Below are 56,990 nucleotides of genomic sequence, written 5' to 3' on the forward strand. Positions count from 1 at the left end.
CGGGCGATCCTGCTCGGCATCGCGGAATTCTCGCCCTATCTTTTCGACCTGGTCCGTGCCGACGCCGTGCGTCTGGTCCGGCTGCTCAGATCCGATCCGGATCAGCATCTCGCCGCCCTCATCGAGACGACCTCCCGCGACGTGTTCGCCGCATCGAGCGAGGCCGATGTCATGCACCTGCTTCGCCGCATGAAGTCGGAAGCCGCGCTGCTGATCGCGCTGTGCGACATCGGCGGGCTCTGGCCGGTGATGCGGGTGACGGCAGCTCTGACCGAGGTCGCGGTCGCCTCCGTGCAGGCGGCGCTGCGTTTCCTGCTGCGCCAGGAGGCCGTGCGCGGGCGGCTGTTGCCGCCAAATCCCGATCGGCCCGAGGAGGGCAGCGGCCTGTTGGTGCTCGCCATGGGCAAGATGGGCGCGGGCGAATTGAATTATTCGAGCGACATCGACCTGATCGTGTTCTTCGACGCCGCGGCGCCGACGCTGGCGCCCGACATCGAGCCGCAGCCCTTCTTCGTGCGGGTGACGCAAGGCATGGCGCGCATCCTGCAGCAGCGCACCGGCGACGGCTACGTGTTCCGGGTCGACCTGCGGCTGCGGCCCGATCCGGCCTCGACGCAGGTCGCGATGTCGACCGACGCCGCCTTGCACTATTACGAGCGGGAAGGGCGCACCTGGGAGCGCGCCGCCATGATCAAGGCGCGGCCGTGCGCCGGCGACCTGGTGGCGGGCGAGGCCATGATCGGGGAGATCGCGCCCTTCGTCTGGCGCAAGCATCTCGATTTCGCGGCGCTGGCCGACGTGCACGACATGAAGCGGCAGATGCAGACCTACCGCGGCCAGAGCGAGATCGCGGTCGAGGGCCACAACGTCAAGATCGGCCGCGGCGGCATCCGCGAGATCGAGTTCTTCGCCCAGACCCAGCAGCTGATCGCCGGTGGCCGCCATCCCGAGCTGCGGGTGCGCTCGACGCTCACGGCGCTCAACGTGCTCGCCTCCAGCAACTGGATCAGCTTCCAGGCCTGCGACGAGCTCACCGCGGCCTACGAGTTCCTGCGCCGCGTCGAGCACCGGCTGCAAATGATCGCGGACGAGCAGACGCACGCGCTGCCCGGCGACGTCGAGGCGGTCGAGCGCTTTGCGCGCTTTCTCGGTTACGCGGATCGTGCCGCCTTCGCCAGGGACCTGCTGCATCATCTCGAGATCGTGCAGGGCCACTATGCCAAGCTGTTCGAGGGCGACGACCCCACCGGCACGGCCAGGCTGCCTGATATCGACTACGGCGCCGGCCCCGATGACGCGCGGCTGCTGGAGCATCTCGCCGCGCTCGGCTTCAAGAAGCCGGCCGCGGCCGCCGATACGCTGCGGGAGTGGGTGGCGGGCGACTACCGCGTGTTCAGGACGGAGACGACGCGAAGCGCCTTCATCGAATTCGTCCCGGCGCTGATCCAGGGACTCGCCAAGGCGGACGAGCCGGATCGCGCGGTCGCAGCCTTCGACCATTTCCTGCAGGCGCTGCAGCGGGGCGGGCGGCTGATCACGCTGCTCAGCCAGAACCGCGACCTCGTCGCGCTGGTGGCGCTGGTGCTGGGCGCGGCGCCCCGGCTCGGCGACATGCTGGCGCGGCAGCCGCAGCTCATGGACGGGCTGATCGATCCGCGCTTCTTCGGCGCGATGCCCGACCAGCGCGAACTCTCCGAGCGGCTCACCGCGACGCTCGGAGACGCGGATTCCTATGAGGAGTTTCTCGATCGCCTGCGCCTGTTCGGCCAGGAGAGCCTGTTTCTGATAGGCACGCGGATCCTGTCCGGCACGGTGTCGGCGCAGCAGGCGAGCACCGCGTTTGCCGACGTCGCCGAAGGCATCGTGCATACCGTGCACGGGCTCGTCACCGGCCGTTTCGCCGCGCAGTACGGCCGCATCAAGCGCCAGGAGACCGCGATCCTGGCGATGGGCCGGCTTGGCAGCCGGGAGATGACCGCGTCATCCGATCTCGACCTGATCATCCTCTACGATTTCGACGAGGATCATCCGGATTCCGACGGCACGCCCTCACTGCACGGCGCGCAATATTTCGCGCGCTTCACCCAGCGGCTGATCAGCGCGTTCACGACCCGCACCAACTATGGCGTGCTCTACGAGATCGACATGCGGCTGCGCCCGTCGGGGCGCGCGGGGCCGGTTGCCTCGCACATCAAGTCCTTCGCCGAGTATCAGGAGGGCGAGGCCTGGACCTGGGAGCACATGGCGCTGACCCGGGCGCGGGTGATCTCGGGGCCGCCGGAGTTTCGCTCGCGCATCGAAGCGGTGATCCGCGCCGTGCTGACGCGGCGGCGCGACCGGGCGGCGGTCGCGGCCGACGTCGCCGACATGCGCGGCGCCATCGCGCAGGAAAAGGGCGAGGGCGATCTCTGGGACCTCAAGCACGCCGCCGGCGGCCTCGTCGATATCGACTTCATCGCCCAGTACCTGCAGCTCGTCCACGCGCACGACAAGCCCGACATCCTGAGCGTCTCGACCCGCGAGGTGATCGACAATGCGGCGCGGCTCGGCGTGCTGCCGCAGGCCGCGGCCGAAACCTTGCGCACCGCGGTGCGGCTCTATCACGACCTGACCCAGATCCTGCGGCTGTGCGTGACCGACAAGTTCAATCCGGATACCGCGGGCGAGGACCTCTTGCGCGTGTTGGCGCGGGCGGGCGATGCGCCGGACTTCTCCTCGCTCGAGGCGAGGGTGAAGGAAACCCAGGCCGAAGTGCGGCGCGTGTTCAAGGCGAGTGTCGAGGGCAACTAGGCCTTCTTCAACGTCTCGATCGCGTCGCGGACGTCGGGATCAAGTCCGCTGCCGCCGGCATCGAGATGGGCGAAGATCGCCTTGCGCATTCGCGGATCCCAGAACTTCCGGATGTGCTCGGCAATGCCAGGCACCGCCTTGTCGTGGCCCTGGCTCTGGAAGAATTTCCCGATCTGGTTGGCCATGTGGACCAGGCGGTCAGGCGACGACATAGGCAGTCTCCGGGGCGCAGGCAGGCGCGGCGATACGTTGCGGGTGCGTGAAGACCTCAAATCCGTCGGCGCGCGCAACCGCCGCCAGTGTCATCCCGGCCGCGTCCGCCATCCGCACCGCAAGTGCGGTCGGCGCCGAGACTGCGACCACCATGGCCGCGCCCATGACGGCCGCCTTCTGCACCATCTCGACCGAGACGCGGCTGGTGAGAAGCACCATGCCCTCGCTTGCGCGGACTTGCTGAAGGGCCAGGCTGCCTGCGAGCTTGTCGAGCGCGTTGTGGCGGCCGACATCCTCGCGCAGCGCGACGATGCCGCGACCCGGCGTCCAGAATGCCGCCGCATGCACCGCGCGTGTCTCGATGTTGAGCGCCTGGCGCGGCGCCAGACTCGCCATCGCGGCGAGGATGTCATCGGGGGCAAGGGCCTGGCCGTTCGGCACCGGCGCCGGCCGGCGCATCGCCTCGGTGATGGATTCGATGCCGCAAAGGCCGCATCCGGTCGGGCCCGCGATATGCCGCCGCCGCTCGCCGAGGCGCGCAGCGCGATCGGGCGCAAGCCACATCCTCACCTCGACGCCTTCGTCGAGCGGCACGATCTCGCACGAGCCGATCTCACCGGGCGAGCGCACGATACCCTCGCTGAGGCTGAAGCCGACCGCGAAATCGTGGAGGTCGAGCGGCGTGCCCATCATCACGGCATAGGTGCCGCCATTGTAGGTCAACGCGATCGCAGTCTCCTCGGGGATCAGGCGCGCGCCACGGCTCGTGACGCCCTCGCGCCACGCCTGCCGATCGACGCGTCGGACCGCCTCTGGCATCCTCATTCCGCGGCCTCGATCGACGGCACGATGCGGCGCGACTGCCGCGCCTGCGCGTCATAGGCCTTCTGCCAGTCGGAGGGTCCGTTCGAGGGGGAGACCTGCACCGCGGTCACCTTGTATTCAGGGCAGTTGGTGGCCCAGTCGGAATAATCCGTCGTGATCACGTTCGCCTGCGTGTCCGGGTGATGGAAGGTGGTGTAGATCACGCCCGGCGCGACGCGCTCGGTGATCAGCGCGCGCAGCGTCGTCTCGCCGGCGCGGCTCTTCAGCCGGACCCAATCGCCGTCGCGCACGCCGCGCTGCTCGGCATCGTGCGGGTGGATCTCGAGGCGGTCCTCGTCGTGCCAGACGACGTTGTCGGTGCGGCGGGTCTGCGCTCCGACATTGTACTGGCTGAGGATGCGTCCCGTGGTCAAGAGCAGCGGGAAGCGGGGGCCGGTGCGCTCGTCGGTCGGAACATATTCGGTCATGACGAACTTGCCCTTGCCGCGGACGAAGCCGCCGACATGCATGACCGGCGTGCCCTCCGGCGCCTTCTCGTTGCAGGGCCACTGCACCGAGCCGAGTTCGTCGAGCTTCGCATAGGAGACGCCGGCGAAGGTCGGCGTCAGCGCGGCGATCTCGTCCATGATCTCCGAGGGATGGTCGTAATGCATCGCGAAGCCCATCGCCTTGGCAAGCCTGATCGTCACTTCCCAGTCGGCGAGGCCATTGCGCGGGGTCATCACCTTGCGCACGCGCTGGATGCGGCGCTCGGCGTTGGTGAAGGTGCCGTCCTTCTCCAGGAAGGTCGATCCCGGCAGGAAGACGTGGGCGTAGTTCGCGGTCTCGTTGAGGAAGAGGTCGTGGACGATGACGCATTCCATGGCGGACAGCGCCGCCACCACATGCGTCGTGTTCGGGTCGGACTGCAGGATGTCCTCGCCCTGGACGTAGAGACCCCTAAAGGTTCCGTCGATCGCGGCATCGAACATGTTGGGGATGCGCAGGCCCGGCTCGGGGTTGAGCTTGACGTTCCACAACGCCTCGAACTGGTCGCGCACCGCCTCGCCGGAAATATGCCGGTAGCCGGGCAGCTCGTGCGGGAACGAGCCCATGTCGCAGGAACCCTGCACGTTGTTCTGGCCGCGCAGCGGGTTCACACCGACGCCGGGGCGGCCGATATTGCCGGTCGCCATCGCCAGGTTGGCGATCGCAATGACCGTCGTCGAGCCCTGGCTATGCTCGGTGACGCCGAGGCCGTAATAGATCGCGGCGTTGCCGCCGGTCGCAAACAGCCGCGCCGCGCCGCGCAGCTCGCGCGGGTCGACGCCGGTCATGATCGCGGTCGCTTCCGGGCTCTTGCTCGGCTGGCTGACGAAGGCGGCCCATTCCTCGAACTCGCTCCAGTCGCAGCGCTCGCGCACGAAGGCCTCGTTGGCGAGGCCCTCGGTGACGACGACATGCGCCATGGCGGTCAGCACGGCGACGTTGGTGCCGGGCATGAGCGGCAGATGGTGCTGGGCCGCGATGTGCGGCGAGCGCACGACGTCGGTGCGGCGTGGATCGACCACGATCAGCCTTGCGCCGGCGCGCAGCCGCTTCTTCATGCGGGAGGCAAATACCGGATGCGCGTCGGTCGGGTTGGCGCCGATGATCATGACGACGTCGGAATGCTCGACCGAGTCGAAATCCTGCGTTCCGGCGGAAGTGCCGAACGTGGTCGCAAGCCCATAGCCGGTCGGCGAGTGACAGACGCGGGCGCAGGTATCGACATTGTTGTTGCCGAAGCCGGCACGGATCAGCTTCTGCACCAGATAGGTTTCCTCATTGGTGCAGCGTGACGAGGTGATGCCGCCGACGGCGTCGCGGCCATATTTCTGCTGGATGGCCTTGAACCTCGCTGCGGCGAAGTCGAACGCTTCATCCCACGACACCTCGCGCCAGGGCTGGTCGATGGTCTCGCGGATCATGGGCTTCAGGATGCGCTCGCGGTGCGTCGTATAACCCCAGGCAAAGCGGCCCTTGACGCAGGAGTGCCCGCGATTGGCCTTGCCGTCCTTGTACGGCACCATGCGCACCACTTCCTCACCCCGCATCTCCGCCTTGAAGGCGCAGCCGACGCCGCAATAGGCGCAGGTGGTGACGACCGAATGCTCGGGCTGGCCGATCTCGATCACGGATTTTTCGGTCAGCGTCGCGGTCGGGCAGGCCTGCACGCAGGCGCCGCACGATACGCATTCGGAGCCGAGAAAGCCCTCGCTCATGCCGGGCGAGACACGGCTGTCGAAGCCGCGGCCCGAAATCGTCAGCGCAAAGGTGCCCTGCACCTCCTCACAGGCGCGCACGCAGCGCGAGCAGACGATGCATTTCGAGGGATCGTAGGTGAAATAGGGATTCGACTCGTCCTTGGGCAGGAAATCCGGGTTGGCTACAGCGCCGGATCTGGCGAAGACGTGGTTCTCGCCCTCATAGCCGTAGCGCACGTCGCGCAGGCCTACCGCGCCGGCCATGTCCTGCAATTCGCAATCGCCGTTCGCGGCGCAGGTGAGACAATCGAGCGGATGGTCGGAGATATAGAGCTCCATCACACCCTTGCGCAGCTTCTTCAGCCGCTCGGTCTGGGTATGCACGACGAGGCCGGGCATGACCGGCGTCGTGCAGGAGGCCGGCGTGCCGGCGCGCCCATCGATCTCGACCAGGCACAGCCGGCAGGAGCCGAAGGCATCGACCATGTCGGTCGCGCAAAGCTTCGGGATCTGGTGGCCGGCTTCCATCGCCGCGCGCATGATCGAGGTGCCTTCCGGCACGGTGACGCTTTGGCCGTCGATGGTCAGCGTGACCAACGTCTCGGATTTGGAGCGCGGGGTGCCGAAATCGGTTTCCTGGATCAGGGACATGACGATGCGTCCTCTTATTCTGCGGCCTCAAGCCGCGTCGGCACGGGACCGAAATCCTCGCGAAAATGTTTCAGCGCGCTCATGACGGGGTAGGGCGTGAAGCCGCCGAGCGCGCACAGCGAGCCGAACTTCATGGTGTTGCAGAGGTCCTCGACCACGGCGATGTTTTCGGGCACGCCCTCGCCGCGCCTGATCTTCTCGATGGTCTCGACGCCGCGGGTCGAGCCGATCCGGCACGGCGTGCACTTGCCGCAGGATTCGATGGCGCAGAATTCCATGGCAAAGGCCGCCTGCTTCGCCATGTCGACGGTGTCGTCGAACACGACGATGCCGCCGTGGCCGATCAGGCCGTCGCGCGCGGCAAAGGCCTCGTAGTCGAACGGCGTGTCGAACAGCGCGCGGGGAAAATAGGCGCCGAGCGGGCCGCCGACCTGCACCGCGCGCACCGGGCGGCCGGAGAGGGTGCCGCCGCCGACATCATCGATGAGCTCGCCGAGGGTGATGCCGAAGGCGGTCTCGAACAGGCCGCCATGCCTGATGTTGCCGGCGAGCTGGATCGGCATCGTGCCGCGCGAGCGGCCCATGCCGAAATCGGCATAGGCCTTCGCGCCCTCGGCGAGGATGAAGGGCACGGCCGCAAAGGACAGCACATTGTTGACGACGGTTGGCCGGCCGAACAGGCCGTGATGCGCGGGCAGCGGCGGCTTGGCGCGCACGATGCCGCGGCGGCCCTCCAGGCTTTCCAGCAGCGAGGTTTCCTCGCCGCAGACATAAGCGCCGGCGCCGACGCGCACCTCGAGATCGAAGCCGTGGCCGCCGATCTTGCCGCCGAGGAAGCCGGCGCGCTTTGCCGCTGCGATCGCCGTGTTCATGGCCTCGACGGCGTGCGGATATTCCGAGCGGATATAGATGTAGCCCTTGGTCGCGCCCACGGTGATGCCGGCAATCGTCATGCCCTCGATCACCACGAACGGATCGCCTTCCATGATCATGCGATCGGCGAAAGTGCCGCTGTCGCCCTCGTCGGCATTGCAGACGATGTATTTGCGGTCGCTCGCCGCCTGCGCCACCGTCTTCCATTTGATGCCGGTCGGAAAGCCCGCACCGCCGCGGCCGCGCAGGCCCGATGCGGTAACCTCAGCAATGATGGCGTCCGATCCCAGCGTCAGAGCGCGTTCCAGGCCCCTAAAGCCGCCATGGGCGCGATGGTCGTCGACCGAACCGGGATCGATCACGCCGCAACGGGCAAACGTCAGCCGCGTCTGCCGCTTCAGCCAGGGGATTTGCTCCGCGAGCCCAAGCCGCAGCGGATGCGGGCCGTTGGTCAGGATCGCGGCAAGCAGCGACGGCACGTCAGACAGCGTAACCGGACCGAACGCCACGCGACCCTCTGGCGTTGCGACCTCGACCATCGGCTCCAGCCAATAGAGGCCGCGTGAGCCGGTGCGCACGATGTCGAGCGGTGCGCCTGATTTCGCGGCTGCCGACTCGAACGCCAGCGCGAGCTCGTCGGCGCCGACCGCGACTGCTCCGGCATCGCCGGGGATATGGAGACGCACGCTCATCGCTGCGCCTCCCTGACCAGCGCGTCGAGGCGCGCTTCGTCGAGCCGCCCGATCACGCGACCGTCCAGCATGGCCGACGGCGCCGTGGCGCAAAGACCGAGGCAATAGACCGGTTCGAACGTAACGCGGTCGTCCGGCGTGGTGCTGCCGATGGCGATGCCCAGTCTCTGTTCCGCGCGGGCGGCGAGCGCGTCGCCTCCCGCGGCCTGGCAGGCCTCGGCGCGGCAGAGTTTCAGCACGTGCCGGCCTGCGGGCTTGTCGCGGAAGTCGTGATAGAAGGTGAAGACGCCGTGGACCTCCGCGCGGGACAGGTTGAGCGCGGAAGCAACCATCGGGATTGCTGCCTCCGGCACATAGCCGAAGGCGTCCTGCAGCGCATGGAGGATCACGAGCGTGCCGCCTTCGCGGGCAACATGCGCCGCGATGATCTCGGCGCCACGTATCGCATCCCAGGGTTCGTGTGGCGCTGTCATATCTTCAACTCGATCGAATGATTTTTACTCTGTCGATCAGTATTGGAATGGCTCAAAACATCAATAAAGCCGTCCCATGCTGCGATCCGGAAAGGCGATCGATCGGGTTGGAAAATCGAGCGATATCGAAATGCAATGAGCGGTAAACGGCCTGCGCCGACGGTGTTTTTTTGACGTGTAGCCCGGCCGCCCGACGTGATATTCATGTCAGCCTCGGGAACGCGCCTTCGAAAGGTCACCATTTTTGATCGACAAGCTCGAACTTCTACTGGCGCTGGCCAAGGAGCGGCATTTCGGTAGGGCCGCGGAAGCCTGCGGCGTCACCCAGCCCACGATGTCGACGAGCCTGAAGCAGCTCGAGGAGTTCCTCGGCGTCATGCTGGTGCAGCGTGGCTCGCGGTTTCAGGGCTTCACGCCGGAGGGCGAGCGCGCGCTCGACTGGGCGCGGCGCATCGTCGGCGATGCGCGCGCGATGCGCCAGGAGATCAACGGGCTGAAGGACAAGCTGTCGGGCGAAATCCGGATCGCGGCGATCCCGACCGTGCTCGGCATGGTGGCGGCGCTGACGACGCCGTTCCGCGCGCGTCATCCCGATGTGCGGTTTCAGATCCGATCATGCACCTCGGCCGACGTGCTGGGGCTGCTCGAAAATCTCGAGGTCGATGCCGGGCTCACCTATATCGAGAACGAGCCGATCGGCAAGGTCCGCACCATCCCGCTCTATAACGAAAGCTACCGGCTTTTGACGGCGCCCGATGCGATGTTCGGCGATCGCAAGGAGGTCACCTGGACGGAGGTCGGCCAGGTGCCGCTCTGCCTGCTGACGCCGGACATGCAGAACCGACGCATCATCGATCGCGCGCTGCGCTCGGTCGGCGCCGAGGCGACGCCGACGCTGACGTCGAACTCGCTGCTCGTGCTCTATACGCATGTGAAGACCGGGCGCTGGGCGAGCGTGATGCCGGCAAAGCTCGCCGAGACGCTCGGGCTGAAGGACACCGTCCGCAGCATCCCGATCGTCGATCCCGTGGTCGACTATTCGATCGGCATGGTGATTCCGCAGCGCGATCCGATGACGCCGCTGATCGCAACCCTCGTGCAGATCGCGCGCGAGGTCGCGCCGACCTTGCGCTCGTAGTCAGGCGGCGTTCTGAACGCCGGCCTGCTGCGGGTCGCGCGGCAGCGAGACCGATACAACCGTGCCGGCTCCGAGCTTCGAGCGCAGCTTCATCGAGCCGCCGTGCAGATGCGCCAGCGACCGCGCAATGGCGAGCCCCAGTCCCGAGCCGTGATAGGTCTTGGTGAGCTGGCTCTCGACCTGCTCGAAGGGCCGGCCGATCCGCGACAGCGATTCCTGGGGGATGCCGATGCCGGTGTCGGCGATCAGGAGCACGATGCGGTCCGACAGCATGCGGGTTCGCACCACGACGCGCCCGCCGTCGGGCGTGAACTTCACGGCGTTGGACAGCAGGTTGACGACGATCTGCTTGGTTAAGCGGCGATCGGCGGTCATCGAGATCGCCTGCTCGACATCCGCTTCGATCACGAGGTTCTTGTCCTGGGCGCGTCCCGACACCACGCGCAGTGACTCGGCGAGCGTTCTGGAGAGATCGAGCGGCTCCATGTCGAGCGTCATGCGGCCGGCCTCGATCTTCGACATGTCCAGGATGTCGTTGATGACCTCGAGCAGGTAGTGGCCGCTGGTCAGGATGTCGTGGCAATATTCCTGGTACTTCTCCGAGCCGAGGTTGCCGAACATGCCGCTCTGCATGATCTCGGAGAAGCCGATGATGGCGTTGAGCGGCGTGCGCAGCTCGTGGCTCATATTGGCAAGGAAGCGCGACTTGGTCTGGTTGGCCTCTTCGGCGCGGGTCTTTTCCAACGCATATTTCTGGGCGAGGTCGGCGAGCTCGATCGCCTGTCGCTCCAGCGCCGCCTGCGAGCGCTTCAGGTCCATCACGGTGGCGCGCAGCCGCAGATCGTTGTCGACCAGCTTCTGCTCGTGCTCCTTGATGCGGGTGATGTCGGTGCCGACCGAGACGTAGCCGCCGTCCTTGGTGCGGCGCTCGCTGATATGCAGCCAGCTTCCGTCCTCGAGCTGGGCCTCGAAGGTGCGCGCGCCGGGCGTCGACTGGCCGCCCGTCTCGTGCACGCGGGTCTTCAGCTCCGGCATGCTGCCGACTTCGATGATGGTCTCGTAGGAGGTTCCGGGAATGACCGCCGTATCCGGCAGCCGGTGCAGCTTCTGGAAATGCGAGTTGCACAGCACGAGGCGGTCGCTGGCGTCCCACAGCACGAAGGCCTCGGGAATGGTCTCGATCGCGTCGCGCAGCCGCAGGTCCGCCTCGACCGTCTTTTCTGCCAGGCTCTTCTGCTCGGTGATGTCGACCGCGATCCCGATCAGGTGAATGCTGTTGTCGTTCGCGCCCTGGCTGCGCTCGCAGCGCACCCGCAGCCAGATCCAGTGGCCGCCGGTGTGCTGCATGCGGAAGGTGTGGTCGATGTGATCGATCTTGCCGGAGATCATCCGGTCGGCGATGTCGAACAGGTCGATGTCGTCGGAGTTCACCAGCGCGTTGACCTCACCGAAGGTCAGAAGGTCGCTGCGGTTCTCGAGCCCGAGCAGGGTGAACATCGATTGCGACCAGAAGATGCGGCCGCGCGACAGGTCCCAGTCCCACAGGCCGCAACGGCCGCGGTTGAGCGCGGTGTCGATGCGGCCACGCACCGCGTCGTTGATCAGGTCGCCCTCGCGTGCCCGGGTCGATTGCCAATGGAACGCGAAGCCGAGGATCAGCACGACAAAGCCCGTGGTCGCCGACAGCGTCACCGAGAGCGCCGCATCCGAGCCCCAGATCGGCTCGATCCGCTCCTGGATGACGATGATCTGGCCGGGCAGTGTCTTGACGAGCCGTCCCGCGACCAGCGCGTCGTTGCCGTTCGGCAGGGTCATCTCGCTCGGCGCAGCCTGCAGGTTCGGTGTGGCAAGCAGCTGCGCGGTCGAGATCTCGTCGAGGACGCGGTCGGTCTCGCCGAGACCGGCCTCGATCGGAACGCGGGCGAGGATCCGCCGGTCGACGCCGCCGGTGATGACGACATGGCGGCCGGGCGCAAAGCCCCATTGCGGAATGAGGTCGGGCAACAGCGCCTGCAGGCGCTCGATGTCGGCGAGGCGGGTCTGGCGGGAGGCGGCGAGGTGGTCGATGCGGTCGGCGAGCAGGTCGGCAAGCGCCGCGATCTCGCGTTTGGCGGCTGCGCGCTTCTGCCGGTTCTGGTCGAGCACCTGCACGAAAGCGCCGAGGCAGATGGTGATCAGGAACGCGATGATGAGAGTGGGCACAGCGCGGCGGAGCGCCGGCTCCGCAGTCAACAGCCTGTGGTAGGCCGGCTTTGCGATCGATTGCGCCAATCCCTTGATCGAATCGGATTGGACACACGCGTTCGCCGCATGCGCACGCGCCATGCCTTAGACCCCCACCGAATTGTTCTTGTACACCCGATTTGGAAGAACCCCATGTGCTTCCGAATCACAGCGATTTGAATCCAGTTTTTGCGGCGTGTCGAGAGTCAACGAATCGTTAATGCGAAATAAATCTTATCCAACGCGTAATCGTGAACGCGAAACTGAGTCCGAAACGGGAACGAGGCAGTATCTAGCTGCGCGGCGGCTCGGTGTGGCTGATCACGCGCTTCACGCTCGGAAAGGCGCGGCGCAGCGCGCGCTCGATCCCATCGACGTTCTCGTGAACCCTGATCACGCTCATCGATGGCTCGGCGCGGCAGTGGAAGTTGACGATCTCGCCGGCCTCGGTGTCGCGGACGCGCACATTATGGATGTCGTGGATCGGGCTGTCGGCGGCAAATCGCGTCAGCGCGGCCTTGATGGTCTCGACTCGCTCGGGTGCGGCGTCGGTGCCGAACGGCAATTCCGGCTCCAGCGGCTCGACATGGGTGTCGACCTCGACGTCCTCGCCGAATTCCTCCCGGATGCTGGCCTCGAGCCGCTGGGTGACGGCGTGCGCGGCGGTGAGCGGCATCGCGCCGTCGACCTCGAGATCGATGCTGACGGTGAGCTTGCCGCCGAGGTCGTGCACGGTGACGTGATGCACCGCGAGCCCCGAATTGCGCGCGATCACCATGATGCGCTCGCGCACGGTTTCGTTGTTGCGGGCGACCGGCACGGTGGTGAAGGTGAGGTCGGCACCGCCCAGCGCCTTGCCGACGGCTTCTTCCGCCTTGCGCTTGATCTGGTCGACGCGGTCGATCGGCAGCGTGCGCGGCACCTCGACCACCGCATCGACGAAATGAGTGGGGCCCACCGTGCGCACGCGCAGCCGCTCGATGCCGACGACGCCGGGCACCGTGCGGATGGCGGCGTCGGCCTTCTCGGAGGCGCCTTCCGGCGCGCGGTCGAGCAGGGTTTCCACGGTCGCGCGCGTCATCTTCAGGCCCAGGAACCCGATCATGACGGCGACCGCGATGGCGGCTGCGGTGTCGCCCCACCAGAAGCCGAAGGCCGCGAGGATGAGGCCGGCGATCACCGCGAGGGAGCCGAGCACGTCGGAGGCGAAATGCAGCGCGTCGGCCGCGAGCGCCTGGCTCTTGGTTTCGCGCGCGGCGCGGTGCAGTGCGCCGGCGCGCCACCAGTTTACGGCGATGTCGATGACGAGCACGACGAAGGCGACGGCCGAGATGGTCGGCGGGGGCGCGCCCTCGCGGAGGCGGCTATAGGACTCGACCAAAATGCCGCCGGCGAGCACGTAGAGGAGTGCCGTCACGCCGAGCGCCGACAGGCTCTCGAACTTGCCATGGCCGTAATGGTGTTCTTCATCCGCCGGGCGGTCTGAGATCCGCACCACCACCCAGGTGATGATGGTCGCGACCAGGTCGATCGAACTGTGCAAGGCCTCCGAGATCAGCGCCAGGCTGCCGATCATGACGCCGACCACGAACTTGGCCGCGGCCATGCTGCCGCTGGCGACGATCGAGATCGCCGCGACGGATGATTTGCTGGTGGAGGGACGGCTCATGGCCCGCGCTTTAGCAGGCCGTCACACGACATGAAAGTACGATGCGGGCACTGTCACCATGCATTCGCCAAGCCAACTGAGATTGCGAATTATTCCGATTTAGATTTTCCCGACATCAAAGCGTCACGACGATCTTGCCGAGGTGCTTGTTGGCTTCCATGTGCGCAAACGCCTTGCCGATATCGTCGAAGGCGAAGACCTTGTCGACCGGCAGCGCGAGCTTCCGGCTCTCCACCGCCGGCCAGATGTCCTTCTTGACGGCGTCGAAGATCGCGCGGATCTCCTCGATCGTGCGGGTGCGGAAGGTCACGCCGACATAGGTGATGCGGCGCACGGCATGCAGGTCGAAATTGAACTCGGCGCGGGTGCCGCCGAGCCGGCCGACATTGACGATGCGACCCTTGATCTTGGTCGCCGCAAGATTCTGGCTCGCGACCTTGCCCGAAACCTGATCGACGATCAGGTCGACGCCTTCGCCGCCGGTCGCGTTCAGCACCTGATCGACCCAGCCGGGATCGGAGGAATCGATCGCGAGATCGGCGCCGAATTCCTTCAGGCGGCCGCGGCGCATCGCATCGGTCGAGGAGCCGATCACGGGCTTCGCGCCCTTGAGGGTGGCGATCTGCATCGCCATCAGGCCGACGCCGGAGCTCGCGCCCTGGATCAGGACGCTCTGTCCGGCCTGCAGGCGGCCTTCGGTAACGACCGCATTGTGCATGGTGGCGAGCGCGACGGGGAGGGTGGCCGCCTCCGGAAAGCTCATTGCGGCGGGTATCTTGAACAGCCGGCCGTGATCGGCGAGCGCATACTCGGCAAAGGCGGCCGCGCCCGAACCCATGACGCGGTCGCCGATGGCGACGCCCTTGGCCTCCGGTCCGAGCTCGGCGACCTCGCCGGCCCATTCCATGCCGAGAACGCTGCCGACCCCGCCGGCGCTGCCGTGCCGGTGGCCCTTGGTCATGCCGAGGTCGGCGCGGTTGAGGCCGCAGGCGCGCACGCGCACCAGCACTTGCGTGCCCTTCGGCGCGGGGCGGGCGACATCGGCAATAGCCGGGCCATCGGGACCGTAGATATAGGCTCTCATGGTTTCATCCCCGCTGCTGATGTCTATTCGGCGGCCTCGCGCCGCGCGCCCGACAGCATCCCCTCGAGCCGGCCGCGAATGATCGCTTCCGCCTCGCGGACGATGCGCGAGATGAGCTCGGCGCAGCTCGGGATGTCGTGGATCAGGCCCTGCACCTGGCCTGCCGACCAGATGCCGTGATCCGCATCCCCGGTCGCATAGACCATCTTGCCGCGCGCGCCGGCCACGAGCTCGCGCACCTGGTCGAAGGTCGCGCCTTCCTTTTCCATCGCCACGACTTTGGTCGAGATCGCGTTTTTGGCGACGCGCGAGGTGTTGCGCATGGTGCGGAAGATCAATTCGGTCTCGCGCTCGTCATTGGCGACGATCCGCTCCTTGATCGTCTGGTGGATCGGGCTCTCCTTGGTGCACATGAAGCGGGTGCCCATGTTGATGCCGTCGGCGCCGAGCGCCAGCGCCGCCACCAGGCCGCGCGCATCGCCGAAGCCGCCGGAGGCGATGATCGGGATCTTCACCTTGGCTGCGGCGGCCGGAATCAGGATCAGGCCGGGGGTGTCGTCCTCGCCGGGGTGGCCGGCGCATTCGAAGCCGTCGATCGAGATCGCGTCGACCCCCATGCGCTCGGCCGACAGCGCATGGCGGACGCTGGTGCATTTGTGCACGACCTTGATGCCGTGCTTCCTGAACTCGTCGACATGTTCCTGCGGCTTGTTCCCGGCGGTCTCCACGACCCCGATGCCGCTCTCGATGATCGCGGCGCGGTATTCCGCGTAGGGCGGCGGCTTGATCGCCGGCAGGATGGTAAGATTGACGCCGAACGGCCTGTCGGTCATCTCGCGGCAGCGCGCGATTTCCTTCGCGAGGTCTTCCGGGGTCGGCTGCGTCAGCGCGGTGATGAAGCCGAGCGCCCCGGCATTGGCGACAGCGGCGACCAGCTCGGCGCGTCCGACCCATTGCATGCCGCCCTGCACGATCGGGTGTTCGACGCCGACCAGCTCGGTGAATCGCGTTTTCAGCATCGCTGCCCTCTGTTTCCTCTCGCGCGGGCGACCGCGCCGTCCTTGCCGGATTTTCGGGAAACAGGATGGCGGCACGCCCGGCGAATGTCTACCGGGCACGGGGCGGCGGTCCCATGCCGAAATGGAGGGCGGACTATTCCGTCCACGCCGATGCAGCCGGCAGCGGTCGCTACTGCCAAAACTCGTTGGTCAGTTCTCCGATGCCGTCGATTGCGACGGTGACGATGTTGACGGGCTCCTTCATGACGCCGACGCCGATTGAGGTGCCGCAGCAGATCAGGTCACCGGGCAGAAGCGTCATGTCGTGCGAGATCCTGCTGACGAGCTCTCGCACGCTGAAGATCATGTCGGCGATCGGGTAATTCTGACGCTCCACGCCATTGAGGATAGTGCGCACCACGAGCTTTGCCGGATCGATGCCTGTGGCAATGACGGGACCGAACGGGCCATATCCGTCGATGCCCTTGGACCGCGCCCATTGCGCGAAGGTCGGGTCGCGATTGAGGATGTCGTTGGCGGTGATGTCGTTGACGCAGGTATAGCCGAAGATGAAGTCGCCGGCCTCATCAACCGAGACCGCGCGGCAGGTCCTGCCAATGACGATGCCGAGCTCGCCCTCATAGGTGGTCTTGCCGTCATAGGATGCCGGCCGCCGGATCACCGCGCCCGGTGCTGCGACACTGCTCGTGGCCTTGAGGAGATACAATGGCTCCGGCGGCTCGGGCTGGTTGAGCTTGGCGGCCAGGGCGTGGAAGTTGTTCCAGAGAGCGACGATCTTGCTCGGCGCGGTCGGTGCCAGCAGCTCGATATCGTTAAGGTCGAGCAGCTGTCCGGTTGGTCGCGCATGGCCGAACATCTCGCCGTCGAGCACGCTGACGCCGGCCGGCGTCAGCGTTCCGAAGCCGGTCTTGCCTTGGTGGCGGAAGCGAATCCAGGCGGTCATGCGAGAGCAGGGGTAGGGGCCTTCGCCGTGGCCTGCTGGATCATGCCGTCGTAGAGGCCGGCGATCTTCGCCCGCTGCGCGACCAGCGCCAGCACGGTGTCGAGCGCCGGCGTCGGAATGCTGGTGAGGCGTCCCATCTCCTGCACGACGGTCACCAGCGGATCGATCTCCATCGGGCGGCCGCGCTCGAGATCCTGCAGCATCGAGGTCTTGTGCGCGCCGACCTTGCGCGCGCCTTCGATGCGGCGTTCGACATCGACGCGGAACGCCACGCCGAAGGTCTCGGCGATCGCCTGGGCTTCCAGCATGATCGCCTTCGACAGTGCGCGCGTCTCGGGGTTGGAGCAGATCACGTCCAGCGTCGCATGGGTGAGCGCGCTGATCGGGTTGAGGCAGACATTGCCCCACAGCTTCAGCCAGATCTCGTCGCGGATGCGGTCGAGTACCGGCGCCTTCATGCCGGCCGCGACGAGGAGTTCGGCCAGCCGTTTGACGTCGGCGGTGGTCTCGCCGGAGGGTTCGCCCAGCGGGAACTGGTTGCCATAGACATGGCGGATCACGCCGGGGGCCTCGATCTCGGTCGCGGGATAGACGATGCAGCCGATCGCGCGCTCGGGTCCGATCTCGCGCCACTGGCGGCCGCCGGGATCGATGCTTTCCAGCGTCGCGCCCTCATGGCGGCCGCCATGCTTGTAGAAGTACCAATAGGGAATGCCGTTGACTGCGGTGACGACGCGGGTGCGACCTCCCAGCAGTGGCTGCATCTGATCGAGCACGCCGGTGATCGAGTGCGCCTTCAGGCAGATGATGACGTAGTCCTGCACGCCGAGTTCGGCCGGATTGTCGGTGCAGCGCGGCCGCACCACATGCGTCTCGCCGCCGACCAGGAGCTTCAGCCCGTTCGCGCGCATGGCGGCCAGATGCGGGCCGCGCGCCACCAGGCTGACCTCGGCGCCGGCCCGCGCTAGCTGAACACCGAGATATCCGCCGATCGCGCCGGCGCCATAGATGCAGATCTTCATCGCAGTCCCTCGACGTCAGGGGTGAAGTTCGGCACGCATCGACCCGCTGCTTCGGCGCAACAGGCCGAAGCAGGGAGGAAAGCCATGCGTAATGAAGGCGCCCCGGCGGGGCGTTGCGTCAGGCCGCCTTGGGCGCGCCGCTTGCAGCCTCGTCGAAGGCGGCGGACACGTCGCGCATGCTGATCACGCCCGCGAGTGCAAAATTATCGATCACCGGCAGATGGCGGATGTGATGCACCTTCATCAGGTGGCGGACGTGCTCCAGCGTATCCGACGACGAGCAGGCGACGAGGCGCTGCACCGGGACCAGCTGCGAGACCTTGAGGTTGACGCCAGCGGCGCCGTGTTCGGCGATCGCGCGCACCACGTCGCGTTCGGTGAACATGCCGACCGCGGTGTTACCCTCGGAGCGGACAACGTCCTTGACCACGAGCGCGCTGATATTGTTGGCGCGCATCAATTGCGCGGCAATGCCCACGGTCTCATTCATTCGCACCGTCACCACGCGCGGCGTCTTCCTGCGCAGGATGTCTCCGACTTGCATCGCAACCTCCTTTGATCGGCATTGTGGATCACCATGACGGCTATTAGATTGGTATACATTATGCCAATTGTCAATTTGGTCGCGAATAGTTTTTTGGCCGTGCCTGGCTAAGAAAGCGGCAGTATTATTGACGTTCCGTGCCAGGCGGGCGAGGGCGGGTTTTGGCCTTACAGCGCTTTGAAGCCGTGGCCCAGCCGCCGTGGTATTTGGGATACAATAATTGGCGGCGCGCCCGCGATGGTCGGCGATGCTCGCGGCTTCCGAAAGGGAAGCCGCAAATTGCCAACGGGAAAAGTTAGATCATCTCGCAGTGAGAATAGCGGCGGCCATTCGAGCAGCGCGAGTATGCGGCAGCGCGAATGTCAGAACGCATTCCTAAATTGCGCGAGATAGTCGGCGCTGCCATAGGCCCACATGGGCTCATCACATTGTTGTGGGCCTTGATCGTTGATGCAGGCGAAGCTCCAGGGCGGAGCTGCGATCTCGCGGCCCTCGATCCCGTATCCCTGCGACCAATTGTCAACCGTCGGTCGAGTGCCGACCTGCGCTTGATAGCTGCTTCTGTTGGTTCGCACGTGAGCTGCGGCTTGCGTCGCGAAAGTTGGCACAAGCAGTAACGCAGCCAGAAGGCATGTGATCTTCATCGTTCGCTTCCTTGATTGAGCCTCGCGCCAGCGGCGGCATGTCAGTCTCTGCAGGGATGACCGACATTGGAGGCTGGATATTTCCCGATCACGCGAATGTTCGGCAGTCTTGCAAGTCTGTTGCGAGTAAGTCTGTTGCGAGGAGGCAGATAGCGCCGATGCACATCGGGTGGACGACCGACGGGTGCGCACCACGCCATCCACGGGGCAGCCGCGGTTCGAGGCGCTTCCACTCCGCGTCGCTCAACTAAAGTTGCTTGCGCATCAAGGCCTCCTCGAATCGGAGGCTTTGAATCACGATTGAGCTCGCGTCAGAATCCTTGCTGAGTACGAACCCCAGCAGACATTGACCGCTGGCTTTATCCGGCCCGCCTCCGCATCAAAAGGCACTCCTGTATCGCGACACTGCCGCAGGACTGCCGTAGACCCAGACGGGCTGGTCGCATTTGCTGGGACCCTGATCTGTCATGCAGGCAGCGCTCCAGCTTGGTGCCGCAACCTCGCGACCGGTTTCTGACGGGGTGTTGAAGGTGCCGACTGCTTCACGCGCACTGGCGGGGCCGATGAACGACACTGCCAGCAGCATCGAAGTCACCAGCAACGTGGCAAACGAAAAAGATGTCTTGATCATTGTGAACCTCCTGTTTCGCAATTCAGGTAGGTCGAGCCGATCGCACGGACCATTAAACGGATCGTGAGAAGCTATAAATTCGGATTTAATGACTCTCGCAAGCAAGCTGCGAGATCGCGGCGCCGCGGAAGTGAAGCGGCTCCGTGGCTCGTTTTCGAGGCTGCCTCAGGAGGCTGGCTTGGACGTCGGGCTCGGCGAGCGAACGAAACCCGCCATGCCATGTTCCACGTCGTCGGCGGCAGGTAGGCGCCGGCACGATCGACGGCCAGGCCAGCCGGGTCTGCGATGGGCGTGATCGTCTGCGTCAAGAAGACGTGCAACATCTTGGACCATGCCTGAGGGGGTACTAAGCCTGTGAAAGGCATTGACGGCAATTGTGCTTGTCGCGATGCTTATGCTGCCGTTATTGAGTTCGCTCGCGCCGCGCGCGAACGACTATTTGCGGAGTGTGAAGCAAAGGAACATTCAGGCGGGGCGCGCGTCGGCCGATGCAAAGCGGAAAGGCGAGAGACTGCGGCGACTGCACCGCTTGCTGCGGTGGTGCGCTGCGCATCGAGGTGCGCGGCCATGAGGTCCGCCCGGGCAAGCCGTGTCCCTTCCGCATCGCGCATGGTTGCTCGATCTATGACGAGCGCCCGCAGCATCCTTGCCGCGAGTTCGTGTGCGGTTGGTTGGTCGCCTCAAGCCCGCTGCCTGATTGGATGCGGCCCGACAAATCGGACCTGATCCTGCTCCCCGCCAACTTCGTCTGGCGCAACCTTCCTGTCGATGTCGCGGTGGCAGTCGGCTCCGCGCCGAAGATGAAGGCGCTCGATTGGCTGAAGCGGTTCAGCATCGAGCGACGCAGATGCTTGATGTACCAGATCGACAACGAGTGGTTTGCGTTCGGGCCGCCGGCTTTCCAGGCGGAAATCGTGGAACGCATCCAGCGCGGCGATACTGCATGGACAGACTAGAGCGGGACCGCGCGCTCCCGCGTTCCTCGCATGCAACTTCTGGTTAGTAAAATGGCCGTCCAGCATGCCGTCTTGGTTGCCGCGCCCTATGCGGGAACTGATGCCAGGCTTCCACTAGACTGACGTCAAAGTGCGACATTTTGCTGCACCGCAGCAGTACTCCTGTACCATTTTTGTAACAGGGTTACGGAAAGTTCATTAACCCTGTTGAGAGGGCTTCCGCTTGGCATCTGGCATATCTTAGGCTCGCCTCGCCCGAAAGTTGAGTCGGCTTCGTAAGGGTGGGGGAAAAAGCGCAATGAAAACCAAGCTTCTGTCCGGCACGGCCTGCGCCGCGCTTTGTCTGCTTTCGTTCAGTGGCTCGGCACGCTCGGCGACACTCGATGACGTGATGGCGCGCCTCGACAAGATCGAGAAGGAGAATGCCGAACTGCGCGCGAAAGTCCGCGCGATGTCCGCGGCGAAGCCGGCAGCGGCGGCACCAGCCCCAGCCGCGGCTGATCCAGGCAAGTTCAAGGGCAATCCGGTCATGCACGAGGCCGTCGCGACCTCGCCGAAACCGCCGCCGGGCCCGACCATTGGTGGCATGCCGGTCAAGGCGGGGCCGCTGGCGCCACTGGTCGACAACACCACGGTCACGCTCTACGGCTCGATCGATCTTTCCGGCGACATCTTCAATCCGTCGGTCTTCGACCAGGGCACGAAACTCGGAGTCTCGAGCAACATTTCCAGCTTCGGTGTTCGCGTCAGGCACAATCTCGCGCCGTACGGTTGGGACGGCTGGGCGGCGGTGGCGCAAATTGAATCGCAAGTGGACTTTGCGGCTGCTCCGACCGAGCGCGCATCGTTCGGGACGCGCGACAGCTATCTCGGCCTCGAGGGTCCGTGGGGCGCGATCAAGGCCGGCAAGAGCGATACGCCTTACAAGAAGGCTACGGCCGCGTTCGACCCGTTCACGCGAACCGTCGCTGATTATAATTCCATCATGGGCAACACCGGCGGCGACAACCGCGCCGAGTTCGATTGGCGCATGAACCATGCGGTCTGGTACGAGTCGCCGATCTTCAATGGCTTCCAGTTCAGTGCGCTGATTTCGCCGGGCCAGAACTACGCCAAGGACAACAGCGATTATTCCTTCGGCGACTACTTCCAGTGCAACGGCGCCTCGACCCGTGGCAGCGGCAGCAATTTCCCGGGCACTGGCGGCGCCGTGGCTGGAAACATTGGCGGCAACGGATGTACCGACGGCTCTTACGGCAACGCCTACAGTGCCGCTTTGATCTACAAGAACGGCCCGTTCACCGGAATCGCCGCCTACGAGCTGCACGAGCAGGTCAACCGCCACGGCGATGATGGCCTGCAGCCAACCTTGCCGGGAGCCCCGGTTTTGTTCAATCAGCTATTCCTGCCGGATGGCTCTGCGGTCTCGACCGGCGTTCACAACGAATGGGCGGCCAAGATCGGCGGCGGCTATCGGGTCAACGACGGGATCGGCGATCTGCAGTTCTACGCTTACTACGAATGGATGCGCCGCGAGGTGTTGCCCTTTGAACAGCCCTTCAACGAGCGCTCGCGCGATGGCGTCTATGCCAGCGTAACGCAATTCATCGGCAAGCAATGGTCGGTGAGCGCATCCTATGCCCATGCCTTCAAGACGCCCGGCAATCCGGCATGCCTCAGCCTGAACAACAGCAATGCCGCGATCGCTTGCGTCGCCGATGGTACGGTTAACCCCGTCGTTCAGATAGGACAATATCAGGCCAATCTGTTCGACGATTCCGCCTCTCAATATTCGATCGGCGCTCGCTATTACTTCAACCAGTGGGCAAGTTGGTACGTTGTGGGCACCTATCTCACGCAGGGACCGGGGGCGCATTACTGCCTCGGTGCAAGCGGCCATGGCTATCAGATATGCTCGCGCGACGCCGCCAACGACACGATCGGGGGAGCCTCGCTCAAGGCGGCCTCGACTGGCATGACGTTCAACTTCTGAGCGTCGCCGCATATCGCAGGGAGGGGGGACTTGATGAGGGTCCTCCCTTTTTGCGCTTGCTTCGGTGCGGCGGATAACCTCAGTTATCGCTGGAGGGTGGCCGCGTAAGCCCGTGAAAAATCGATTTGCCGGCAGCCTGCCGCGACCGAATTTGGTAAGGTTGTGTCCCTCACAGGGAACAAGCCATGGATCTGCAGCCGCCAGCCATTGTGCAACTTGCACAGGCCGAAGCGCCGCCGGAGGCGCCCGTCGAGCCGACCCCGATCAAGGTCGACGTTTCGCAATACATTCCTGAATCGGCGACCGGGGTGACGATGATTGTAACCCTTACGCCTCCGACAGGGCAGGCCGTCATCTATGCCGCCGGCCATGAGAACGATGGCACCTTGTTCAAGGGGCCGCGCTCGATCGACGAGGTCAAGCTCGATGGTCCCATCGTCTATGTGAAACTTTACGGCGCAACGAGTTTTAATATTCAGTACACCAACTATCGATCGCCGTATTAGGTGCGGCGGCTCGATGCCTGAGAGCGAACGACGCCGTGGGACGTTCGACAGCAGAAACCCTCCTGGAAAACGCCCTTGCCGCGCATCGGCAGGGCGCGATCGAAGAGGCCAAGGCGCTTTATCGGGAAGTCTTGCGCGTCGACCCGCACAATGCGGCGGCGAACGGCAATCTTGCGATCATCGCAGCGCGGCAGGGCGATCTCGCCGGCGCCGAAAGCCTTCTTCGCTCGGAAATCGCACACTGGTCGACACCGCCCGCGTACAACAACCTCGGCCTGGTCCTGCAACAGCAAGGCAGGTTCGCCGACGCGATCGCCGCGCATCGCCACGCGCTGGAACTCAACCCTGGTTATGCCGAGGCATTCCTCGCGCTCGGCAATGCGCTCAAAGAGCAGCGCGATGTCGACGGCGCGATGCAAGCATACCGCTCGGCCGTCGCCGCCAGGCCTTCCTATGCCGAGGCGCACAACAATATCGGCGTGCTCCTGCAGATGCAGGGGCGTTTCGAGGAGGCTGCGTCGGCCTATCGTGCCGCCGTGGCGGCGCAGCCGGCCTATCTGGAGGCTCAGTTCAACCTTGGCGCGGTCCTGCACGACATGCACGATCTGGAGGCCGCAGAGAACGCGTACCGGCGCCTTATTGCCGCGAACCCCGCTGTTGCGGTCGCGCATAACAATCTGGGGGCGGTGCTCAGGGATCGCGGTCTGCCCGACCAGGCGTTGGCGGCGTTCGACACGGCGATCGGGCTGCAGCCCGACTACGCGGAGGCGCTTCACAACCGCGCCGTGGTCCTGCAGCAGCAGGCGAGGCTGGAAGAATCGCTGGACTCCTATGGTCGCGCCCTGATGCTGCGGCCGGACTATCTCGATGCCGCCAACAATGCCGGCATTGTGCTGCAGGAGCTGGGGCGCGCGCGTGACGCCATCAACCTGTACCGCCGAATGGTCCGGCCCACGGCGGCCCATGCGGACAGCTACAACAATCTGGGCACCGCGTTACTGGCCGATGGGAGCGTCGACGAAGCGAAAGCGGCGTTCGAGCAGGCGCTGGCCCTGAGGCCCGCCTTTCCGGAAGCCGCCTACAATCTCGGCAACGCGCTGCGCGAGCAGGGGCATCTCGATCAGGCGATCGCCGCCTGGCGCGACGCTTTTCGGCTGCGGCCCGGCTATCCCGATGCGGTTGCCCAGCTCGTCTTCCATCGCGCGCTCGTCTGCGATTGGGCCGACCACGCCGCGGATCAGGACAGCCTGCTCCAGTTGGTGAGGGGTGGGGTGCGTATCCCGCCGTTTTACCTGTTCCCGACACAGGCCGCGCCATCAGACCAGTTGCGCTGCGCGCAGCAGTGGATCGGGCCGACGCTGCCGAAGGAAGCTGCCTTTACGCATCGCCCGCCCGATCAGGACCGGCGGATCCGGCTCGGCTATCTCTCGGGCGATTTCCATCAGCACGCGACGGCGCATCTGATCGCCGAACTGTTCGAGCACCATGATCGCACGCGCTTCGAGGTGTTCGGCTATGGCTATGGTCCTGACGATGCGAGCCCGATGCGCGATCGGATCGCCCATGCCTTCGATCGCTTTGTCGATGTCAGGGCATTCTCGCATCGCGATGCGGCAGGGCAAATCCACGCCGACCAGATCGACATCCTGATCGATCTGAAGGGCTATACCCATGACGCGCGGCCAGCGATTGCAGCACTGCGGCCGTCGCCCATCCAGGTCAGCTATCTCGGCTATCCCGCAACCATGGGCGCCGACTTCATCGATTATGTCCTGGTCGACCGCTTCGTCGTGCCGGAGAGCCAGCAGGCTTTCTTCCCGGAACGGCTGGCGCAGCTTCCCGGCTGCTATCAGGTGAACGATCGCGAGCGCGCGATTGCGGCGCACGAGACCGCCCGCCAGGACTGGGGACTGCCGGCCGAAGGCCTGGTGCTGTGCTGCTTCAACAACAGCTACAAGCTTTCGCCTGCGCTGTTCGACATCTGGATGCGGGTGCTGAAGTCGGCGCCGCACAGCGTGCTTTGGCTGCTGGCGCCGAACCAATGGGTTCGCGACAACCTGCAGGGCGAGGCCACGAGGCGCGGCGTTGATCCGCAGCGCCTGGTCTTTGCCCCCACGGTGCCGTCTGCGGAGCATCTCGAGCGCCACCGCCATGCCGACCTGTTCCTCGATACATGGCCCTGCAACGCCCACACGACCGCGAGCGACGCGCTGTGGTGCGGACTGCCGGTTCTGACCTTGACCGGCGAGACATTTGCAAGCCGCGTGGCCGGCAGCCTTTTGACCGCGAGCGGCTTGCCGGAACTGGTGATGGCATCGCTTGCCGAATACGAAAACACGGCCTTGCAGCTCGCCTCCGACCCCTCGCGTCTCGATGCGTTGCGAAAGCGCCTGTTGGCCACGCGCGACAGCAATCCGGTCTTCGATCTGGCGCGAACAGCCGGACACATCGAGGCGGCGTATCTGCGCATGTGGCAAAACTGGCGTGACGGGAAGAAGCCGGTCGCATTCGCGATCGAGTGATTTGTCGGCGTTCAGCATCACCGCTATGGTCGAGAACAACAGGAGCAGGCACATGTCCCGGCAGGCAATCGTCGCAATGATCATGGTCCTCGTGTGCGCCGACAGCGGCCAGGCGCTTGCGGGCCATGCACGAAAGCACCGCCATCACCGCGCTGTGGTTCCGGCCTATGCGGTCGAACCTGCGCCGGTTGCGCCCTATCATGGCCCCACGCTCGTTCTGCATCCCGCCTCGAACATCGCCTGCGATACGATCTACCGCGCGACGCGCGCGCTCCCTTGCGACCAGCCGGTCTGGGTCTATGGCAGCCCGTGCGAGATCGACCTCGGTCTCGGCCGCTCGCGCCCCTGCGAGTGATCCTGGTCCCGCATGGCGCGTTCCGAGCAGCTCCTGTCGGCGGCGATCGCCCATCATCGCGCGGGGCGCCTGCCGGAAGCCGAGCGGCTCTATCGCCAGGCGTGCGAGGCGGCGCCCCATGATGCGCGTGCGTTCCACCTTGCGGGCGTCGTCGCCCATCAACTGCGGCGTCCGGATGCCGGCGCGCTGATCGGACGGGCGCTGGCCTTGCGTCCGGATTTTGCCGAAGCGCATAACGACTGGGGCGTCATGCTGGCCTCGACCGGCCGGCTTGCCGAGGCGTTGCCGTGCTTTGCGAGGGCGGTGGAGATCAACCCTGATTACGCCGAGGCGCGCCACAACCTCGCGCGAGCCTTGCGGTCGCTCGGACGCGCCGACGAGGCCGCGCTGCAATTCACGCAGCTTTTGAAGGCCGATCCGAATTCGCCGCTTGCGCATTTCAACCTTGCGACTGTCCTGGAAATGGCCGGTCGTACGGCAGAAGCGGAGCAGCATTATCGCGAGGCGGTCGTGTTGCGCGCGGATTTCTTCGATGCCCATCTTCATCTTGCCGCCTTGCTGCAACGAACCGGCCGTCTGCCTGAAGCACTGGCCGCCGCGCAGCATGCGGCAAGCGTCGCGCCGCGCGAGGCCGGCGCGCGGAACAATCTCGGCAACATGCTGCGCGCCATGGATCGCCATGGCGAGGCGTTGCAGCAATACCGCGCGGCGCTCGAGATCGATCCGAACTCGTTCATCGCCCGTTACAATATCGGGATGGCGCTGCGCGGCGAGACGCGGATTGCCGAGGCGAAGGAGCATTTCGCGCGCGCGGTCGCGCTGAAGCCGGATTTCCTCGAAGCGGCGCTGGCGCTGTGCATGGCCGAATTGCCCGCGCTTTATCAGACCTCAGCCGAGATCGCGGAGCGCCGCACCGCCTATGCAGGCCGGCTTGCGGAGTTCACGGCAAAGCTCGAGCGAGCCGCCTCGCCGGGGGCGCTTGCGGAAGTGGTCGGTTCGCACCAGCCGTTCTATCTGCCCTACCAGGGCGAGAACGACCGCGCGCTGCAGGTGCAGTATGGCGCCGCGGTCTGCAAGGTCATGACGGCGCGGTTCGGTGCGGCGTCACCGGCGCCGCCGCCGGCGGCCCATGAGCCGATCCGGCTCGGGATCGTCAGCGGGTTTTTCCGCCAGCACTCGAACTGGAAGATTCCAATCAAGGGCTGGCTCAAGACGCTCGATCGATCGCGCTTCCGCCTGTTCGGCTATCACACGGGCATTGAGCGGGACGGCGAGACGGAGGCAGCCGCAGCGCTCTGCGAGCGCTTCGTGGAAGGACCATTGCCACTCGATGGCTGGCGTCATGCCATCCTCGAGGACGCGCCGCATGTGCTGCTGTTTCCCGAGATCGGCATGGACAAGGTCTCGGCACAGCTCGCGGCGACGCGGCTGGCGCGAGCGCAGTGCGGCTCCTGGGGACACCCGGTCACATCAGGATTTCCGACGATCGACTATTTTCTGAGCAGCGATCTCATGGAGCCGCCGGAAGCGGATGTGCATTATTCGGAAGAGCTGATCAGGTTGCCCAACCTGTCGATCTACTACGAGCCGGCGGAAGGCGCGCCGGCGCGTGTCGATCGCGCCGAGTTGGGTCTGCGGCAGGATGCCGTGATCTATTGGTGCGCGCAGTCGCCGCCAAAATATCTGCCTCAGTTCGACGAGGTTTTTGCGCGGATCGCGCGGGAGGTGCCGGCGTCCCAGTTCGTTTTCATCGAATTCGGCGGGGGCAGGGGGGTGACCGAGCGGTTCCGTGAGCGACTCGACCGGGCGTTCGAGGCCTTCGGCCTCGATGGGCGCGCCCACTGCATCGTCCTGCCGAGGCTCCCGCCAGAGCGTTTTGTCGCAGCGATTGGTCAGTGCGACGTGCTGCTGGACAGTATTGGTTGGTCGGGCTGCAACTCGGTGCTGGAGAGCCTCGTCCACAACATCCCGATCGTCACCCTGACCGGCACGATGATGCGCGGCCGCCATAGCACGGCGATCCTGAACATGATGGACGTCCGCGGGACAACCGCGCAAACGATCGATGAGTATGTTTCGATTGCCGTTGCGCTCGCGCGCGACAGCGCGAAGCGCGCCGAGGTCGCCTCGCAGATTGCCGCCGGCAAGCATCGCGTCTACCGCGACCGTGCGTGCATCGTGGGGCTCGAAGAGTTTCTGGAACGGGTAGCGCGCGCTTTGTGAGCAAAACGCGTCATCTGAAAGCGGGCAACGATCGTTTTCCCGAGGCCGTGTCGCAAAAAGAAAAGCGCCCATCCCGAAGGATGGGCGCTTTCGGTGTTGGCAGCGAACGCTCGTCTCAGGAAGCGGGGGAAGCGGCGATAACGGTCCTGCGCCAAGGCTTCAAAACCAGCAGCGCCAGCAGCGACGCCAGGATGTTGGCGCCGGCCGCAATAAGGAAGACCAGATCCCAGCTTCCCGTGAATTGCTGCACGTAGTTCGCAACCGGCACCAGCAGGGCGGCGGTGCCCTTGGCCGTATAGAGCAGGCCGGCATTGGTGGTTGCGAATTTCGCGCCGAAGGTATCGGTGCAGGTCGAGGGGAACAGGGAGTAGATTTCACCCCAGGCGAAGAAGACAATGCCTGAGAGCACCACGAACCAGACCGGGTTGTGGCCCAGCATGTAAAGCGCCCAGATGCCGACGCCTTCGATGCCGAACGCGATAAACATCGTGTTTTCGCGGCCGATCATGTCGGAGATCCAGCCGAAGAACGGCCGCGTCAGGCCATTGAGGATACGATCGATGGTCGCCGCGAACGTAACGGTCGTCATCGTCAGGCCGATCAGGCTGACCGACACATTGTCGAGCTTCCAATCGACGGCAATCGGCTTGAGATTGGCGGTGACCATCAATCCGCCGGCGCCGACAATCACGAACATGAAATACATCAGCCAGAATATCGGGTTGCGAATGACTTCAGTCGGCTGGTAGTTGCGCCGGCTTTGAATGATCGCGGCAGTCTGGACGACGGCTGGAATCTGCCCGGCCTTCGGCGCGAACAGGAAGAAGGCGAGGATCACGATGATGATGCCTTGGCCGAGTCCGAAATAGAGGAACGTGCTCTGGAAACCGGAATCCTTGATCATGGCCTGGATCGGCGCGACGGTCAGCGCCGAGCCGGCGCCAAACCCCGCAGCCGTGATGCCGGCGGCCAGGCCGCGCTTGTCGGGAAACCATTTCAGCGCATTGCCGACACAGGTACCGTAAACGGCGCCGGCGCCGATGCCGGCAACGATCATGCCGAGGTAGTAACCGTTGAGCGAGGTCGCCTCGGCGTTGATCGCCCAGCCGATGGCGCAAAAGATGCCACCGACGAGAACCACGATGCGCGGGCCATATTTATCGACGAACCAGCCTTCGATCGGCACGAGCCAGGTTTCGAACAGCACAAACAGCGTAAAGGCCCATTGAATGGATGCGCGGTCCCATCCGAACTTCTTTTGGATGTCGGGGACGAAGAACGTCCAGCCGTATTGGTAGTTGGCGATCATGACCATCGCGGCGACGCCGATGGCCAGTTGTGTCCAGCGGTAGGCGTCGCTGACACGCGCGGTGGCGGGGACTGTTCCTTGAACGGTATCCGTCATAGTTCCTCCCGAGGCGCGCGTTTCTCAAGGACATGCGCTGCCATCGGTCATTTTGGTATATGATATGCCAGAGCGCAAGGGGATTATTTCACTTCTTGCGCAGAGCCTGCTGATTTGTCGCAGATGTTTTGATCGGGTGGCCGCACGCCGCCTGTGTGCAAAAACAATAAATGGCCCCGCAAGGCGGGGCCATTCGTTCAAAGTACTACGTTGTTGAGTAGCGGATTGGCGGTCGTGCGGGAGCAGCGCCAAAAGCCGCAAATTCACGAAGCGATCAAAGACCAAAGTACGGCAGATCGCCATTGCGCACCGACGCGCGCGCGCTCGCCATCAGGAACTGGTCGATTGCAGCCATCAACCGGCCGAACAGGGTGGTCGGAGCGGGGAGAGGGAAGGTAGCGGTCTTGGACATCGGTCATTTCCTTCTTCGAGACGGTCAGGATTACTGTCTCATCTTCGAAGCACAATCTATGTATACCAGATGCCAGAGGCAATTGACGTGTTTGCATGGCAGCATCCGTCATAGTGCATTGCAGCATGATGTCCCCTGACAGCCCTGCCTGGACGGCTGGCGGGGTCAAAAAACAAAAGCCGCCGGGTCCGGCGGCTTTTTCCACGGCTGGCGGAGGCTTCGGAAAGTCCGGCCTATCGGCTCCAGTCTTCGCCGGCACACAGCGTCCCCATGCATCCCCGGACGTTCAGATTGCCTGACGGCAGCAAGGTCACCGTGCTTGCATAGGTCTTGCCGTCATCGGCATTGTAGATCTTTCCGGACCATTTGTTGGGGCCTGCCGGCTGCATGTCGATGAAGAGGGAGATGCCGATGACCCGCCTGCCGCGCAGCGAAGGATCGGCGTTGCGGTCGTCGAGCTGAGGCTTTCCCGTTGCCTTGTCGATTGGCTCCTTGAGCCAGACCACGCGACCGCACAGCGTGGTGCCGCAGCGGTTGACGCGGATCTTGGCGTCGCCCGACTGGGTCAGCCAGATGCCGGCGGGATCGTTGGCTTTCGCTGCCTGGACCGGGCTTACGTGGGTGGCGATAAACAGGAGCGCCCCCATCAGGCGCCGGATGAAACGATAACAAGAGGAATGTGCGCCGGGTTTGAGAGGCAGGGGATGCGGCGGGGAAAGGGACATCGATTGATCTTCCTCTCATGAAAAACTTCATGATAAACGATCAATAAAACATGATAAGGATTGAGTCAAGTATGAGAAGCAGGCATGCTGATGACCTGCAAATGGTGGCGGAGTGTTCTCAAATGGCGGTGGTGTGGAATTCGGCTCGTGACACCCGGCGGCGCTGGTTTCGCCGTCTGGACCTCGCATTCTGGGCCATCTGGGTCGCCTTCGCGGTGTTCATTTGGCTCGCCTATCGCACGAACACGACTGCGTCGGTCGCCATTGCAGCGAGCCTCAATCCCGAGCAGGCGAAATGCGCCGGCATCGTCATCAATCCGCTCAACATGTCGGGCCGGGGCCAGTTGCTATTCTGGTCGCTGTTCGCATTTCAGCTCTCGTTCTACGCGGTGTTGATCGGCATCCTTCACCGCATGGTGCATCGATTCGCCTGCGGTCGGATCTTCGTGTCCGAGACGCTCCAGGGCGTCTGGTGGATGGGGATCATTCTGGTGATCTGGCCGTTCGTCGATGTGATCACCAGCAACGCGGTGCTTTATGCCTTGCACGAGATCGGCGATGCCAAGTTCTTTCTGCCGTCCTACAACATCGACGTCGGCACGATTGCAGGCGGCCTTTTCCTGATGGCGCTGAAATTCGTCATCGAGCATGCCATCCTGCTGCAGACCGAAAATGAACTGACGATCTGAGGTGCATGCCTGTGCCGATCGTTGTGAACCTCGATGTCATGCTCGCGAGACGCAAGCGACGGCTGGGAGACCTCGCCGAGGCCATCGGCATCTCCATTCAAAACCTGTCGATCCTGAAAACGGGCAAGGCCAAAGCGATGCGCTTCTCGACATTGGCGGCGATCTGCCGCGAGCTGGACTGCCAGCCCGGAGATATCCTGGAATATGTCGCTGGCGACGACGCCGGCGAAGCGGATGCGGGCGAGGGGAGTTGATCCGGCGTCGATCGGGACGCGGGAGCGCAACTTTCCTCAAGCGAAAAAAGATATGGCCGCGGTGTACCGCGGCCATATTCGCCGGTCTTCGAGAATGCCGTGCGGCGCTTACTCCGCCGCCTGCTTCCGCGGAGGTTCGAGCGCGCCGGAAGCGTGGATCTCAGCCACCTGGTGGTCGCTGAAGCCGAGCACCTGGCGCAGGATTTCGTCGGTGTGCTCGCCCAGCAGTGGCGAACGGCCGACCTCGCTCGGCGAGTCCGACAGCTTGATCGGGTTGCCCACCGAGAGGTACTTGCCGCGCGTCGGGTGGTCGACCTCGACCACGGTACCGGTGGCGCGCAGCGACTGGTCCTCGGCGATTTCCTTCATCGACAGGATCGGCCCACAGGGGATGTCGTCCTTGTTGAGGATCTCCATGGCCTCGAACTTGGTCTTGGTCATGGTCCATTGCTCGATGCGCGCGAAGATTTCGTTGAGCCGCGTCAGTCGGGCTGGAGGCTTGGCGTAGTCGGGATGCGTCTTCCAGCCGGGTTCGCCGATGACGTCGCAGATCTTCTCCCAGACCGGCGCCTGCGTGATGAAATAGAGATAGGCATTGGGATCGGTCTCCCAGCCCTTGCATTTGAGGATGCGTCCGGGCTGGCCGCCGCCGGAATCGTTGCCGGCGCGCGGCACGGCATCGCCGAACGGAATGCCCTCGCCGTACTGGCTGTACTCCTTGAGCGGGCCGTGGGCGAGACGTTGCTGGTCGCGCAGCTTGACGCGGGCGAGGTTGAGCACGCCGTCCTGCATCGCCACGGTGACGCGCTGGCCCTTGCCGGTCATGGTGCGCTGGTAGAGCGCGGCGACGATGCCGAGCCCAAGATGCAGCCCGGTGCCACTGTCACCGATTTGCGCGCCGGTCACGAGCGGCAGGCCGTCGCGGAAGCCGGTGGTCGAGGCAGAGCCGCCGGTGCATTGGGCGACGTTCTCATAGACCTTGCAGTCTTCATAAGGTCCCGGACCAAAGCCCTTGATCGAGGCCACGATCATCTTCGGGTTGATGCTCTGGATCTTCTCCCAGGAGAAGCCCATGCGGTCGAGCACGCCGGGGCCGAAATTCTCCACCAGCACGTCGCACTTCCTGATCAGCTCGGTCAGGACTTCCTTGCCCTTCGGGTTCTTGGTGTCGAGCGTGATCGAGCGCTTGTTGTGGTTGAGCATGGTGAAATACAGGCTGTCCACGTTGGGAATGTCCTGCAACTGCCCGCGCGTGATGTCGCCGACGCCGGGACGCTCGACCTTGATCACGTCGGCGCCGAACCACGCCAGCAATTGCGTGCAGGTCGGTCCCGACTGGACGTGGGTGAAATCGAGAATGCGAACGCCCGTCAGCGCCTTGGTCATCGTCGTTGCTCCGTATCGTATCTAGCCCTGCTCGCGCAGAAACAATGAAGCGGGTCCGCCGGTCCCGCGGGATGTAGCCGCTATTTCTTCTTCAGAATGCTTTGTGGATTGAGGTTGCCGATGCGGCCGCTTTCCGAGCCCGAGGCCGGATCGATCACCGCGTTGATCAGGGTCGGCTTGCCGGAATCCATCGCCGCATTGACCGCGCGCTTCAGCTCGTCGGGCGAGGTCGCGTTGATGCCGACGCCGCCGAAGGCCTCCATCATCTTGTCGTAGCGCGAGCCCTTGACGAAGACGGTGGTTGCCGGGTCGGCGCCCGCGGAATTGACGTCGGTGCCGCGATAAATGCCGTCATTGTTGAAGATGACGACGCAGACCGGCAGCTTGTAGCGGCAGATGGTCTCGACCTCCATGCCGGAGAAGCCGAATGCGCTGTCGCCTTCCACCGCGAGCACCGGCTTGCCGGTCTCGATGGCGGCGGCGATCGCCGAGCCCATGCCGATGCCCATCACGCCCCAGGTGCCGACGTCGAGCCGCTTGCGCGGCTGGTACATGTCGATCACGCCGCGGGCGAGGTCGAGCGTGTTGGCGCCTTCGTTGACGAGAATGGCGTCGGGGCGCTCCTTGATGATGGTGCGCAGCACGCCGAGCGCGCCGTGATAGTCCATCGGCGAGTTGTTGTTCATCAGCCGCGGCGCCATCTTGGCGACGTTTTCGTCGCGCTTGGACTTCACCGCATTGGTCCATTCGGCCGGCGGGGCAGGCCAGTTGCCGCCCATGGCTTCCAGCATCGCGCTGACGCAGGAGCCGATGTCGCCGACGACAGGCGCGGCGATCTCGACATTGGAGTCCATTTCCTTGGGCTCGATGTCGACCTGGATGAACTTCTTCGGGGCATCGCCCCAGCTCTTGCCCTTGCCGTGCGAGAGCAGCCAGTTGAGCCGGGCGCCGATCAGCATCACCACATCGGCGTCCTTCAGCACGGTCGAGCGCGCCGCGCCCGCGCATTGCGGATGCAGGTCGGGCAACAGGCCCTTCGCCATGCTCATCGGCAGGAACGGGGCGCCGCTCTTCTCGACGAACTTGCGGATGTCGTCGTCGGCCTGGGCGTAAGCCGCACCCTTGCCGAGGATGATCAGCGGGCGTTTTGCGCTTTTGAGCACGTCGAGCGCGCGCTTGACGGCTGACGGGGCGGGGATCTGTGCGGGCGCGGCATCGATCACCTTGACCAGCGACTTGCGGCCGGCCTCCGCATTCATCACCTGGCCGAACAGCTTTGCCGGCAGATCGAGATAGACGCCGCCGGGGCGCCCCGAGACGGCGGCGCGGATCGCGCGCGCAAGGCCGATGCCGATGTCCTGGGCATGCAGCACGCGGAACGCCGCCTTGCACAGCGGCTTGGCGATCGCGAGCTGGTCCATTTCCTCATAGTCGCCCTGCTGCAGGTCGACGATCTCGCGCTCGGAGGAGCCCGAGATCAGGATCATCGGGAAGCAGTTGGTGGTGGCGTGCGCGAGCGCGGTGAGGCCGTTGAGGAAGCCGGGCGCCGAGACGGTGAGGCAGACGCCGGGCTTCCTGGTCAAGAAGCCGGCGATCGCCGCCGCGTAGCCGGCGTTCTGCTCATGACGGAAGGAGATGACGCGGATGCCGGCCGCCTGCGCCATGCGTCCGAGATCGGTGATCGGAATCCCCGGCACGCCGTAGATCGTGTCGAGGCCGTTGAGCTTCAGCGCGTCGATGACGAGATGGAATCCGTCGGTCAGTTCCTGTTCAGTGCCCGATGCCTCGGACTTGGCGGCGGTGTTCAGCATGGGCCTTTCTCCCTGACTCGTCTCTTCGAGGACGAATTGATCGTCTCAGTTGTAAAAATCGTCCCGATCACGCCAGTTCCTGGCCATGCGCCTCGACAAAAGCGGCAAGGGCAAGCGTGTGATCGCGGGCGCGCTTTTCGGCGAGCTCGGTGTCGCGCTCCTCAAGCGCTTCGATGATGCCGAGATGTTCGGGCAGCGACGCCGCGATGCGCTCGGCGCGCCCGATCGTGAGCTGCCGGTAGCCGCGCACATGCAGCAGGATGTCGTTGGTCATGTCGACCAGCACAGGGGATTCCGAGAGCGAGATCAGCGCCTGGTGAAAGGCGATATTGGCCCTGGAATATTCCTCGACGTGGTCCTGCGGCAGGTGGTCCTTGCCGAAATTCTTGAAGAAGTCGCGCAGGGCCGTGATGTCCTTCTTTCGCGCCGTGGTCGTGATCAGCCGCGCGGCCATGCTCTCCAGCGCCGCCCAGGCGCGGATCATGTCGACGATCTCGCTCTTGGTCCGGCGCACCACCATGATGCCGCGGCGCGGCACGGTCTTCACGAAGCCGTCCTGCTCGAGCATCGCGATCGCCTCGCGAATCGGCGTGCGGCTGACGCCGAGTCGCTCGGACAGCGCACGCTCGTCCAGCATCACCGGCTCGGGCGTCGAGTAGATGTCCATCTTCAGGATGGCATCCTTCAAGGCCTCATAGGCCTTGTTCTTGAAGCTCGTTTCCGGAGCAATGCGGACGATTGCGATATCGGCATCGGCCATGATGGGTTGCGCCTTGGTCTGTTTCCGTGTCGGCACGATTCGTCTCCTGCATCGGGAGACGCTTATTAGCAGAAGACTTGCGTGATATTTTTTGGCATGCCAGATGCCAGACTGTCAAGTTGCCTGTTTTTTTCGGTATTTCTATTTCTCAGCTCGACTTGACAAATCCTGCCGCTGGCATACCAAATGCCATAAAATTGACCAAGGAGGAAGCCCCCTATGTCCAATGCCAAAGATGCGGTCCGCAAAGTTCTCGACCAGGTCAAAGCGGACAAACGCACGAGCCTGACGGCCCCGGAAGGCAAGCTGGTCTGCGACGCCTACGGAATCCCCGTCCCGAAGGAGGGGGTGGCCAAGTCGGGGGCCGAGGCTGCCAGGATCGCAACCGGCATGGGCTTCCCGGTCGTGATGAAGATCGTCTCGCCCGATATCCTGCACAAGACCGAGGCCGGCGGCGTCGTGGTCGGCGTCAAGACCGCCGCCGACGTCGAGAAAAACTATGACACGATCCTGGCCAACGCCAGGAAATACAAGGCCGACGCCAAGATCGAGGGTGTGCAGGTGCAGCAGATGCTGGCCGGCGGCACCGAGGTCATCGTCGGCTCCATCACCGACGGCTCGTTCGGCAAGCTGGTCGCATTCGGGCTCGGCGGCGTGCTCGTCGAAATCCTGAAGGACATCACCTTCCGCCTCGCGCCCGCGACCAAGGAAGACGCGCTGTCGATGCTCGACGGCATCCAGGCCCATGACATGCTCAAGGGCGTGCGCGGCGGCGATCCCGTCAACCGCGAGGCGCTGGCCGGAATCATCGTCAAGGTTTCCCAGCTCGTCAGCGATTTCCCCGAAATCGTCGAGCTCGATCTCAACCCCGTGTTCGCCACCAAGAAGGACGCGATCGCCGCCGACGTGCGCATTGTCGTCGACTTCGACTACAAGCCGCGGGAAAAGCCGCGCCCGACCGAGGAAATCGTCAAGGCGATGAACCGCATCATGCAGCCGAAGGCGGTCGCGGTGATCGGCGCCTCCGCCGAGGACGGCAAGATCGGCAATTCCGTGATGAAGAACCTCATCAACGGCGGCTACAAGGGCGAGATCCTGCCGATCCATCCCAAGGCGTCGGAGATCCTCGGCTACAAGGCCTACAAGAGCGTCAAGGACGTGCCCGGCGTGATCGACGTCGCGGTTTTTGCGATCCCCGCCAAATTCGTCGCCGCCGCGCTGACCGAATGCGGCGAGAAGAAAATTCCGGGCGCGGTGCTGATTCCCTCCGGCTTCGCCGAAGCGGGTCATCCCGAGCTGCAGGCCGAAATCGTCGAGGTCGGCAAGAAATACGACGTCCGCCTGATGGGGCCGAACATCTACGGCTTCTACTATACGCCGGCCAACCTCTGCGCCACCTTCTGCACCGCCTACGACGTCAAGGGCCACGCGGCGCTGTCATCGCAGTCCGGCGGCATCGGCATGGCGATCATCGGCTTCTCGCGCTCGGCGAAAATGGGCGTCTCCGCGATCGTCGGCCTCGGCAACAAGTCCGATATCGACGAGGACGACCTGCTCGCCTTCTTCGAGCAGGACCCCAACACCAACCTGATCGCGCAGCACTGCGAGGACTTGAAGGACGGCCGCGCCTTTGCGGAAGCCGCCAAGCGCGTCTCCAAGAAGAAGCCGGTGGTGGTCTTGAAGGCGGGCCGCACCTCGGCCGGCGCCAAGGCCGCGTCCTCGCATACCGGCGCGCTCGCCGGCAACGACAAGATCTATGAGGACGTGTTCAAGCAGTCCGGCGTGATCCGTGCGCGTTCGCTCCGGCAATTGCTGGAATTCGCCCGCGGCGTGCCGGTGCTGCCGACGCCGAAGGGCGAGAATATCCTCATCATCACCGGCGCGGGCGGCTCGGGCGTGCTGCTCTCGGACTCCGTGGTCGACAACGGCCTGCAACTGATGGCGATGCCGCCGGATCTCGACGCGGCGTTCCGCAAGTTCATCCCGCCGTTCGGTGCCGCCGGCAACCCGGTCGACATCACCGGCGGCGAGCCGCCGATCACCTATGTCAACACGGTCAAGCTCGGCCTGTCGGATGAGCGCATCCACGCGCTGATCCTCGGCTACTGGCACACCATCGTGACGCCGCCGATGGTGTTCGCGCGCAACATGGTCGAAGTGAAGAAGGAGATGGAGGCCAAGGGCTTCGTGAAGCCGATGGTCGCCTCGCTCGCCGGCGACGTCGAGGTCGAGGAGGCCGCCGAATATCTCTATATGCATGGCATCCCCGCCTACGCCTATTCGACCGAGCTTCCGGTCGAGGTGCTGGGGGCCAAGTACAAGTGGGCGCGCGGCGCGGGCCTGCTCTGATCGGACGAAGGCGGGCCTTGTTGATCAAGGCCGTCAGGCATTGAGTTCGTCATGCCCGGCGTTGTGCCGGGCATCCACGTCTTGCTTCGTTTGGAGATAAGACGTGGATGGCCGGGACATAGGCGAGCGGAAGCGACGCCGTCCTTCGGACGGCTAAGCCCGGGCATGACGGAATAGTGCGCCAAGTGCCATCCACCGTCTGACTTGAACCAATGAAGGCAGGTCGCGATGATGCGGAATGGAATCCGGCGGAACGGGCCCGAGCCGAAGTCCAGCCCCGAGCGCGCCGCGGAGGGCCGGGACGGCGGCGTCCAGTCGGTCGATCGCGCGCTTTCCATCATTGAAGTCCTGGCCGAAGACGATGAAGGCTACCGGCTGACCGACCTTGCGGTTCGCACCGGCCTGTCGCCCTCCACCGTGCATCGCCTGCTGACGACGCTGGAAAAGCGCCGTTTCGTGCAGTTCGACCGCACCTGCTCAAGATGGCACATCGGCGCGCAGAGCTTTGCGGTCGGCGCGACCTTCACGCGGCGCCGCAACTTCGTGGCGCAGGCGATGCCTTATTTGCGCAAGCTGCGCGACCAGACCCGCGAGACCGCCAATCTCGCCGTCGTCGACGACCAGTCGATCATCGTGCTGACGCGCATCGAAAGCCGCGAGATCATGCGCTCGCTGACCAAGGTCGGCGGCCGCGTGGCGATGGTGGCCTCCGGCGTCGGCAAGGCCGTGCTCGCGACCTATGGTGACGACGATGTCAACGCCATCATCCGTCGCCAGGGCATGCCGCGGCTCACGGAAAAATCGATCGTGCGGCCGAGCGCGCTGTTTGCCGAGCTCGCAACCGTCCGTCGGCAGGGTTATGCCGTCGATGACGAGGAGGCGCGGATGGGCCTACGCTGCGTCGCCGCCGTCGTCTACAATGACTGCGGCGAGCCGCTCGCCGCGATCTCCGTCTCCGGGATGACGAGCCGCATCACCGACGAGCGGCTACCGACGCTCGGCAAGACGGTCGCCGAGGTGGCGGCCGAGCTGACGCTTGCGCTCGGCGGCGTGATGCCCGGGGCGAAGCCTGCCTGAGCGTGCGAAGTCCTGGCCCTGAAGTTGTCTGGTTGTCAGGATATACCGGAAATGGGCTAACCCCGCCAGATCGACACGATTGACGGGACGGACGTAGCCTGCCTCTTCCGCTGGCGCCATCAGACGCTATGATGCGCTTCGGAGGGGCAGGCATGAAGCGCTGCGAGTTCATTTGTGTTCTCGGCGGCAGGGTCGCGGGATTTTGGCCCCGCCGCCGCTCCATCATCGTCGCGATGGCGGCATTGGTACTGCTGCCAATCGAGGTCAGCGAAGCCGGCTGGCTGTCGGATGTCTTCAAAGGCTCGTCAACACACGCCAAATCGCCCAAACGCGTCGCCTCGCCAAAGCGCGTCGCTTCGGCAAAGCGCGTCGCCTCGGCAAGAGCGGCCAGGCGTGCCGCCCCGCCAAAGCCCCACGCCGTCCGGCTTGCCGCGCTGGGGCCAGCCGCCATGATCCCTTCCGATTCGAGGCCTGACGCAGCAACGTGCAATCCCGCGAAATTCCGGATCGTTCTGGACGTGGGACATACAGCCGAATCAGAAGGCGCGATCAGCGCGCGTAATGTCGCCGAGTTCTCCTTCAATCTGCGCCTTGCACGGCAGATCGCGGAGAAGCTGAAGGCCGAAGGCTTTGCGGAAACCAGGTTGCTCGTGACCGAGGGCAAGGCCAGGCCCAGCCTCTTCAAACGTGTCGCCGCCGCCAACGATCTGCACGCCGATCTCCTGCTGTCGATCCACCATGACTCCGTGCCCGACAAAATGCTCGAGAACTGGGAGTTCGAGGGCAAAAAAAGCCATTTCAGCGACCGCTTCAGCGGCTACTCCGTCTTCGTCTCCCGCAACAATCCGGACTTCAAGACCAGCCTGTCGTTCGCCGAACTGGTCGGCAGGGAGATGAAGGCCGAGGGGCTGCATTATGCCGAGCAATATACCCAGGCGATCATGGGGCATTATCAGCACCCGCTGCTGAACAAGGAAACCGGCGTCTACAGCTACGATGAGCTCGTCGTGCTGAGAAAGGCCCGGATGCCTGCCGTCCTGCTGGAGGCGGGCTCGATCATCAACCGGGACGAAGAGCTCAAGATGGACTCGCCCGAACGGCGGAACATCATCAGCAGCAGTGTCACGGCCGCCGTGAAGGAATTCTGTGAGCCGCGATGGGCCATTCTCGGTCCGCTCTGATGCCCTAAGGCATGATCCGGACACGCGAAGCGCCGCGTTAGCGCTTCTTGATCTCGTCGAATTTGGAAAGCGCTTGTTCAAATTTCGCATTGAACAGCCACATCGCATCGAGAATTTCGCGGAAGGTCGCGGATGTTCTTGCCCTGTCGGCCTGTCCAAAGGCGAAGATGCTGTTGTTTCGCAGATATCCCATGACCGTGGGGTCGGAAATTCGGTAGTTGACGAGGTTGCCTGACCTGAGTGCGGACCTGGTCGGCGTGGGGATGATCTGGATGAGTTCAAAGAACTTCATTTGATCGATCGGATTCGGCAGCGTTTTCACGATCGCCGGCACCTGCGGGAAAATATCCGCGTGTGCGTTCATGAGGGCGTCTCGCACGGCGGTCCAGTGATTGAGCCGATGATCCAGATTGCCGATCCGCGCCTCCTCCTTGTCATCGCGAAGGCCCAGGGCGGGATCAAAGGCTGCGATGGTCTTTCTTATCGCTGCCCACTTGGTTCGGCCATTTTGATCTTCGGACGGACCCGTTTGCAGGCTTCCCTTGTATTTGTTCGAGCGCCCATTCCCCGCGTTTTGATTGCCGTTCGTCTCGGCATAGAAGAGCCCCAGGGTGATGCGGCCTGCCGCCTCGGCATTCGCCGGATCAAGGCCCCTGGCTCGCGCAATGGCGGTTCCCAAATCGACAACGTCCTTGAATGGCGTCTCTGATTTTTGCGCGCTCGCGGGCGGCGCCTCCATGATGTCGAAAAGTTTCCTGTACTCGTCGAGCAGCGGCTCATTGTCGGCGTCGAAATACGCCGGCGGGATTCCGAACTTGTTTGGCCGTCCGATTTTGGAGGGGAGGGCGTCGGTGAGGTCCTTGTAGGCGCTCATCATGGCGACGCGCGCGAGGTAGAGTGCCTGTCCCGGCAGGTTCGGGAGCTGTTGACCGGAATTGATCTGTGCCCGGCGCTGGCTCAGGACCGACTCGAAGTTTTTCAGTGCATTGTTGTACGCATTGAGTGCGTCCGATTGCCTGGTCGTGAGTGCGGCCGGCTCGCCCATTGCCGGGGACATGAAGCCGAGATTGCCGATGGCGGCCGGCGGCACCAGCAACGCGGTCGTGTTGATGATCGCATCGATGGCGACCAAAGCCGGCGGTGTGAGGACAAGCCCGAGAGCAAGGGCTGCCGTCGGCGCAGCGTTAGATTTCCTTATCGCCATGGCGGTTTCTCAATGCCTGGGTTTCGCCTGATACGACTCATTGGATCGTAAACGACGAACGCGCCGGTTGGCGAGGCGAAGTCAATCCAGATTGCGCCAAGACGCATACCAGACCTGGTCCCCGTCATAGGTGGTCGCACTCAACGGTGATTGCGGCCATGGAACTTGAAGGGGTAGTGTTTGAGGAAATTTTAAACCGGGGGGCGAGCGAGTATGTGGGGTTGGCTGCTATGGTCACAGGCGCGGCTCCTCAGTACTCGCAACTGCTGCGATGCCCACCCGCGTATCGAGCAGGGAAACAATGCGCGCACTGCACATATTCGGTAGTTCGTTAGTGCTTCTTGTTATTTGCTGGGTTGCCGTCGCCCGTTCCGGCGAGCAAGCCTTGCAAGCGGGGCAGACGTTCCGCGACTGTTCAGAATGTCCGGAAATGGTCGTGATTCCAGCAGGGCGCTTCCTGATGGGTTCATCGGACCAAGATATCCAGCGCGACGTCGCGGCGGCCGTGCCAATTGGCGAAGCCAAATACGCAAAAACGGTCATGGCGTTCGAGCTTCCCCAGCATCAAGTAGATATCTCGAAGTCCTTCGCCGTTGGAAGGCACCTCGTGACGCGGGGCGAGTTCTCCGCGTTCGTGGACGAGACAGGATATTCAGCCGACGGAGGCTGCGCGCTTTGGATAGACCATAGATACCTCAGGCGTCCCGAGGCTGGATGGCGGAATCCCGGCTTTAATCAAACGGATCGTGATCCAGTGGTGTGCGTAAGCTGGCGCGATGCAAAAGCTTACATCGCATGGTTGAATGGTAAGATCCGTAGCCAGACAGCAGTTGAGGGTAATGGCCCGTATCGCCTTCCGAGCGAGGCTGAGTGGGAATATGCGGCGCGCGCGGGTACTCAGACGGCGCGGTGGTGGGGAGATGCCATCGGCTCGGGCAACGCCAATTGCGACGGATGCGATAGTCGTTGGGACAAAAAGCAGACGTCGCCAGTCGGGAGCTTCGGGATCAATCCGTTCGGTCTGGCAGACGTGCTTGGTAACGCATGGGAGTGGACGGAGGACTGCTGGAACGAAACCTATATGGAAGCGCCTCAGAACGGCAGTGCCTGGACAACCGGCGCTTGCGACTTCCGCGTGATGCGAGGAGGCAGTTGGAATAATCGTCCTTGGGTTTTACGATCTTCTGAACGTACCAATGAGAGGGCAGACGATCGAACCAATTACATCGGGTTCCGCGTCGTCAGAACAATTCCGTGAAACTGAGAGTGCCGCGCAATCGGATCGTGACACGCGTGCCAAGGCGCGGTTGCGCGACTGAATTTCCGTTCGCGGCCGGTTTTGGCTTTGCCTGATCGCGTGCGCGTAAAAGCCAATTTCGTGAGGCGGTTCAACGTGATTTGGGTCGTCCAGTCCTTTGCCAAAAAATAATCCGCTTGTTGCGTCGGGCAAATCAGTGGCTTCAATTCCCGCGTCCCGCCTCCGATAGGAGGGGCGTATCGCGATCGTCACGGACGTAGGAAGCGGGATGCGATGGACGCTTTGGCATCAACTGACGAGTGATGCTGACGCGGACGGCGAAGTCGTGTGGTCCTGGCATCCCGACGCTGATGCCAAGTTCGCGAGAGGCAAGCTCTCGCGGGCGACGGTGGCAAGAAAGCCCGGTCACCGGGGAGAGCACGAAGGAAACCGTTAAAACCATTGCGCAGGGAAGGCCGGATGTTGCGGCCAAGCCTGTGGTGACGAACTCGTGTGCTTTCATTCTTTGCGCACGAGGCTGCGGGTGCGGTCAAGCGCCCGGCTTTCCCTGCGCCCTCCATCTTCCGGGGCGAAACCGTTGGCATGACCCGGACGCGATCAGCGCCGCGGGAACAGAACGCGCGTGTGACCGCGGGAAGCCCGCGCATTCGTATGCGTGCGCGGGTCATGGCGGCCGGCGGGCGCATCGTTTCATCGCGTCGCCAGCACAACCATCTGATTTGGCGCGTTTTTTCGCAACGCGTTCCGTATCGCGAGAAACAAACTCAATCGCGTTGAGATCGTTGGCGGCTGCCGTGATCATCACGCAGGCCAACCAACATCAGCGAGGCATGACATGGCGAAGATGCGGGCGGTCGATGCGGCGGTGCGGATTCTCGAGCGGGAAGGTGTCGCGTGCGCCTTCGGCGTGCCCGGTGCGGCGATCAATCCGCTCTATTCCGCGCTGAAAGCGCGGGGCTCGATCCGCCACATCCTGGCGCGCCATGTCGAGGGCGCCTCCCATATGGCGGAAGGCTTTACCCGCGCGAAAGCCGGCAATATCGGGGTCTGCATCGGCACCTCGGGACCGGCCGGCACCGACATGATCACCGGGCTCTACTCGGCGATCGCCGACTCCATCCCGATCCTCTGTATCACCGGGCAAGCGCCGCGCGCTCGTCTCTACAAGGAGGATTTCCAGGCCGTCGACATCGAGGCGATCGCGAAGCCCGTGACCAAATGGGCGGTGACGGTGCGCGAGCCCGCGCTGGTGCCCCGCGTGTTTAGCCAGGCGTTCCACGTGATGCGCTCGGGAAGGCCCGGCCCGGTGCTGATCGACCTGCCGCTCGACGTGCAGCTGGCCGAAATCGAGTTCGACGACGAAACCTACGCGCCGCTGCCGGTCTACAAGCCTGCGGCGACGTTGAAGCAGGTCGAAAAGGCGATGGCGATGCTCAACGCAGCCGAGCGCCCGCTGATCGTTGCCGGCGGCGGCGTCATCAATGCTGACGCGTCCGACCTTTTGGTCGCCTTCGCCGAAACCGTGAACGTGCCCGTGATCCCGACGCTGATGGGCTGGGGCGCCATCCCCGATGACCATCCGCTGATGGCGGGCATGGCAGGCTTGCAGACCAGCCACCGCTACGGCAACGCCAATTTCCTGCAATCCGACTTCGTGCTCGGGATCGGCAACCGCTGGGCCAACCGGCATACCGGCTCGATCGAGACCTACACCAAGGGCAGGACCTTCGTGCATGTCGACATCGAGCCGACGCAGATTGGCCGTGTGTTCAATCCCGATCTCGGCATCGCGTCGGATGCGAAGGCGGCGCTCGAACTGTTCCTCGCGGTGGCGCGGGAGTGGCGCAAGGCAGGCAAGCTCAAGCCGCGCCAGGCGTGGCCGGCCGCCTGCCAGGAGCGCAAGCGCGCAATGCTGCGCAAAAGCCTGTTCGACGATATCCCGATCAAGCCGCAGCGGGTCTATCACGAGATGAACAAGGCGTTCGGCGACGATACCTGCTACGTCACGGTGATCGGACTGTCGCAGATCGCCGGCGCCCAGTTCCTTCGCGTCCAGAAGCCGCGCCACTGGATCAATGCCGGGCAGGCGGGGCCGCTCGGCTGGACGCTGCCGGCGGCGCTCGGCGTGCGCGCGGCCGATCCGGAGCGGGAGATCGTCGCGCTCTCCGGCGACTACGACTTCCAGTTCCTGATCGAGGAGCTCGCGGTCGGCGCGCAGTTCAATCTCCCTTACATTCATGTGGTCGTGAACAATTCCTATCTCGGCCTGATCCGCCAGGCCCAGCGCGGCTTCGACATGGACTATCAGGTCCAGTTGTCGTTCGACAACGTCAACGCGCCCGAGCTTGGCGGTTACGGCGTCGATCATGTCGCGGTCGCCGAAGGCCTCGGCTGCAAGGCGATCCGTGTCGTCGATCCCCACGATGCGCCGGCCGCGTTTGCGACTGCGCGCCAATGGATGGCGCAGTACCGCGTGCCCGTCGTGGTCGAGTTCATCCTCGAGCGCGTCACCAATATCGCGATGGGCAGCGAGATCGACAACGTCGTCGAGTTCGAGGAGGTCCTCGATCTGCCGCTCGACGAAGCCCCGACGCCCCAGGGCGAAATGGTCCCGGCGTGAGCAAGCGGAGAAGGTCATGCCGAAATTTGCCGCCAATCTCACCATGCTGTTTTCGGAGCTGCCGTTTCTCGATCGGTTCGCGGCGGCCAAGGCTTCCGGCTTTGCCGGCGTCGAATATCTCTTCCCCTACGAGTTCGAGAAGGCCGAGCTGCGCGAACAATTGCAGCGTCACGGACTAACTCAGGTGCTGCACAACCTGCCGGCGGGCAACTGGGCCGCCGGCGAGCGCGGCATCGCGATCATGCCTGATCGGGTCGAGGAGTTCCGTGACGGCGTGGCGCGCGCCATCGACTATGCGAGGGCGCTGGAATGCCGCCAGCTCAACTGCCTGGTTGGGATCGCGCCTGACGATTGCGATGTGTTCGAGCTCAACGAGGTGCTGGTCGGCAATCTGCGCTTTGCCGCGGACGCACTGGCAAGGGAGCGGATCCGGCTGCTGATCGAGCCGATCAACACGATCGACATACCCGGCTTCTTCCTGAGCCGGACCGAGCAGGCGGCGCAGATCATCGGCGAGGTCAGATCCAGCAACCTGTTCATTCAATATGACATCTACCACATGCAGGTGATGGAGGGCGATATCGCGCGCAGCCTGAACAGGCATCTCGCGCGCATCGCTCATGTGCAGCTTGCCGACAATCCCGGCCGCAATGAGCCGGGCACCGGCGAAATCAACTATCCGTTCCTGTTCCGTCATCTCGATTCGCTCGGCTATGGCGGCTGGGTCGGATGCGAATACAAGCCGCGAACGACGACGGTCGACGGCCTTGGCTGGTACGCGGCGCTGACGCGCGACACTTGAAGGGAGCGTTGACATGATCGATATCGGCTTTATCGGCCTCGGCACCATGGGACGCCCGATGGCGGGCCATCTGCAGGCGGCGGGCCATCGACTCTTTCTGCACGACACCGGCCCGATCGCGCCGGAGCTGGTTGCAGGCGGTGGCGTCGCCTGCCGCTCGGGCCGGGAGGTTGCCGAAGAATCCGATGTCGTCATTCTCATGGTGCCTGACACGCCGCATGTGGAAGCGGCCCTGTTCGGACCGAACGGCGTCGCCGAAGGCATTTCGAAAGGCAAGATCGTCGTCGACATGAGCTCGATCTCGCCGCTCGCGACCAAGGCGTTTGCAAAGCGGATCGAGGCGCTCGGCGCCGATTATCTGGACGCGCCGGTTTCCGGCGGCGAGGTGGGAGCGAAAGCGGCCAGCCTGACCATCATGGCCGGCGGATCGCAGCGCGCCTTTGATCGGGTGCAGCCGATCTTCGAGAAGATGGGGAAGAACATCACGCTGGTCGGCGGGCCCGGCGACGGGCAGACCACCAAGGTTGCCAACCAGATCATTGTGGCGCTGACCATCGAGGCGGTTGGCGAGGCGCTCTTGTTTGCGTCACGGGCCGGTGCTGATCCCGCGCTGGTGCGCAAGGCGCTGATGGGCGGCTTTGCGTCGTCGCGCATTCTCGAGGTGCATGGCGAGCGCATGGTGAAGCGGAATTTCGATCCGGGCTTTCGCATCGAGTTGCACCAGAAGGATCTCAGCCTGGCGCTCGACGGCGCACGCGCGCTTGGACTGTCGCTACCGAGCACGGCGGTTGCGCAACAGCTGTTCAGCTCATGCGTTGCCCATGGCGGACGCAATTGGGACCATTCGGCGATGGTGCGGGCGCTGGAAATGATGGCCGATCACGAGATCAGCGCCGCGAGCGATTCCGAGCGCGAGCCGCAGCGGAGCCGCATGCGGCAGGGATGAACTTTCGCTCACCTCGAACAACAGCCCGCGGCAACTGCCGCGGGGTTCTTGCGTTACGATGCGGCGCGCGATTGACGCCAGCGGTCCATGCTCCAGTCCAGTCCGGCGGCGACGACGAAGCCGGCGGAGGCGGCAAGCGCATCGACGACGAAATCTTCCAGCCGCGCGTGGCGGCCCGGTGCCCACAGCTGCAGGAGCTCGAGGATGCCGATCACCACGACCGCGATCAGCGACACGTTGAAGCGGTGTCGCCGATAGGCAAGGCCGAAGGCGATCCCGACCAGGACGAAGGCAAGCGCGTGCTCGCCGTCCTGGCCCAGCGGCGAATGCGGCCGAAGGCTCGCGGGACCGAGGGTTGCGAAGGTGACGGCGGCCGCGAGCAGCCAGGCGGAAAGACGCAGGAACAGGTTCATCCCTGCCGGATAGCATGGAACGCCGAAATTGGGGTTAAGAAAGATCAGAGAGGTTGTCGCACCCCGAGCCCCAGCATGAAGCGTTCCCTGATCTGGACGGGGTCCCGGCGCGTGGTTCCGACCCCCGGCTTGTCGTCGATCCGCACCGCGATCAGGCTCGGGCCCGCCGTCGACAGCGACCGCTCGACCAGGCGCTCGAAATCCTCCTCGTCCGCGGCCCAGGCGCTGTCGGCAAGGCCGCTTCCGGCGGCGATCGCGACAATGTCCGCCGCCGCCGCGGCCGGCGTCGGCTGGCCGCCGGTGATCTGGTAGATGCCGTTGTCCATCACGATCAGGGTGAGGTTTTCCGGCGCCAGCGTCGCGATGGTCGAAAGCGATCCGAGCTGCATCAACAGCGAGCCGTCGCCTTCGAGCGCGACCACGCGCCGTGTCGGCTGCGCCAGCGCCACGCCGAGTGCGATCGGAAACGCAAGCCCCATGCTGCCCAGCATGTAGAAATTCTGCGGGCGGTGACCGGCCGCCCACAGGTCGAAATTGGTGTTGCCGATGCCGCCGATCACAGCTTCCTCGCTCTTCAACCTGGCGACGAGGCGCGAGGTGAGGTCGAAACGGTTCATCACCTTGGTGTTGCGATTGGTGCCGTTCGTGCTCATGCGATCGCTCACTTGTCGAACACCTTGCCGCCGGTGAGAAGTGGCGAGAGGATCAGCGCCACCGGCGCCTGCGTGGTGACGGCCTGCTTGATCGAGCGGTCGGCGATGAATTCGAGCTCGTCGAGCCGGGTGATGGTGTGATGCTCCATCGCCAGCGAGTCCAGCACGGGCCGCATGGTCCGGCACACCAGCGACTGGCCGTAGTTGAACTCGCCGAGCGTGCCGCGCTCGGAGACGATCATGATCAGCGGGATCTGGTAGGGTATCGCGAGCGAAGCCAGCACATTGGCGAGCGTCGCAAAGCCCGATGTCTGCATCAGCACGGCGCCGCGCACGCCGCCCATCCAGGCGCCGGAGACGATGCCGACGGCTTCCTCCTCGCGCGCGGTCGCGAACGTCGTGAAATGGGAATCCGCGTGCAGGCTCTTGATCAGGGGCGTCAGCACGCGGTCGGGGACGTAGGGAACGAGCCTGACCTCGTTGCGCTTGAGCGTCCGCAGCACGATTGCGTGCCAGCTCTGCTCCGAAGCCGGGTTCGGATTTGGCTCCCGAGAGGCTTCGGGCGAGGTGGGTGCCCCGGCGACCGCCATGTTGCTCTCCCTGTTCTCCCGCGACGCTTTGGCTGGCGCCGTCTGCGGCCGAACTTGACGCGACCGGCGGGATTGTCAACATGCCGGCGCTGCAACCCCCTAGAGCTGCGCGACAGGGCGCTGTCGCGCAGGCGTATGACGGAAGCGCCGGATGCCGGGAGGATCGTCATGGGCAGGTGGTTGTTGGCCGCCGTTGTGGCCGCGATGATGCTGGCCGGCCCGTCAACCGCATCCGCGCAAGCCTTTCCGTCCAGGCCGGTGCATATCTTCGTGCCTTATGCCGCCGGCGGTGGCGTCGATATTCTGGCGCGAACGCTCGCCGACGTGGTGTCGCGGCAGTGGGGCCAGACCGTCGTGGTCGAGAACCGGCCGGGAGCGGGTGGGGTGGTTGCCTCGCAGGCGCTGGCCTCGTCGCCGCCGGACGGCTATGCGCTGATCGTGGTCGCCTCGGGTCACGCCACTAACGCCTTCCTTTATCCTAAGCTGCCCTACGACACCTTCAGGGACTTCACGCCGATCGCGCTGCTCGCTTCGTCGCCGAACATCCTGCTGGTGCGTGCCGACTCCCCGTTCAGGACGGTTGCCGACGTGATCGCGCAGGCGAAAGCGAAGCCCGGCAGCCTGTCCTTTGCGCATGCGGGCACGGGCACCTCGACCCATCTCGCCGGCGAGCTGTTGAAGAGCCTGGCCAGGATCGACATCGAGGCGATTCCTTATAAAGGCGGCGCGCCCGCGATCAACGATCTCCTGGGCGGGCAGATTCCGATGTCGTTCAACAACGGCCCTGAATCGGTCGGACAGCTCCACGCCGGCACGGTGCGTGCGCTCGCGGTTACGACCGCGGCGCGGGCGCCGTTCCTGCCCGACGTGCCGAGCATGAGCGAGACCGTGCCGGGCTATGACACCGAGGTGTGGTGGGGCTTGCTGGCGCCGGCCGGCATGGCGAGCGATCTCGTCGCAAAGCTGTCGCATGATTTTGTTGCCGCTCTTGCCACCGAGGCCGTGAAGGAACGGCTCAGCAAGCTCGGTGCGCAGCCGATCGGCAGCTCGCCGCAGGCTTTCGACGCCAAGATCCATGCCGACTATGAGAAATGGGGCCCGATCATCAAGGCCGCCGGCATCAAGGCTGAATGATTTCGCCGGAAAAAAATTCCCAACCCGAAAGGTCGTCAATGTCCGTCAACAACAAGCGTGTGTTCTATGTCAAATATCTCGCGCATCCGATCTATGAGAAGATCCTGAGAGCCCGCGCCGACGTGCGGCTCGACCGGCTAGAGAACGAAAGTCCCGACGATGTCTCTGCGCCCGTTCTCGCGGCCGCGCATGCCTATCAGATCGGGGCGGCGCGCGACGAACTCGCCCGCCATTTCCATGTCGATGCCGACCTGTTGCGGCGTGCGCCGAACCTCCTGATCGTCTCCAGCAATGGCGCCGGCTACGATCCCGTCGATGTCGAGGCCTGCACCGCGGCCGGCGTGCTCGTCGTCAACCAGTCGGGCGGCAACGCCAACTCGGTCGCCGAGCATGCGCTGGCGATGATGCTCACGCTGTCGAAGCGGATCATCGGGGCGGATCGTGCGCTGCGCCGCGAGCACAATGTCGATCGCAACGCGCTGATCGGCAATGAGGTGTCGGGCAAGACCGTTGGCATCATCGGGCTCGGCAATGTCGGCCGCCGCATCGCCGAGCTCTGCCGCGGCCTGTTGCGCATGAACGTGCTCGCTTACGATCCCTATCTCTCCGCAACCGAGATGGCGACGCGCGGCGGCGAGAAGGTCGAGCTCGACGATCTCCTGCGCCGCTCCGATTTCGTGTCAATCAGTTGCCCCCTGACCAAGGAGAGCCGCGGCATGATCAGCGCGCGCCAGTTTGCGCTGATGCAGCCGCACGCCTTCCTTGTCACCACCGCGCGCGGCTTCATCCACGACGAAGCGGCGCTGTACGAAGCCTTGCGCGACAGGCGGATTGCCGGCGCCGGCCTCGACGTCTGGTCCAAGGAGCCGCCGCCGCCGGATCATCCGCTGCTGCAATTCGACAATGTGCTGGCGAGCCCGCATACCGCCGGCGTTACCCGCGAGGCGCGCGAGAATATGGGCCGGATTGCGGCCGAGCAGATCCTTGACGCGCTCGATGGCAAGCGGCCGCCGCGCGTCGTCAATCCGGAGGTCTGGCCGGATTTTTCCCGGCGGTTCGAGCGCGCCTTCGGCGTCAAGCCGGGCTAGCAGCCGGGGCCCCCGAAGGCTTCAACCACCACATCGGGGCGGATGATCGAAAAGAAGATTTTGATCGCCGGGAGCCTGTTTCGGACAACAAAGCCATCGTCTCCGGCGGCTTGCGCAAAGCGGCCATTGCTATTTTTCCACGCCGCTCGACAGGCGCCCTGCCAGAGGCCATTTTTCGTTGCAGATCATGGTGTTGTCGGCAGCTCTTGCGCCGGCGACGGAAGAGAAATCGGTCATGCAACGGATCAATTCACTGCTGCGCCAGGCGCCGTCCCGCATCCGGCAAAGGCTTGCCGAGATCGTCGCCATTGCGGCGGAAAGCCTGCCCTCGGCAGGCGCTTAAAGACCAGCGCCAGTTCCGCACGTTGGCACCCCCTTCGTTGCGGGGGCCACACACCGTCGCTCTTTTTTGTTTTGCTCGCAGCCCGGTTTGTCGGCATTCGGCTGACAGCTCGACGACGTGCGGAAGCAGCGTGCGATGCCAGCCCGCCGTAGCGATTGATCGCCTTCCAACCGACCAGCGAGGCGAAGCCGCCGTGGCAATCTGACCCTTTCGGAGCCGGCGATAAGAACCGTCGGCCTGGGCACGCGTTGTGCCAGCGCATCGGTGTTCCATGACGCGCACGGAACCGGCCGGGACGACTAGGCCAACACCGCGCGTCCGCGGACACAAGCAACGAAAGGGTGATGCCATGCAGATCAATAATCTCAGGGACATGTACGTCGCCGAGCTGCAGGAACTCGTCAGTGTGGAGCAAATGCTCGGCCAGGCGCTGAGCCGGATGGCCGAGATCGCCTCGCACCCGTCGCTGAAGGATGCGTTCGAACGGCATCAGCGCGAAACAGTTGCGCAGGACCAACGGCTGCGCGCGATCCTGGAGAAGCATGGGGTGGATCACGAAGCGCATACGGACCAGGCCATGCAGGCGCTGATTCAGGAGACCGCCAAGATGGTCGCGATCCTGCAAGGTGACGATCTGCGCGACGCCGGCCTGCTCGCTTCGGCGCAAAAGCTCGAACATTACGAGATCGCCGCCTATGGCAGCGCCGCGGCGCTCGCCGGCCAGCTCGACCTGCGCGACGACCAGCGCATGCTGCACGACAGCCTGGAGGAGGAGAAGCGAGCCGATGCGACGCTGACCGCGCTTGCCAAGGGCGAGATCAATCAGGACGCGCTCGCCGCCTAGCGAGGCGGTAGCGCCTCGCGCCGGCAACGGACACAATGGCCGGTCGACGATTGCTGAGCCCCCCGGTGAGCGGTGGGGCGGGCTGAACGGGAAAGTGCTTGGACGCCAAAGCAATCAAACAAGTACTTGCCTCGGCCCATATCGCGTGCAATCTTTTCGCAAAAGTCGCGCTCGGCGACATTTTCTTTCCCCGACTCTCCTTGTGATCGAGGAGTGCAAGATGCTGAACCACCCGCAGGCGACATCGGCCCCGTGGCGCATCGGAGTGCTGTTTTCCCGCACCGGCTTCATGTCGGTGATCGAGGAAACCCAGTACCAGGGCACGCAGCTTGCGATCGAGGAAATCAACGCGGCCGGCGGCATCTGTGGCCGCGAGCTGGTGCCGGTGGCCTACGATCCGGGCTCCGACTCCATCGCCTACGGCCATTTCGCCAAGCGGCTGATGATCGAGGATGACGTCAATGCCATCTTCGGCTGCTATACCTCGTCGAGCCGCAAGGCCGTGCTGCCGGTGGTGGAGCGGCTGAACGGGCTATTGTGGTACCCGACGCTCTATGAAGGCTTCGAGGCTTCGCCGAACGTCATCTATACCGGCGCTTCGCCCAACCAGAACAGCCTGTCGCTATGCCGCTATCTGATGGACAATTATGGCGGGCGGTTCTATTTCGTCGGCTCGGACTACATCTATCCCCGCGAATCCAACCGCGTGATGCGCGAGCTGCTCACCGCCAATGGCGGCTCCGTGGTCGGCGAACGCTATGTCAGCGTCCACGCCCGCTGGCAGGATTTTCTGCCGATCGTGCAGGATATTCGCCGCGTCAAGCCCGACGTGGTCTTCTCCACCGTGGTCGGCGACAGCACGGTCTATCTCTACCAGGCCTACGCCAATGTCGGCCTCGATCCCAAGATGATGCCGATCGCGAGCCTCACCACGACGGAGGCGGAAATCGCGGCGATGGGACATGATGTCGGCGAAGGGCACATCACCGCCGCATCCTATTTCCAGGGCATCGAAGGCCACGCCAACGACTGCTTCGTCAGCCGCTACAAGAAGCGTTTCGGCAACGACGTCTCGACCAACATGTGCGCCGAGGCGTCCTACTTCCAGATGTACCTGTTCGCCCGCGCGCTGGAGCAGGCCAACACGCTTGACACCGAAGTGTTGCGCGCCATGGTGCTCGGCATCAGCTTCGACGCCCCGCAGGGGGCCGTTACTGTCGATCCGATGTCGGGCCACACCGACCTGTGGACCCGGATCGGACGCGCCAATCGCAAGGGTCAGTTCGACATCATCAATGAATCCAGGGAAGCGGTGCACGCCGATCCGTTCCTCATCGGCTACGGACGCGCGGCCGGGTATGCGGGGTAAGCTCCGATGACCGATATTTTGCGCAAGCCAGCCAGTAACCGCGAGCCGGTCGGCCGCAAGTCGATGGTGCAGGAACTCGCGGATTTGACCGCGGTTGTCGTCGCGCCGGGCGACGACCAGACCAGCTTCCTGCTGCGTGAGCTGCAGCGCTTCAGGATGCGGGCACGCCAGATCTGGCCGATGCCGGAAACCGTGCCCGGCGATGCCGACGTGGTCTATTGCGAATATAGCGCCGATCTCGCGCGACGGCTGCCGTGGATCCCGGGCGATGCGCGCTCCGCGCTCGTCGTCATCGTTCCGCCCAACGATCCGATCCAGGCCGATGCGCTGGCGAACGCGACGCCGGATGCGGTGCTGGCGCGCCCGTTCACGACGAATGCGGTGCTTTCGAGCCTGGTGCTGGCGCGCAGCCAGTTCGGCTATGAGCGGCGTCTGCGCAGCAAGATCGAGCGGCTCGACGAGAACCTTCGCTCGATCCGCACGGTGGAACGCGCCAAGGCAATCCTGATGGCGACGCGGCGAATGCCTGAAACGGAAGCCTATGGCTTCATTCGTCGGCAGGCGATGGATCGTCGCGTGTCCGCGAGCGCTGTTGCGGCGGCGATCGTTGACTCGTTCGAACTGCTTGGCTATGATAACCAACACTAATCCCCAATAGCGGGGATCGGCGGCGACGACGCCGTCAACAATACAATCGGCAACAAAGCCCTCCCAATGCTCGCGTCAGCGCGCATCGGGAGGGCTTTTTTGTTTTTCATCCAAGGGAGTGGGACATGCACATTACACGGCGTGCTTTGATGAAAAGCGCGGCAGCACTGGGGGCATTCGGAGGGGCGGGCTTCCCGCACATCTGGATCAAGAATGCGGATCTGGCGCGGGCGGCCAATGGAGAGATCAAGGTCGGCGTATTGTTCTCGCTGACAGGCACCACCGCGATCATCGAGGAATCGCTGAACAAGGCGACGCTGCTCGCGATCGAGGAAATCAACGCGGCTGGCGGCATCAAGGGCGCCAAGATCGTGCCGATCGTCGAGGATCCGGCATCCGATCCCGCGACCTTCTCGGAAAAGGCGCGCAAGCTCGTGGTCGGCGACAAATGCGTCAGCGTGTTCGGCTCCTACACGTCGGCAAGCCGCAAGGCCGTGCTGCCGGTGTTCGAGCGGCAGAACAATCTCTACTGGTACCCGACGCTCTACGAGGGGCGCGAATGCTCGAAGAACGTCATCTATACCGGCGCGGTGCCGAACCAGCAGCAGGATGAATTCGTTCCCTGGCTGATCAAGAAGTTCGGCAAGAAATTCTACCTGATCGGCTCCAACTACATCTACCCGAAGGAAGAGAACAATTACTGCAAGAAGCTGCTGGAGAAATACGGCGGCGAGGTTGTCGCGGAAGAATATGTGCCGCTCGGCCATTCCGAGTTTTCATCGGTCATCAACAAGATCCGCTCGACGCAGCCGAACGTGATCTTCTCCACCGTGGTCGGCGATTCCGTGGTCGCGCTGCACCGTCAGTATCGCGCCGCGGGACTCGATCCGGAAAAGATGCCGATGGCGAGCCTGACCACCTCCGAGAACGAGGTTGCGGCGATGGGCGGCGAGGCGGCCGCCGGTCACTTCACCTCGGCGCCGTACTTCATGGTGTACAAGTCGCCCGAGAACGAGAAATTCGTCGAGGCCTACAAGAAGCGCTGGGGCGCCGACAAGGTCACGCATTTCGTCTCCGAGGCCTGCTACTTCCAGACCTATCTGTTCAAGCAGGCGGTGGAGAAGCTTGCGACGAGCGACCTCACGCCCCCCACCATTCGCGATGCGGTCAAGGGACAGGAGACGATCGCGCCGCAGGGCAAGGTTCGCCTGGAGCCCGAGAACCTGCACACGTGGCTGTGGCCCAAGATCGCGCAGGCGAAATCGAACGGCCAGTTCGAAATCCTGGTCGAGGCCAAGGAATGGCTGAAGCCGGTGCCCTATGCCGCCTATCCCGGGCAGGTCTGTACCGACAAGGGACTGGTCGAGAAGAGCTGAAACCCAAACGGCGTTGGCGGCAGCCGGCAGCGCGTGAGCGTTGCGGCTGCCGCGCCTGATGCTGGAGACGTCAAGCGTGGATCAGTTCATTGAGCAAATCGTCACAGGCCTCAGCATCGGCTCGATCCTGCTGCTGGTCGCGCTCGGGCTGTCGATCATCTACGGCGCGATGGGCATCATCAATCTCGCCCATGGCGAGTTCGTCATGCTCGGCGCCTATGCGGCGTGGCTGTTCCAGACCAAATTCGGCCTCAGCCTGCTCGAAAGCCTGGTGCCGATCTTCCTCGTCGTCGCGCTGTTCGGCTGGGTCATCGAGCGCTACGTGCTCAGTCTTCTGAATAACCGTCCGCTGGACACCATCCTGGCGACCTGGGGCGTCGGCATCATGCTGCAGCAGGCGGTGCGGCTCGCGGTCGGCAGCGAGCTCCGCTACGTGCAACTGCCGCCGGCGCTGTCGGACAGCATGGAGGTCCTCGGCGTTCCCGTGTCGTCCTACCGCGTGTTCCTGTTCTTCGTCGCGCTGGCGCTGTTCGCGCTGACCTGGCTCCTGATGAACCGCACCACGATCGGCATGAAGCTGCGCGCGATCATTCAGGATCGCTCGGTCGCGGCCTCCTTCGGCATCAATGCCAGGCGCGTCTATGCGCTGACATTCGCCTACGGTGCGGGGCTTGCGGGGCTCGCCGGCGCGCTGGTCTCGCCGCTCAAGAGCGTGTCGCCGGAAATGGGCACCGGCTATGTGGTCGACGCCTTCATGGTGGTGGTCTTGGGCGGCGTGCAGAGCCTCGCCGGAACCGTGGCGAGCGCCTTCATCCTGGGTGAACTGTCCGGCGCCATCGCCTTCCTGCAGAACGACACGGTGGCCAAGGCGATCGTGCTGCTCGCCATCGTGGTCCTGATCCGCTTCCGGCCGCAAGGCCTGTTCACCGCGCGCGTGCGTGCCTGACGAAAGATCCTATGTCTTCGAAGCTGCCCACATTCCTAGGCCTGCACCGCCTGACCGCACAGATCGCGCCGATCGTGGTGGTCTGCGCGCTGGTGTTCGCTTTGCCGCTTCTGCTGAACAACGACTTCCTGCTCAACAAGGTCGCGCGCTACCTCGTGCTCGGCATTCTCACGGTGTCGCTGGCGCTGTCCTGGGGCTATGGCGGCATCCTCAACCTCGGGCAGGCGATGAGCTTCGGGCTCGGCTCTTATGCGATGGCGATGGCGCTGAAGCTGAAAACCATCCCGGTGCATACCGGCTCGGGCGGCCTGCCTGATTTCATGGTGTGGAACAATGTCGAGCGGCTGCCGTGGTTCTGGGTGCCGTTCAAGTCGCTGACCTTCGCGCTTGTCGCCGGCATCGCCGTGCCGGCGCTGGTGGCGGCGGCGCTCGGCTGGTTCGTGTTCCGCAGCCGCGTCACCGGCGTCTATGTCGCCATCATCACGCTCGCGAC

51 protein-coding genes (2 of these 51 cut by a window edge) are annotated in these 56,990 nt (G+C 64.3%); 25 read left to right on the top strand and 26 right to left on the bottom strand.

Translation table 11 applies throughout. The features are described 5' to 3' along the window. Window positions 1-2,790, top strand: partial view of a bifunctional [glutamine synthetase] adenylyltransferase/[glutamine synthetase]-adenylyl-L-tyrosine phosphorylase gene (locus tag QOU61_RS13800; protein WP_289659232.1) — the 3' portion only. 180 nt of this gene lie to the left of the window's left edge; only the last 2,790 of its 2,970 coding nucleotides appear in the window; the start codon falls outside the window, past its left edge; the stop codon is at window positions 2,788-2,790. Here QOU61_RS13800 and QOU61_RS13805 read toward each other — a convergent pair. Genes QOU61_RS13805 through QOU61_RS13830 form a run of 6 tightly spaced genes read right to left on the bottom strand, consistent with a single transcriptional unit; the run spans window position 2,787 to window position 8,948 of the window. After that, entirely contained in the window at window positions 2,787-3,002 is a 216-nt protein-coding gene (locus tag QOU61_RS13805; protein WP_289659234.1) for a formate dehydrogenase subunit delta, read from the bottom strand. The genes QOU61_RS13800 and QOU61_RS13805 overlap by 4 nt on opposite strands. Then, on the bottom strand, window positions 2,989-3,822 hold the full coding sequence (gene fdhD, locus QOU61_RS13810; RefSeq protein WP_502876925.1) for a formate dehydrogenase accessory sulfurtransferase FdhD: 834 nt from the start codon (window positions 3,820-3,822) through the stop codon (window positions 2,989-2,991). Before fdhD ends, QOU61_RS13805 begins: the two co-directional genes overlap by 14 nt. 2 nt (window positions 3,823-3,824) lie before the next feature. After that, a complete protein-coding gene (gene fdhF, locus QOU61_RS13815; RefSeq protein WP_289659238.1) occupies window positions 3,825-6,704 on the bottom strand; it encodes a formate dehydrogenase subunit alpha in 2,880 nt (959 codons plus the stop codon). A gap of 14 nt (window positions 6,705-6,718) precedes the next feature. Continuing rightward, complete coding sequence (locus QOU61_RS13820; RefSeq protein ID WP_289659240.1) at window positions 6,719-8,269, bottom strand: formate dehydrogenase beta subunit; 1,551 nt, start codon at window positions 8,267-8,269, stop codon at window positions 6,719-6,721. Continuing rightward, window positions 8,266-8,742 carry a formate dehydrogenase subunit gamma gene (locus QOU61_RS13825; RefSeq protein ID WP_289659243.1) on the bottom strand — a complete coding sequence of 159 codons (477 nt, stop codon included), beginning with the start codon at window positions 8,740-8,742 and terminating at the stop codon, window positions 8,266-8,268. Before QOU61_RS13825 ends, QOU61_RS13820 begins: the two co-directional genes overlap by 4 nt. Beyond that, window positions 8,739-8,948 carry a hypothetical protein gene (locus QOU61_RS13830; RefSeq protein WP_289659245.1) on the bottom strand — a complete coding sequence of 70 codons (210 nt, stop codon included), beginning with the start codon at window positions 8,946-8,948 and terminating at the stop codon, window positions 8,739-8,741. Before QOU61_RS13830 ends, QOU61_RS13825 begins: the two co-directional genes overlap by 4 nt. Window positions 8,949-8,986: 38 nt before the next feature. Here QOU61_RS13830 and QOU61_RS13835 point away from each other — a divergent pair, with 38 nt between their 5' ends. Continuing rightward, window positions 8,987-9,880 (top strand): LysR family transcriptional regulator, encoded by an 894-nt coding sequence (locus QOU61_RS13835; protein ID WP_289659247.1) that lies wholly within the window; start codon window positions 8,987-8,989, stop codon window positions 9,878-9,880. Here QOU61_RS13835 and QOU61_RS13840 read toward each other — a convergent pair whose 3' ends face one another. The 9 genes from QOU61_RS13840 to QOU61_RS13880 form a co-directional block, all read right to left on the bottom strand. Then, entirely contained in the window at window positions 9,881-12,205 is a 2,325-nt protein-coding gene (locus tag QOU61_RS13840) for a PAS domain-containing sensor histidine kinase (RefSeq protein WP_289659249.1), read from the bottom strand. A gap of 190 nt (window positions 12,206-12,395) precedes the next feature. Beyond that, on the bottom strand, window positions 12,396-13,772 hold the full coding sequence (locus QOU61_RS13845) for a cation diffusion facilitator family transporter (protein WP_289659251.1): 1,377 nt from the start codon (window positions 13,770-13,772) through the stop codon (window positions 12,396-12,398). A 115-nt stretch (window positions 13,773-13,887) separates the two neighbouring features. Next, window positions 13,888-14,856, bottom strand: coding sequence for a zinc-binding dehydrogenase (locus QOU61_RS13850; protein ID WP_289659253.1), 969 nt, complete (start codon window positions 14,854-14,856; stop codon window positions 13,888-13,890). A gap of 23 nt (window positions 14,857-14,879) precedes the next feature. After that, window positions 14,880-15,875, bottom strand: coding sequence for an NAD(P)H-dependent flavin oxidoreductase (locus QOU61_RS13855; protein ID WP_289659255.1), 996 nt, complete (start codon window positions 15,873-15,875; stop codon window positions 14,880-14,882). Window positions 15,876-16,044: 169 nt separating this feature from the next. Next, window positions 16,045-16,818 (bottom strand): fumarylacetoacetate hydrolase family protein, encoded by a 774-nt coding sequence (locus tag QOU61_RS13860; protein WP_289659257.1) that lies wholly within the window; start codon window positions 16,816-16,818, stop codon window positions 16,045-16,047. Then, window positions 16,815-17,840: a 2-dehydropantoate 2-reductase gene (locus QOU61_RS13865; RefSeq protein ID WP_289659259.1), complete on the bottom strand. Its 1,026-nt coding sequence runs from the start codon at window positions 17,838-17,840 to the stop codon at window positions 16,815-16,817. Before QOU61_RS13865 ends, QOU61_RS13860 begins: the two co-directional genes overlap by 4 nt. Before the next feature lie 118 nt (window positions 17,841-17,958). Further along, complete coding sequence (locus QOU61_RS13870; protein ID WP_289659261.1) at window positions 17,959-18,384, bottom strand: CBS domain-containing protein; 426 nt, start codon at window positions 18,382-18,384, stop codon at window positions 17,959-17,961. Window positions 18,385-18,746: 362 nt separating this feature from the next. Next, a complete protein-coding gene (locus tag QOU61_RS13875; RefSeq protein ID WP_289659262.1) occupies window positions 18,747-19,028 on the bottom strand; it encodes a hypothetical protein in 282 nt (93 codons plus the stop codon). 379 nt (window positions 19,029-19,407) lie between these two features. After that, window positions 19,408-19,659, bottom strand: a complete 252-nt coding sequence (locus tag QOU61_RS13880) for a hypothetical protein (protein ID WP_289659263.1) — start codon at window positions 19,657-19,659, stop codon at window positions 19,408-19,410. A 557-nt stretch (window positions 19,660-20,216) separates the two neighbouring features. On the opposite strand from QOU61_RS13880, the gene QOU61_RS13885 reads away from it, so the two are divergent. The 6 genes from QOU61_RS13885 (at window position 20,217) to QOU61_RS13910 (ending at window position 28,214) form a co-directional block, all read left to right on the top strand. Then, entirely contained in the window at window positions 20,217-20,615 is a 399-nt protein-coding gene (locus QOU61_RS13885; RefSeq protein ID WP_289659264.1) for a hypothetical protein, read from the top strand. A gap of 298 nt (window positions 20,616-20,913) precedes the next feature. After that, window positions 20,914-22,608 carry a porin gene (locus QOU61_RS13890; protein ID WP_289659265.1) on the top strand — a complete coding sequence of 565 codons (1,695 nt, stop codon included), beginning with the start codon at window positions 20,914-20,916 and terminating at the stop codon, window positions 22,606-22,608. A gap of 185 nt (window positions 22,609-22,793) precedes the next feature. Next, window positions 22,794-23,114: a hypothetical protein gene (locus QOU61_RS13895; RefSeq protein WP_289659266.1), complete on the top strand. Its 321-nt coding sequence runs from the start codon at window positions 22,794-22,796 to the stop codon at window positions 23,112-23,114. 35 nt (window positions 23,115-23,149) lie between these two features. Then, a complete protein-coding gene (locus tag QOU61_RS13900; RefSeq protein ID WP_289659267.1) occupies window positions 23,150-25,636 on the top strand; it encodes a tetratricopeptide repeat protein in 2,487 nt (828 codons plus the stop codon). Window positions 25,637-25,688: 52 nt separating this feature from the next. Beyond that, window positions 25,689-25,991 (top strand): hypothetical protein, encoded by a 303-nt coding sequence (locus tag QOU61_RS13905; RefSeq protein ID WP_289659268.1) that lies wholly within the window; start codon window positions 25,689-25,691, stop codon window positions 25,989-25,991. 12 nt (window positions 25,992-26,003) lie between these two features. Further along, window positions 26,004-28,214: an O-linked N-acetylglucosamine transferase, SPINDLY family protein gene (locus QOU61_RS13910; RefSeq protein WP_289659269.1), complete on the top strand. Its 2,211-nt coding sequence runs from the start codon at window positions 26,004-26,006 to the stop codon at window positions 28,212-28,214. Window positions 28,215-28,329: 115 nt separating this feature from the next. Here QOU61_RS13910 and oxlT read toward each other — a convergent pair whose 3' ends face one another. The 3 genes from oxlT to QOU61_RS13925 form a co-directional block, all read right to left on the bottom strand. Then, on the bottom strand, window positions 28,330-29,619 hold the full coding sequence (oxlT, locus tag QOU61_RS13915; protein ID WP_289659270.1) for an oxalate/formate MFS antiporter: 1,290 nt from the start codon (window positions 29,617-29,619) through the stop codon (window positions 28,330-28,332). A 274-nt stretch (window positions 29,620-29,893) separates the two neighbouring features. Next, window positions 29,894-30,031 (bottom strand): hypothetical protein, encoded by a 138-nt coding sequence (locus tag QOU61_RS13920; RefSeq protein ID WP_289659271.1) that lies wholly within the window; start codon window positions 30,029-30,031, stop codon window positions 29,894-29,896. 233 nt (window positions 30,032-30,264) lie between these two features. Next, window positions 30,265-30,678: a DUF2147 domain-containing protein gene (locus tag QOU61_RS13925; RefSeq protein ID WP_502876956.1), complete on the bottom strand. Its 414-nt coding sequence runs from the start codon at window positions 30,676-30,678 to the stop codon at window positions 30,265-30,267. Between the two features lie 200 nt (window positions 30,679-30,878). On the opposite strand from QOU61_RS13925, the gene QOU61_RS13930 reads away from it, so the two are divergent. Together QOU61_RS13930 and QOU61_RS13935 are read left to right on the top strand one after the other, a co-directional pair. Continuing rightward, window positions 30,879-31,445, top strand: coding sequence for a DUF2975 domain-containing protein (locus QOU61_RS13930; protein WP_289659273.1), 567 nt, complete (start codon window positions 30,879-30,881; stop codon window positions 31,443-31,445). 5 nt (window positions 31,446-31,450) lie between these two features. Continuing rightward, on the top strand, window positions 31,451-31,699 hold the full coding sequence (locus QOU61_RS13935; RefSeq protein ID WP_502876926.1) for a helix-turn-helix domain-containing protein: 249 nt from the start codon (window positions 31,451-31,453) through the stop codon (window positions 31,697-31,699). A gap of 108 nt (window positions 31,700-31,807) precedes the next feature. On the opposite strand, the gene frc is transcribed toward QOU61_RS13935, so the two are convergent. The 3 genes from frc to QOU61_RS13950 form a co-directional block, all read right to left on the bottom strand. Then, a complete protein-coding gene (gene frc, locus QOU61_RS13940) occupies window positions 31,808-33,085 on the bottom strand; it encodes a formyl-CoA transferase (RefSeq protein WP_289659274.1) in 1,278 nt (425 codons plus the stop codon). Between the two features lie 80 nt (window positions 33,086-33,165). Further along, a complete protein-coding gene (gene oxc / locus QOU61_RS13945; RefSeq protein ID WP_289659276.1) occupies window positions 33,166-34,896 on the bottom strand; it encodes an oxalyl-CoA decarboxylase in 1,731 nt (576 codons plus the stop codon). A 67-nt stretch (window positions 34,897-34,963) separates the two neighbouring features. Beyond that, window positions 34,964-35,656 carry a GntR family transcriptional regulator gene (locus tag QOU61_RS13950; RefSeq protein ID WP_289661509.1) on the bottom strand — a complete coding sequence of 231 codons (693 nt, stop codon included), beginning with the start codon at window positions 35,654-35,656 and terminating at the stop codon, window positions 34,964-34,966. 219 nt (window positions 35,657-35,875) lie between these two features. On the opposite strand from QOU61_RS13950, the gene QOU61_RS13955 reads away from it, so the two are divergent. The 3 genes from QOU61_RS13955 to QOU61_RS13965 all read left to right on the top strand — a co-directional run bounded on the left by QOU61_RS13955 (window position 35,876) and on the right by QOU61_RS13965 (window position 40,263). After that, the gene (locus QOU61_RS13955) at window positions 35,876-38,005 is read left to right on the top strand and encodes an acetate--CoA ligase family protein (protein ID WP_289659278.1); all 2,130 of its coding nucleotides are present in this window, start codon (window positions 35,876-35,878) and stop codon (window positions 38,003-38,005) included. Between the two features lie 228 nt (window positions 38,006-38,233). After that, window positions 38,234-39,082, top strand: a complete 849-nt coding sequence (locus QOU61_RS13960; protein WP_289659280.1) for an IclR family transcriptional regulator — start codon at window positions 38,234-38,236, stop codon at window positions 39,080-39,082. Window positions 39,083-39,234: 152 nt separating this feature from the next. Further along, window positions 39,235-40,263, top strand: a complete 1,029-nt coding sequence (locus QOU61_RS13965; RefSeq protein ID WP_354142524.1) for an N-acetylmuramoyl-L-alanine amidase family protein — start codon at window positions 39,235-39,237, stop codon at window positions 40,261-40,263. Between the two features lie 37 nt (window positions 40,264-40,300). On the opposite strand, the gene QOU61_RS13970 is transcribed toward QOU61_RS13965, so the two are convergent. Next, window positions 40,301-41,320, bottom strand: coding sequence for a hypothetical protein (locus QOU61_RS13970; RefSeq protein WP_502876957.1), 1,020 nt, complete (start codon window positions 41,318-41,320; stop codon window positions 40,301-40,303). A gap of 448 nt (window positions 41,321-41,768) precedes the next feature. Between QOU61_RS13970 and QOU61_RS13975 the strand changes: the two genes are divergently transcribed. The 4 genes from QOU61_RS13975 (at window position 41,769) to QOU61_RS13990 (ending at window position 47,093) form a co-directional block, all read left to right on the top strand. Further along, on the top strand, window positions 41,769-42,725 hold the full coding sequence (locus QOU61_RS13975) for a formylglycine-generating enzyme family protein (protein WP_289659284.1): 957 nt from the start codon (window positions 41,769-41,771) through the stop codon (window positions 42,723-42,725). An 835-nt stretch (window positions 42,726-43,560) separates the two neighbouring features. Further along, window positions 43,561-45,345, top strand: coding sequence for a glyoxylate carboligase (gene gcl / locus QOU61_RS13980; protein WP_289659286.1), 1,785 nt, complete (start codon window positions 43,561-43,563; stop codon window positions 45,343-45,345). 16 nt (window positions 45,346-45,361) lie between these two features. Continuing rightward, a complete protein-coding gene (gene hyi / locus QOU61_RS13985; protein ID WP_289659288.1) occupies window positions 45,362-46,147 on the top strand; it encodes a hydroxypyruvate isomerase in 786 nt (261 codons plus the stop codon). A 13-nt stretch (window positions 46,148-46,160) separates the two neighbouring features. Beyond that, on the top strand, window positions 46,161-47,093 hold the full coding sequence (locus QOU61_RS13990; RefSeq protein WP_289659290.1) for a 2-hydroxy-3-oxopropionate reductase: 933 nt from the start codon (window positions 46,161-46,163) through the stop codon (window positions 47,091-47,093). A 53-nt stretch (window positions 47,094-47,146) separates the two neighbouring features. Here QOU61_RS13990 and QOU61_RS13995 read toward each other — a convergent pair whose 3' ends face one another. From QOU61_RS13995 to QOU61_RS14005, 3 genes are read right to left on the bottom strand one after another with little or no spacing between them, the layout of a single operon-like run. Further along, window positions 47,147-47,506, bottom strand: coding sequence for a VanZ family protein (locus QOU61_RS13995; protein WP_289659291.1), 360 nt, complete (start codon window positions 47,504-47,506; stop codon window positions 47,147-47,149). Between the two features lie 44 nt (window positions 47,507-47,550). Next, window positions 47,551-48,159 (bottom strand): thiamine pyrophosphate-dependent enzyme, encoded by a 609-nt coding sequence (locus QOU61_RS14000; protein WP_289659292.1) that lies wholly within the window; start codon window positions 48,157-48,159, stop codon window positions 47,551-47,553. 8 nt (window positions 48,160-48,167) lie between these two features. Beyond that, the gene (locus QOU61_RS14005) at window positions 48,168-48,749 is read right to left on the bottom strand and encodes a thiamine pyrophosphate-binding protein (protein WP_289659293.1); all 582 of its coding nucleotides are present in this window, start codon (window positions 48,747-48,749) and stop codon (window positions 48,168-48,170) included. Between the two features lie 168 nt (window positions 48,750-48,917). Between QOU61_RS14005 and QOU61_RS14010 the strand changes: the two genes are divergently transcribed. Together QOU61_RS14010 and QOU61_RS14015 are read left to right on the top strand one after the other, a co-directional pair. Next, on the top strand, window positions 48,918-49,883 hold the full coding sequence (locus tag QOU61_RS14010) for a Bug family tripartite tricarboxylate transporter substrate binding protein (protein ID WP_289659294.1): 966 nt from the start codon (window positions 48,918-48,920) through the stop codon (window positions 49,881-49,883). Window positions 49,884-49,921: 38 nt separating this feature from the next. Further along, window positions 49,922-50,971, top strand: a complete 1,050-nt coding sequence (locus tag QOU61_RS14015; protein WP_289659295.1) for a hydroxyacid dehydrogenase — start codon at window positions 49,922-49,924, stop codon at window positions 50,969-50,971. A 129-nt stretch (window positions 50,972-51,100) separates the two neighbouring features. Here QOU61_RS14015 and QOU61_RS14020 read toward each other — a convergent pair whose 3' ends face one another. After that, window positions 51,101-51,280 (bottom strand): hypothetical protein, encoded by a 180-nt coding sequence (locus QOU61_RS14020; RefSeq protein WP_289659296.1) that lies wholly within the window; start codon window positions 51,278-51,280, stop codon window positions 51,101-51,103. 407 nt (window positions 51,281-51,687) lie between these two features. Here QOU61_RS14020 and QOU61_RS14025 point away from each other — a divergent pair, with 407 nt between their 5' ends. The 6 genes from QOU61_RS14025 to urtC all read left to right on the top strand — a co-directional run. Beyond that, entirely contained in the window at window positions 51,688-52,158 is a 471-nt protein-coding gene (locus QOU61_RS14025; RefSeq protein WP_289659297.1) for a YciE/YciF ferroxidase family protein, read from the top strand. Between the two features lie 220 nt (window positions 52,159-52,378). Next, window positions 52,379-53,527, top strand: coding sequence for a transporter substrate-binding domain-containing protein (locus tag QOU61_RS14030; protein ID WP_289659298.1), 1,149 nt, complete (start codon window positions 52,379-52,381; stop codon window positions 53,525-53,527). Between the two features lie 6 nt (window positions 53,528-53,533). After that, a complete protein-coding gene (locus QOU61_RS14035) occupies window positions 53,534-54,175 on the top strand; it encodes an ANTAR domain-containing response regulator (protein ID WP_289659299.1) in 642 nt (213 codons plus the stop codon). A 149-nt stretch (window positions 54,176-54,324) separates the two neighbouring features. Continuing rightward, window positions 54,325-55,551: a transporter substrate-binding domain-containing protein gene (locus QOU61_RS14040; RefSeq protein ID WP_289659300.1), complete on the top strand. Its 1,227-nt coding sequence runs from the start codon at window positions 54,325-54,327 to the stop codon at window positions 55,549-55,551. Between the two features lie 76 nt (window positions 55,552-55,627). Next, window positions 55,628-56,497, top strand: coding sequence for an urea ABC transporter permease subunit UrtB (urtB, locus tag QOU61_RS14045; protein ID WP_289659302.1), 870 nt, complete (start codon window positions 55,628-55,630; stop codon window positions 56,495-56,497). A gap of 11 nt (window positions 56,498-56,508) precedes the next feature. Further along, a protein-coding gene (gene urtC, locus QOU61_RS14050) for an urea ABC transporter permease subunit UrtC (RefSeq protein WP_289659303.1) crosses the window boundary here: on the top strand, window positions 56,509-56,990 show its beginning. The gene runs 655 nt beyond the window's last position; 482 of the gene's 1,137 nt are visible here — the first part of the coding sequence; it begins with the start codon at window positions 56,509-56,511; its stop codon lies beyond the right edge, outside the window.

The sequence above is a fragment of the Bradyrhizobium sp. NP1 genome (assembly GCF_030378205.1).
GTDB lineage: Bacteria > Pseudomonadota > Alphaproteobacteria > Rhizobiales > Xanthobacteraceae > Bradyrhizobium.

Coding starts and splice junctions, on each gene's coding strand:
- QOU61_RS13875 (WP_289659262.1), bottom strand. CDS start 19,028: ATGAAGATCACATGCCTTCTGGCTGCGTTACTGCTTGTGCCAACTTTC.
- gcl (WP_289659286.1), top strand. CDS start 43,561: ATGGCGAAGATGCGGGCGGTCGATGCGGCGGTGCGGATTCTCGAGCGG.
- QOU61_RS13895 (WP_289659266.1), top strand. CDS start 22,794: ATGGATCTGCAGCCGCCAGCCATTGTGCAACTTGCACAGGCCGAAGCG.
- QOU61_RS13995 (WP_289659291.1), bottom strand. CDS start 47,506: ATGAACCTGTTCCTGCGTCTTTCCGCCTGGCTGCTCGCGGCCGCCGTC.
- fdhF (WP_289659238.1), bottom strand. CDS start 6,704: ATGTCCCTGATCCAGGAAACCGATTTCGGCACCCCGCGCTCCAAATCC.
- frc (WP_289659274.1), bottom strand. CDS start 33,085: ATGACCAAGGCGCTGACGGGCGTTCGCATTCTCGATTTCACCCACGTC.
- fdhD (WP_502876925.1), bottom strand. CDS start 3,822: ATGCCAGAGGCGGTCCGACGCGTCGATCGGCAGGCGTGGCGCGAGGGC.
- QOU61_RS13850 (WP_289659253.1), bottom strand. CDS start 14,856: ATGAGAGCCTATATCTACGGTCCCGATGGCCCGGCTATTGCCGATGTC.
- QOU61_RS13855 (WP_289659255.1), bottom strand. CDS start 15,875: ATGCTGAAAACGCGATTCACCGAGCTGGTCGGCGTCGAACACCCGATC.
- QOU61_RS13925 (WP_502876956.1), bottom strand. CDS start 30,678: ATGGGGGCGCTCCTGTTTATCGCCACCCACGTAAGCCCGGTCCAGGCA.
- QOU61_RS13965 (WP_354142524.1), top strand. CDS start 39,235: ATGAAGCGCTGCGAGTTCATTTGTGTTCTCGGCGGCAGGGTCGCGGGA.
- hyi (WP_289659288.1), top strand. CDS start 45,362: ATGCCGAAATTTGCCGCCAATCTCACCATGCTGTTTTCGGAGCTGCCG.
- QOU61_RS13825 (WP_289659243.1), bottom strand. CDS start 8,742: ATGACAGCGCCACACGAACCCTGGGATGCGATACGTGGCGCCGAGATC.
- QOU61_RS13860 (WP_289659257.1), bottom strand. CDS start 16,818: ATGACCGCCTGGATTCGCTTCCGCCACCAAGGCAAGACCGGCTTCGGA.
- QOU61_RS13955 (WP_289659278.1), top strand. CDS start 35,876: ATGTCCAATGCCAAAGATGCGGTCCGCAAAGTTCTCGACCAGGTCAAA.
- QOU61_RS13930 (WP_289659273.1), top strand. CDS start 30,879: ATGGCGGTGGTGTGGAATTCGGCTCGTGACACCCGGCGGCGCTGGTTT.
- QOU61_RS14020 (WP_289659296.1), bottom strand. CDS start 51,280: ATGGCGACGATCTCGGCAAGCCTTTGCCGGATGCGGGACGGCGCCTGG.
- QOU61_RS13975 (WP_289659284.1), top strand. CDS start 41,769: ATGCGCGCACTGCACATATTCGGTAGTTCGTTAGTGCTTCTTGTTATT.
- QOU61_RS13890 (WP_289659265.1), top strand. CDS start 20,914: ATGAAAACCAAGCTTCTGTCCGGCACGGCCTGCGCCGCGCTTTGTCTG.
- QOU61_RS14030 (WP_289659298.1), top strand. CDS start 52,379: ATGCTGAACCACCCGCAGGCGACATCGGCCCCGTGGCGCATCGGAGTG.
- QOU61_RS13830 (WP_289659245.1), bottom strand. CDS start 8,948: ATGAATATCACGTCGGGCGGCCGGGCTACACGTCAAAAAAACACCGTC.
- QOU61_RS13920 (WP_289659271.1), bottom strand. CDS start 30,031: ATGTCCAAGACCGCTACCTTCCCTCTCCCCGCTCCGACCACCCTGTTC.
- QOU61_RS13960 (WP_289659280.1), top strand. CDS start 38,234: ATGATGCGGAATGGAATCCGGCGGAACGGGCCCGAGCCGAAGTCCAGC.
- QOU61_RS14035 (WP_289659299.1), top strand. CDS start 53,534: ATGACCGATATTTTGCGCAAGCCAGCCAGTAACCGCGAGCCGGTCGGC.
- QOU61_RS14025 (WP_289659297.1), top strand. CDS start 51,688: ATGTACGTCGCCGAGCTGCAGGAACTCGTCAGTGTGGAGCAAATGCTC.
- QOU61_RS13910 (WP_289659269.1), top strand. CDS start 26,004: ATGGCGCGTTCCGAGCAGCTCCTGTCGGCGGCGATCGCCCATCATCGC.
- QOU61_RS13845 (WP_289659251.1), bottom strand. CDS start 13,772: ATGAGCCGTCCCTCCACCAGCAAATCATCCGTCGCGGCGATCTCGATC.
- QOU61_RS13950 (WP_289661509.1), bottom strand. CDS start 35,656: ATGGCCGATGCCGATATCGCAATCGTCCGCATTGCTCCGGAAACGAGC.
- QOU61_RS14000 (WP_289659292.1), bottom strand. CDS start 48,159: ATGAGCACGAACGGCACCAATCGCAACACCAAGGTGATGAACCGTTTC.
- QOU61_RS14010 (WP_289659294.1), top strand. CDS start 48,918: ATGGGCAGGTGGTTGTTGGCCGCCGTTGTGGCCGCGATGATGCTGGCC.
- QOU61_RS13990 (WP_289659290.1), top strand. CDS start 46,161: ATGATCGATATCGGCTTTATCGGCCTCGGCACCATGGGACGCCCGATG.
- QOU61_RS13870 (WP_289659261.1), bottom strand. CDS start 18,384: ATGCAAGTCGGAGACATCCTGCGCAGGAAGACGCCGCGCGTGGTGACG.
- QOU61_RS13805 (WP_289659234.1), bottom strand. CDS start 3,002: ATGTCGTCGCCTGACCGCCTGGTCCACATGGCCAACCAGATCGGGAAA.
- oxc (WP_289659276.1), bottom strand. CDS start 34,896: ATGCTGAACACCGCCGCCAAGTCCGAGGCATCGGGCACTGAACAGGAA.
- QOU61_RS14040 (WP_289659300.1), top strand. CDS start 54,325: ATGAAAAGCGCGGCAGCACTGGGGGCATTCGGAGGGGCGGGCTTCCCG.
- QOU61_RS13905 (WP_289659268.1), top strand. CDS start 25,689: ATGTCCCGGCAGGCAATCGTCGCAATGATCATGGTCCTCGTGTGCGCC.
- QOU61_RS14015 (WP_289659295.1), top strand. CDS start 49,922: ATGTCCGTCAACAACAAGCGTGTGTTCTATGTCAAATATCTCGCGCAT.
- QOU61_RS13970 (WP_502876957.1), bottom strand. CDS start 41,320: ATGTCCCCGGCAATGGGCGAGCCGGCCGCACTCACGACCAGGCAATCG.
- QOU61_RS13865 (WP_289659259.1), bottom strand. CDS start 17,840: ATGAAGATCTGCATCTATGGCGCCGGCGCGATCGGCGGATATCTCGGT.
- oxlT (WP_289659270.1), bottom strand. CDS start 29,619: ATGACGGATACCGTTCAAGGAACAGTCCCCGCCACCGCGCGTGTCAGC.
- QOU61_RS13820 (WP_289659240.1), bottom strand. CDS start 8,269: ATGAGCGTGCGTCTCCATATCCCCGGCGATGCCGGAGCAGTCGCGGTC.
- QOU61_RS13880 (WP_289659263.1), bottom strand. CDS start 19,659: ATGATCAAGACATCTTTTTCGTTTGCCACGTTGCTGGTGACTTCGATG.
- QOU61_RS13935 (WP_502876926.1), top strand. CDS start 31,451: ATGCCTGTGCCGATCGTTGTGAACCTCGATGTCATGCTCGCGAGACGC.
- QOU61_RS14005 (WP_289659293.1), bottom strand. CDS start 48,749: ATGGCGGTCGCCGGGGCACCCACCTCGCCCGAAGCCTCTCGGGAGCCA.
- QOU61_RS13840 (WP_289659249.1), bottom strand. CDS start 12,205: ATGGCGCGTGCGCATGCGGCGAACGCGTGTGTCCAATCCGATTCGATC.